Origin of the sequence: Streptomyces sp. NPDC016469 (genome assembly GCF_040632905.1) — a bacterium.
GTDB lineage: Bacteria > Actinomycetota > Actinomycetes > Streptomycetales > Streptomycetaceae > Streptomyces.
In genome coordinates, this window is sequence record NZ_JBEYCQ010000007.1 from 55992 (window position 1) to 112979 (window position 56988).

The 56988-nt window shown below is 71.7% G+C and carries 52 protein-coding genes and 1 pseudogene (1 of these 53 cut by a window edge); 29 read left to right on the forward strand and 24 right to left on the reverse strand.

Translation table 11 applies throughout. From position 1 onward, the window contains the following. Positions 1-55: 55 nt before the first annotated feature. From ABZ565_RS09715 to ABZ565_RS09730, 4 genes and pseudogenes are all read left to right on the forward strand, one after another. Positions 56-565, forward strand: a complete 510-nt coding sequence (locus ABZ565_RS09715; protein WP_361022786.1) for a SigE family RNA polymerase sigma factor — start codon at positions 56-58, stop codon at positions 563-565. 11 nt (positions 566-576) lie between these two features. After that, positions 577-1470, forward strand: coding sequence for a hypothetical protein (locus ABZ565_RS09720; protein ID WP_361022789.1), 894 nt, complete (start codon positions 577-579; stop codon positions 1468-1470). Positions 1471-1582: 112 nt separating this feature from the next. Then, positions 1583-2329 carry a DUF3152 domain-containing protein gene (locus ABZ565_RS09725; RefSeq protein WP_361023382.1) on the forward strand — a complete coding sequence of 249 codons (747 nt, stop codon included), beginning with the start codon at positions 1583-1585 and terminating at the stop codon, positions 2327-2329. A 285-nt stretch (positions 2330-2614) separates the two neighbouring features. After that, positions 2615-3118 (forward strand): annotated as a pseudogene (locus tag ABZ565_RS09730) (DUF3152 domain-containing protein); the annotation flags it as partial. 3 nt (positions 3119-3121) lie between these two features. Here ABZ565_RS09730 and ABZ565_RS09735 read toward each other — a convergent pair. From ABZ565_RS09735 to ABZ565_RS09750, 4 genes are all read right to left on the reverse strand, one after another. Continuing rightward, positions 3122-3766, reverse strand: coding sequence for a hypothetical protein (locus ABZ565_RS09735; RefSeq protein ID WP_361022792.1), 645 nt, complete (start codon positions 3764-3766; stop codon positions 3122-3124). Between the two features lie 7 nt (positions 3767-3773). Then, positions 3774-4973 carry a cyclic dehypoxanthinyl futalosine synthase gene (mqnC, locus tag ABZ565_RS09740; protein WP_361022795.1) on the reverse strand — a complete coding sequence of 400 codons (1200 nt, stop codon included), beginning with the start codon at positions 4971-4973 and terminating at the stop codon, positions 3774-3776. Between the two features lie 71 nt (positions 4974-5044). Beyond that, on the reverse strand, positions 5045-6766 hold the full coding sequence (locus ABZ565_RS09745; protein WP_361022798.1) for a serine/threonine-protein kinase: 1722 nt from the start codon (positions 6764-6766) through the stop codon (positions 5045-5047). A gap of 180 nt (positions 6767-6946) precedes the next feature. Further along, positions 6947-7309, reverse strand: coding sequence for a hypothetical protein (locus ABZ565_RS09750; RefSeq protein WP_361022801.1), 363 nt, complete (start codon positions 7307-7309; stop codon positions 6947-6949). Positions 7310-7624: 315 nt separating this feature from the next. Here ABZ565_RS09750 and ABZ565_RS09755 point away from each other — a divergent pair, with 315 nt between their 5' ends. The 5 genes from ABZ565_RS09755 to ABZ565_RS09775 all read left to right on the forward strand — a co-directional run bounded on the left by ABZ565_RS09755 (position 7625) and on the right by ABZ565_RS09775 (position 16411). Further along, positions 7625-9496 (forward strand): BTAD domain-containing putative transcriptional regulator, encoded by a 1872-nt coding sequence (locus tag ABZ565_RS09755; RefSeq protein WP_361022804.1) that lies wholly within the window; start codon positions 7625-7627, stop codon positions 9494-9496. A 382-nt stretch (positions 9497-9878) separates the two neighbouring features. After that, positions 9879-11420 carry a hypothetical protein gene (locus ABZ565_RS09760; protein ID WP_361022807.1) on the forward strand — a complete coding sequence of 514 codons (1542 nt, stop codon included), beginning with the start codon at positions 9879-9881 and terminating at the stop codon, positions 11418-11420. A gap of 315 nt (positions 11421-11735) precedes the next feature. Then, positions 11736-13430: a 2-isopropylmalate synthase gene (locus ABZ565_RS09765; protein ID WP_361022810.1), complete on the forward strand. Its 1695-nt coding sequence runs from the start codon at positions 11736-11738 to the stop codon at positions 13428-13430. A 65-nt stretch (positions 13431-13495) separates the two neighbouring features. After that, positions 13496-15079, forward strand: coding sequence for an amino acid adenylation domain-containing protein (locus tag ABZ565_RS09770; protein WP_361022813.1), 1584 nt, complete (start codon positions 13496-13498; stop codon positions 15077-15079). 3 nt (positions 15080-15082) lie between these two features. Further along, positions 15083-16411, forward strand: coding sequence for a cation:proton antiporter (locus ABZ565_RS09775; protein ID WP_361022816.1), 1329 nt, complete (start codon positions 15083-15085; stop codon positions 16409-16411). A 101-nt stretch (positions 16412-16512) separates the two neighbouring features. On the opposite strand, the gene ABZ565_RS09780 is transcribed toward ABZ565_RS09775, so the two are convergent. Continuing rightward, positions 16513-17508: a DMT family transporter gene (locus tag ABZ565_RS09780; RefSeq protein WP_361022819.1), complete on the reverse strand. Its 996-nt coding sequence runs from the start codon at positions 17506-17508 to the stop codon at positions 16513-16515. 41 nt (positions 17509-17549) lie between these two features. Then, on the reverse strand, positions 17550-18344 hold the full coding sequence (locus ABZ565_RS09785; RefSeq protein ID WP_361022822.1) for a thioesterase domain-containing protein: 795 nt from the start codon (positions 18342-18344) through the stop codon (positions 17550-17552). A gap of 209 nt (positions 18345-18553) precedes the next feature. Here ABZ565_RS09785 and ABZ565_RS09790 point away from each other — a divergent pair, with 209 nt between their 5' ends. Beyond that, the gene (locus ABZ565_RS09790) at positions 18554-19060 is read left to right on the forward strand and encodes an Lrp/AsnC family transcriptional regulator (protein ID WP_361022825.1); all 507 of its coding nucleotides are present in this window, start codon (positions 18554-18556) and stop codon (positions 19058-19060) included. Positions 19061-19084: 24 nt separating this feature from the next. On the opposite strand, the gene ABZ565_RS09795 is transcribed toward ABZ565_RS09790, so the two are convergent. The 4 genes from ABZ565_RS09795 to ABZ565_RS09810 all read right to left on the reverse strand — a co-directional run bounded on the left by ABZ565_RS09795 (position 19085) and on the right by ABZ565_RS09810 (position 22471). After that, a complete protein-coding gene (locus ABZ565_RS09795) occupies positions 19085-19930 on the reverse strand; it encodes an alpha/beta hydrolase (RefSeq protein WP_361022828.1) in 846 nt (281 codons plus the stop codon). Next, entirely contained in the window at positions 19920-21179 is a 1260-nt protein-coding gene (locus ABZ565_RS09800) for an aminotransferase class I/II-fold pyridoxal phosphate-dependent enzyme (RefSeq protein ID WP_361022831.1), read from the reverse strand. Before ABZ565_RS09800 ends, ABZ565_RS09795 begins: the two co-directional genes overlap by 11 nt. 101 nt (positions 21180-21280) lie before the next feature. Then, positions 21281-21508 (reverse strand): phosphopantetheine-binding protein, encoded by a 228-nt coding sequence (locus ABZ565_RS09805; RefSeq protein ID WP_361022834.1) that lies wholly within the window; start codon positions 21506-21508, stop codon positions 21281-21283. 48 nt (positions 21509-21556) lie between these two features. Beyond that, complete coding sequence (locus ABZ565_RS09810) at positions 21557-22471, reverse strand: chlorinating enzyme (protein ID WP_361022837.1); 915 nt, start codon at positions 22469-22471, stop codon at positions 21557-21559. 388 nt (positions 22472-22859) lie between these two features. Between ABZ565_RS09810 and ABZ565_RS09815 the strand changes: the two genes are divergently transcribed. Genes ABZ565_RS09815 through ABZ565_RS09850 form a run of 8 tightly spaced genes read left to right on the forward strand, consistent with a single transcriptional unit; the run spans position 22860 to position 31837 of the window. Then, positions 22860-24860, forward strand: coding sequence for a fatty acyl-AMP ligase (locus tag ABZ565_RS09815; protein ID WP_361022840.1), 2001 nt, complete (start codon positions 22860-22862; stop codon positions 24858-24860). Beyond that, on the forward strand, positions 24857-25132 hold the full coding sequence (locus tag ABZ565_RS09820; protein WP_361022843.1) for an acyl carrier protein: 276 nt from the start codon (positions 24857-24859) through the stop codon (positions 25130-25132). Before ABZ565_RS09815 ends, ABZ565_RS09820 begins: the two co-directional genes overlap by 4 nt. A 22-nt stretch (positions 25133-25154) precedes the next feature. Then, positions 25155-26516 carry a radical SAM protein gene (locus ABZ565_RS09825; protein WP_361022846.1) on the forward strand — a complete coding sequence of 454 codons (1362 nt, stop codon included), beginning with the start codon at positions 25155-25157 and terminating at the stop codon, positions 26514-26516. After that, positions 26513-27256, forward strand: coding sequence for an SDR family oxidoreductase (locus ABZ565_RS09830; protein ID WP_361022849.1), 744 nt, complete (start codon positions 26513-26515; stop codon positions 27254-27256). Before ABZ565_RS09825 ends, ABZ565_RS09830 begins: the two co-directional genes overlap by 4 nt. After that, positions 27249-29522, forward strand: a complete 2274-nt coding sequence (locus ABZ565_RS09835) for a molybdopterin-dependent oxidoreductase (protein ID WP_361022852.1) — start codon at positions 27249-27251, stop codon at positions 29520-29522. Before ABZ565_RS09830 ends, ABZ565_RS09835 begins: the two co-directional genes overlap by 8 nt. Further along, entirely contained in the window at positions 29519-30427 is a 909-nt protein-coding gene (locus ABZ565_RS09840; protein ID WP_361022855.1) for an alpha/beta fold hydrolase, read from the forward strand. Before ABZ565_RS09835 ends, ABZ565_RS09840 begins: the two co-directional genes overlap by 4 nt. 42 nt (positions 30428-30469) lie before the next feature. Continuing rightward, a complete protein-coding gene (locus ABZ565_RS09845) occupies positions 30470-31417 on the forward strand; it encodes a hypothetical protein (protein WP_361022858.1) in 948 nt (315 codons plus the stop codon). A gap of 48 nt (positions 31418-31465) precedes the next feature. After that, positions 31466-31837, forward strand: a complete 372-nt coding sequence (locus ABZ565_RS09850; protein ID WP_361022861.1) for a cupin domain-containing protein — start codon at positions 31466-31468, stop codon at positions 31835-31837. Positions 31838-32006: 169 nt separating this feature from the next. Here ABZ565_RS09850 and ABZ565_RS09855 read toward each other — a convergent pair whose 3' ends face one another. Then, entirely contained in the window at positions 32007-32885 is an 879-nt protein-coding gene (locus ABZ565_RS09855) for a menaquinone biosynthesis protein (RefSeq protein ID WP_361022864.1), read from the reverse strand. A 283-nt stretch (positions 32886-33168) separates the two neighbouring features. Here ABZ565_RS09855 and ABZ565_RS09860 point away from each other — a divergent pair, with 283 nt between their 5' ends. From ABZ565_RS09860 to ABZ565_RS09880, 5 genes are all read left to right on the forward strand, one after another. Beyond that, positions 33169-33372 (forward strand): cold-shock protein, encoded by a 204-nt coding sequence (locus ABZ565_RS09860; RefSeq protein ID WP_006347360.1) that lies wholly within the window; start codon positions 33169-33171, stop codon positions 33370-33372. A 164-nt stretch (positions 33373-33536) separates the two neighbouring features. Continuing rightward, positions 33537-34370, forward strand: a complete 834-nt coding sequence (locus tag ABZ565_RS09865) for a MerR family transcriptional regulator (RefSeq protein WP_361022868.1) — start codon at positions 33537-33539, stop codon at positions 34368-34370. Positions 34371-34608: 238 nt separating this feature from the next. Further along, on the forward strand, positions 34609-37575 hold the full coding sequence (locus tag ABZ565_RS09870; protein ID WP_361022871.1) for a BTAD domain-containing putative transcriptional regulator: 2967 nt from the start codon (positions 34609-34611) through the stop codon (positions 37573-37575). 195 nt (positions 37576-37770) lie between these two features. Further along, entirely contained in the window at positions 37771-37950 is a 180-nt protein-coding gene (locus tag ABZ565_RS09875) for a hypothetical protein (RefSeq protein ID WP_361022874.1), read from the forward strand. Positions 37951-38072: 122 nt separating this feature from the next. After that, positions 38073-38237 carry a hypothetical protein gene (locus ABZ565_RS09880; protein WP_361022877.1) on the forward strand — a complete coding sequence of 55 codons (165 nt, stop codon included), beginning with the start codon at positions 38073-38075 and terminating at the stop codon, positions 38235-38237. 47 nt (positions 38238-38284) lie between these two features. Here ABZ565_RS09880 and ABZ565_RS09885 read toward each other — a convergent pair whose 3' ends face one another. After that, the gene (locus ABZ565_RS09885; protein ID WP_361022880.1) at positions 38285-38845 is read right to left on the reverse strand and encodes a hypothetical protein; all 561 of its coding nucleotides are present in this window, start codon (positions 38843-38845) and stop codon (positions 38285-38287) included. Positions 38846-39038: 193 nt separating this feature from the next. Between ABZ565_RS09885 and ABZ565_RS09890 the strand changes: the two genes are divergently transcribed. Beyond that, the gene (locus tag ABZ565_RS09890; RefSeq protein WP_361022882.1) at positions 39039-39641 is read left to right on the forward strand and encodes a hypothetical protein; all 603 of its coding nucleotides are present in this window, start codon (positions 39039-39041) and stop codon (positions 39639-39641) included. 51 nt (positions 39642-39692) lie between these two features. Here the strand turns inward: ABZ565_RS09890 and ABZ565_RS09895 are convergent, their stop codons facing one another. Together ABZ565_RS09895 and ABZ565_RS09900 are read right to left on the reverse strand one after the other, a co-directional pair. Continuing rightward, the gene (locus ABZ565_RS09895) at positions 39693-42092 is read right to left on the reverse strand and encodes a PQQ-binding-like beta-propeller repeat protein (RefSeq protein ID WP_361022885.1); all 2400 of its coding nucleotides are present in this window, start codon (positions 42090-42092) and stop codon (positions 39693-39695) included. A gap of 174 nt (positions 42093-42266) precedes the next feature. Beyond that, positions 42267-43067: a VOC family protein gene (locus tag ABZ565_RS09900; RefSeq protein WP_361022888.1), complete on the reverse strand. Its 801-nt coding sequence runs from the start codon at positions 43065-43067 to the stop codon at positions 42267-42269. A 257-nt stretch (positions 43068-43324) separates the two neighbouring features. Here ABZ565_RS09900 and ABZ565_RS09905 point away from each other — a divergent pair, with 257 nt between their 5' ends. After that, positions 43325-43972: a TetR family transcriptional regulator gene (locus ABZ565_RS09905; protein ID WP_361022891.1), complete on the forward strand. Its 648-nt coding sequence runs from the start codon at positions 43325-43327 to the stop codon at positions 43970-43972. A 508-nt stretch (positions 43973-44480) separates the two neighbouring features. On the opposite strand, the gene ABZ565_RS09910 is transcribed toward ABZ565_RS09905, so the two are convergent. After that, on the reverse strand, positions 44481-44684 hold the full coding sequence (locus tag ABZ565_RS09910) for a ferredoxin (RefSeq protein ID WP_361022894.1): 204 nt from the start codon (positions 44682-44684) through the stop codon (positions 44481-44483). Positions 44685-44698: 14 nt separating this feature from the next. Then, positions 44699-45904 carry a cytochrome P450 gene (locus ABZ565_RS09915; protein ID WP_361022897.1) on the reverse strand — a complete coding sequence of 402 codons (1206 nt, stop codon included), beginning with the start codon at positions 45902-45904 and terminating at the stop codon, positions 44699-44701. Positions 45905-46076: 172 nt separating this feature from the next. On the opposite strand from ABZ565_RS09915, the gene htpX reads away from it, so the two are divergent. Both htpX and ABZ565_RS09925 read left to right on the forward strand, forming a co-directional pair. After that, positions 46077-46988 (forward strand): zinc metalloprotease HtpX, encoded by a 912-nt coding sequence (gene htpX / locus ABZ565_RS09920; RefSeq protein WP_361022900.1) that lies wholly within the window; start codon positions 46077-46079, stop codon positions 46986-46988. Between the two features lie 83 nt (positions 46989-47071). Next, complete coding sequence (locus ABZ565_RS09925) at positions 47072-47656, forward strand: hypothetical protein (RefSeq protein WP_361022903.1); 585 nt, start codon at positions 47072-47074, stop codon at positions 47654-47656. An 18-nt stretch (positions 47657-47674) separates the two neighbouring features. On the opposite strand, the gene ABZ565_RS09930 is transcribed toward ABZ565_RS09925, so the two are convergent. Further along, positions 47675-49003 carry a DUF4157 domain-containing protein gene (locus ABZ565_RS09930; RefSeq protein ID WP_361022906.1) on the reverse strand — a complete coding sequence of 443 codons (1329 nt, stop codon included), beginning with the start codon at positions 49001-49003 and terminating at the stop codon, positions 47675-47677. A gap of 147 nt (positions 49004-49150) precedes the next feature. Between ABZ565_RS09930 and ABZ565_RS09935 the strand changes: the two genes are divergently transcribed. Further along, a complete protein-coding gene (locus ABZ565_RS09935) occupies positions 49151-49552 on the forward strand; it encodes a GNAT family N-acetyltransferase (RefSeq protein ID WP_361022909.1) in 402 nt (133 codons plus the stop codon). 161 nt (positions 49553-49713) lie between these two features. On the opposite strand, the gene ABZ565_RS09940 is transcribed toward ABZ565_RS09935, so the two are convergent. Continuing rightward, positions 49714-50190, reverse strand: coding sequence for a MarR family transcriptional regulator (locus ABZ565_RS09940; RefSeq protein WP_361022912.1), 477 nt, complete (start codon positions 50188-50190; stop codon positions 49714-49716). A gap of 67 nt (positions 50191-50257) precedes the next feature. On the opposite strand from ABZ565_RS09940, the gene ABZ565_RS09945 reads away from it, so the two are divergent. Beyond that, the gene (locus ABZ565_RS09945; RefSeq protein WP_361022915.1) at positions 50258-51181 is read left to right on the forward strand and encodes an alpha/beta hydrolase; all 924 of its coding nucleotides are present in this window, start codon (positions 50258-50260) and stop codon (positions 51179-51181) included. Positions 51182-51257: 76 nt separating this feature from the next. Here ABZ565_RS09945 and ABZ565_RS09950 read toward each other — a convergent pair whose 3' ends face one another. The 6 genes in view from ABZ565_RS09950 to ABZ565_RS09975 are tightly spaced (at most 30 nt apart) and all read right to left on the reverse strand, a layout consistent with a single transcriptional unit that may run on beyond the window. Beyond that, positions 51258-52778 (reverse strand): zinc ribbon domain-containing protein, encoded by a 1521-nt coding sequence (locus ABZ565_RS09950; RefSeq protein ID WP_361022918.1) that lies wholly within the window; start codon positions 52776-52778, stop codon positions 51258-51260. Continuing rightward, positions 52775-53323, reverse strand: a complete 549-nt coding sequence (locus ABZ565_RS09955; protein WP_361022921.1) for a phage tail protein — start codon at positions 53321-53323, stop codon at positions 52775-52777. The genes ABZ565_RS09950 and ABZ565_RS09955 overlap by 4 nt, the downstream gene beginning before the upstream one ends. After that, on the reverse strand, positions 53320-55281 hold the full coding sequence (locus tag ABZ565_RS09960; RefSeq protein WP_361022924.1) for a putative baseplate assembly protein: 1962 nt from the start codon (positions 55279-55281) through the stop codon (positions 53320-53322). The genes ABZ565_RS09955 and ABZ565_RS09960 overlap by 4 nt, the downstream gene beginning before the upstream one ends. Continuing rightward, positions 55281-55688: a GPW/gp25 family protein gene (locus ABZ565_RS09965; protein WP_018101386.1), complete on the reverse strand. Its 408-nt coding sequence runs from the start codon at positions 55686-55688 to the stop codon at positions 55281-55283. The genes ABZ565_RS09960 and ABZ565_RS09965 overlap by 1 nt, the downstream gene beginning before the upstream one ends. Continuing rightward, entirely contained in the window at positions 55685-56002 is a 318-nt protein-coding gene (locus tag ABZ565_RS09970) for a PAAR domain-containing protein (RefSeq protein ID WP_164640835.1), read from the reverse strand. The genes ABZ565_RS09965 and ABZ565_RS09970 overlap by 4 nt, the downstream gene beginning before the upstream one ends. 30 nt (positions 56003-56032) lie before the next feature. Further along, a protein-coding gene (locus ABZ565_RS09975; RefSeq protein WP_361022928.1) for a VgrG-related protein crosses the window boundary here: on the reverse strand, positions 56033-56988 show its 3' portion. 814 nt of this gene lie beyond the right edge of the window; the window shows 956 of its 1770 coding nt (coding positions 815-1770); its start codon lies off the right edge, out of view; its stop codon occupies positions 56033-56035.

Sequence of the window (56988 nt, forward strand, 5' to 3'; positions counted from 1 at the left end):
AAGGGCCTCACGGGAGACCTCCGCAGAGAACCGGGAAGAACAGGAAAGGGCGCAGATGTTCACGGGAGCCAGCCGCGGCGCCGACGGCTTCGAGGAATTCGCCCGCGCCGGTCAGCACCGGCTCTACCGCACCGCGTACCTGCTCTGCGGCGACGCGGACGCCGCGCGCGACCTGACCCAGACGACGCTGGCCAAGCTGTTCCAGCACTGGCACCGGGTGCGCGCCGCCGACCACCCGGACGCCTACGCCCGCACCGTGCTCACCCGCACCTACATCGCCGAGCGCCGCCGCCGGCTGCGCGACCTCCTCGCCCACACGCCGATCGCCGCGCCCGCCCCGGCGGTGGGCCCCGAGCTCACCGTCACGCTGCTCGCCGCCCTCGCCGAACTGCCGCCCCGCGCCCGGGCGATGGTCGTCCTGCGCTACTGGGAGGACCTGAGCGTGGAAACCGTCGCCGGGCTGCTGCGGTGCAGTCCGTCCACCGTCAAGAGCCAGTGCTCCCGCTCGCTGGCCACGCTGCGCGCCCGCCTGGGCGACGCGCACCTCTACACCGCCCGAAGCTGAGGAGTGACGCCGTGTACGTGTTGCTGGACCCCGATCCGGGCGACGAGCCCGCCCGCGACGACGACGAGCTGCTGGTCCGGACCGCCCTGGAACGGGTGACCGACGGGGCACTGCCGCTGCCCGATCTGGTCCCCGGCGCCCTCGTCCGGGGCCGCCGCCGCCGGGCCCGCGCCCGCGCCGCCATCGGTGCGACGGCGACCGCGATCGTCGGCCTGGGGGTGCTCGGCGCGGCGCTGCCGGTGTGGGGCGGGGACGGGGAGCCGGCACGCGCATGGTCGGCGGCCTCGCAGACCTCGCCGGTCCCCACCCCGACGAGCGTGCCCGTGCCCGTCCGTCCCCCCGTGCACATCGAGCCGAGCCCCGGCGAGTCCTCCATGGCGGACCTGCCGTCGGACGAGCTCTCCCGGCAGCGGGTCTTCCAGAACGAGGCGGCGGGGGTGCTCGAAACGCTCCTGCCCAGGGCGATGGGCCCGGTCCGCCCGGTCGACATCGCCGTCAGCCGGTACCAGGGCGGGGCGGGCGGCAGGGTCTTCCCCCTCACGTTCTCGGTCCGTCCGCTGCCCACGGGCAAGGCGGCCCGGGCGGACCGGCCCTGCGTCGATGTCGCGGTGAAGCACCTCCGGTGCGACGAGGTGTCACTGCCAGGAGGCATCATGGCCCAGGCGGTCACGGCGTCCGGGAACGCCGAGGGGGGCAAGACGATCACCGGGGTCACCGTGCGCTTCAGGTACGGTCACAGCCGCGTCACGCTCGCCGTGGGGGGTGATGACACGGCCATGGTGTCGGCACCGGTCACCGCCGACGACCTGCTGGCCGTGGCACGGGACGCGCGGTTCATGGAAATGGTCGCTTACGCGGACGCACGTCCGATGGAAGCCGAGGAGGGGTCTGTCCGTGGGGGCTGAGAGCAGGCGGGGGCGGCATGGCGGAGGCGGGCACCGGCGCGCGAGACGGGCGCGGCGCAGCCGCATACGGATAGTGGCCGCCGTCGCCGTACCGGCGGCGCTGATAGGCATCGTGGTGGTCCTCGCGCCCCGCTGGGCGGGCGGTGACGGGGCCCCGGCGTCCGCCGCCGCACGTACCCCCTCGGCCACCGCCGCGTCCCCCGCCCCGGCCTCGCCCTCCGCGAAGACCAGCCGGAGCCCGAAGCCGTCCCGCTCCCCCTCCGTCTCTCCCTCCCCCTCCCCCAGCCCGACCCGCACCCATATCCCCGCCTCCGGCCCCGGCACCTTCACGACCGCCCGCGCCGACACCTCGTCCTCCGGGCAGTACGCGTACCGCGTCGAGGTCGAGGACGGCTCCGGCGTCGACCCTGAGGAGGCAGCCGACCGGATCGCCGGCATCCTCGCCGCGCCGCGCGGCTGGGGGCAGGACGGGGAGCGCACGTTCCACCGGGTGGCCTCGGGCCCGGCCGGGCTGGTCGTCCGCATCGCGACGGCGGCCACCACGGACCGGATCTGCGGGCAGGGCGGAATGAACACCCACGGCGAGGTCAACTGCCGGATCGGCGAGAAGGTCATGGTCAACCTCAAGCGCTGGCAGACCGGTTCGCCCGAGTTCGACGGCCCGCTGAACGACTACCGCGCCCTGATCATCAACCACGAGGTCGGCCACTGGCTCGGCCACGGCCACGAGACCTGCCCCGGCGCGGGCCGCCCCGCCCCCGCGATGATGCAGCAGATCTACGGGCTCAAGGGGTGCGTCGCCAACGCCTGGCCCTACGCCGAAAACGACACGTACCTGGGCGGCCCCTCGGTGCCGTAACGATTCCTCAGGCGCTCCCTCCACGCCCTCATATGGATGTGGACTGAACCAATCGCCCCGATCACCGGTCCTACAGCGGGGGACGGAACGCCGATCGTTGGGGAGGGGCTACGGATGCCCGAAGGGAAAGGGCGCCGGGGGAAGAGCGGCCGGAGCAGGCTGCTCGTGGCGGCCGTCGTCCCCGTCGTACTCGCGGCCGCCGCCGTCGCCGGCCTCCGGTGGAACGACGCGCGCGGGCCCGCTCCCGCCGCCTTCACCGTGGCCCGCGCCGCCGCCACCGACAGCGGCACGGGGAACGCCTACCGGGTCGAGGTGGAGGACGGCTCCGGGCTCGACGCAAACCGGGCGGCCGCCGTCGTCGCGCGCATCCTGGCCGCGCCCCGGGGCTGGTCGCACCACGGGGAGCACCGGTTCCGCCAGGTGGCGAAGGGCCCGGCGGGGCTGGTCATACGGATCGCCACCCCGGAGACCACCGACCGCGTCTGCGGCGAGAGCGGGCTCGACACGCACGGCGAGGTCAACTGCCGGGTCGGTACGGTCGTGATGGTCAACCTGAAGCGCTGGCAGACGGGTTCGCCCGAGTTCGACGGCCCGCTGGGCGAGTACCGGGCGCTGATCATCAACCATGAGGTCGGCCACTGGCTCGGCCACGGCCACGAGACCTGCCCCGGCAAGGGCCGCCCGGCGCCCGCGATGATGCAGCAGATCGACGGCCTGAAGGGCTGCGTCGCCAACGCCTGGCCGTACGACAGGAACGGGGCGTACCTGGGCGGCCCCCCGGTGCCGTAGCGGTCACCGCCCCCGGTACACCAGCCGCCCGCCCGCGATCGTCGCCACGCAGCTCGCCGCGCCCGCCGCGAGCAGCGCCGCCTCGTCCGGGGCGTCGAAGGCCGCGAGGTCCGCGCGGCCTCCGGTGGCGAGCGGCGCCGCCGTCGCCTCGGCCACCGCGCCCGCCCCGGCCAGCGGGTCGAGCCGGGGGCCGTCGGCGGACGGCGGGGCCGGCGCGAGGACCGTCAGCCCGGACCGCCGGATGGCCGTGAGCAGCGCGGCCGGTGTCCCCGGCGCGGCCGTCACCGCCGTCGTGCCGTGCCGGAGCATCCGGTGCAGCCCGCGCCGCACGCTGCCCGCGCGCCAGGTCTCCTCCGGGCCCAGCGCCCCGAGCGCGGAACCGGTCAGGGGCTCGGTGCCCAGGGCGTCCGCCTCGCGGGGGTCGGGGAAGTACCACTCCTCCAGGAGCCGGACCGCGTCGCGCTGGAGGAGGCCCGGGGTCAGGACGCCCGGCCAGCGCCGGACGCGGGCGGCGGGGTGGGCGGCGGCCAGCTCCTCGTACGGCCCGAACGCCGCGACCGAGGCGTCCCGTACGGCCACCGCGCCGCCGGGCACGGGTGCGCGGCCGCCGCCCGGCAGGAGCAGGGCGGCGGCGTGGATCGTCAGCAAGGCGCGGTCAGTTGGCGCTGAGGAGCTTGAGCTCGGGGTGGGCCGTGCCGCCCTCGATCGCGACGGACGAGATGTGCGAGACCACGCGCTCGTCGACCGGGTCGTTCGCCGGGTCGTCGTGCACGACGAGGTGTTCGTACGTCGTGGAGCGCTGGGCCGGGACCCGGTCCGCCTTGCGGATCAGGTCGATGATCTCCATCCGGTTGGACCGGTGCTTGGCACCGGCCGACGAGACGACGTTCTCCTCCAGCATGATCGAGCCGAGGTCGTCCGCGCCGTAGTGCAGCGACAGCTGGCCGACCTCCTTGCCGGTGGTGAGCCAGGAGCCCTGGATGTGCGCGACGTTGTCCAGGAAGAGCCGGGCGATGGCGATCATCCGCAGGTACTCGAAGAGCGTGGCCTGCGTCTGCCCCTTCAGCTTGTTGTTCTCCGGCTGGTACGTGTACGGGATGAACGCCCGGAAGCCGCCGGTGCGGTCCTGCACGTCCCGGATCATGCGCAGGTGCTCGATGCGCTCGGCGTTCGTCTCGCCCGTACCCATCAGCATGGTCGAGGTGGACTCGACGCCCAGGCCGTGCGCGATCTCCATGATCTCCAGCCAGCGCTCGCCGGACTCCTTGAGCGGCGCGATGGCGGTGCGCGGCCGGGCCGGCAGCAGTTCGGCGCCGGCGCCCGCGAAGGAATCCAGGCCGGCGGCGTGGATGCGGCTGATCGCCTCCTCGGCGGAGACCTTGGAGATACGGGCCATGTGCTCGATCTCGGAGGCGCCGAGCGAGTGGATCACCAGCTGCGGGAACGCCTTCTTGATGGCCGAGAAGTGCTCCTCGTAGTACTCCACGCCATAGTCCGGGTGGTGCCCGCCCTGGAACATGATCTGCGTGCCGCCCAGCTCGACGGTCTCCGCGCAGCGGCGCAGGATGTCGTCCAGGTCCCGGGACCAGCCCTTGGCGGTGTCCTTCGGCGCGGCGTAGAACGCGCAGAACTTGCAGGCCGTGACGCACACGTTGGTGTAGTTGATGTTGCGCTCGATGATGTACGTCGCGATGTGCTCCGTACCGGCGTACCGGCGGCGGCGCACGGCGTCGGCCGCCGCGCCCAGGGCGTGCAGCGGGGCCGACCGGTAGAGGTCGAGCGCCTCCTCCGGAGTGATCCGGCCGCCTTCGGCGGCTCGGTCGAGGATGGGCTGGAGGTCGGCCTTCTCGGTCACCGGGCTGTCACCTTTCGGCGGTTTTTCAACGGTCTACGGACCGGTTCAGCGTACGCCAGGGGGGCCGGCGGTCAGCCGTCGGACCGGGTGAGCGTGCCGTACGGCTGTCCCGCGCCCTCCTCGTCGGAGCGGAAGCGCAGGCTGCCCTCGGAGGTGCGGGTGAAGCGGAGGCCGGCGGGCGCGGTGGTACAGACGCCGGCCGTGCTGGGGCGGTCGCGGTCGGCGTGTTCGCGCAGCCGCAGTTCCTCCGCGGTGGCCGAGGTGAGTGTGCCGACGCTGTGGCACGTGAACTCCACACCGAGCGTGGAGACCGTGGTGGTCAGGCGGACCACGTCCGTGCCCTCGCGGCCCTTGGTGAAGACCGCGGTGAGCGTGCCGTGCGGCAGGCCGGAGCTCTTCTCGGTGAGCGGGCCCTTCCAGGTGCCGACGAACGCGTCGGGCACTTCGGCGCCCCCGCCGGAGGTGGACGAGGCGGACGGGGTGCGTGAGGCGTTCGCCGGGTTCCCGCTGTCGCCGCCCCCGCCCGGCACCAGGTCCAGCAGGAAGGCGCTGCCCACCGTCACCGCGGCCAGCGCCCCGGCCACCGCGAGCGCGAGCGTGCAGCTCACCCGGCGGCGCCCCGCCCCGTCCGCGCCCGCCGACGCGCCGAGGGTCAGGCCCCGCCCGCCGGTCCGCTGCCCGGGCAGCCCGTCGGCTCCGGCGGTCGGGGGGTGCGGCGGGCCGGCCGGCGGGCCGAAGACACCCAGCGCGGCGCCGCCGGGCGCGCCGTACGGCCCGTAGGCCGGATCGCCCGCGCCGTACGGGCCCCCCGCCCCCGGCCCACCGGCGGGCCCGCCCGCCCCCGCCCCGAACGACGGGTTGCTGAACGGCACCGGGCCCGACTGCGCCGGCGCCTCCTGCGGTTCCAGGTCCAGCAGCGCCACCGCCGACCGGCTGACCTCGCGGACCAGCGGTCCGGGCAGCCAGCCCGCCGCGACCGCCGCCGCCGCGCCGCCGGGCAGCAGCCGGCGGGCCAGCTCGTCCGGGGTCGGCCGCCGCTCCGGGTCCTTGGCCAGGCAGGCGGCGACGGTCTCGCGGAGCCCGCCCTCCAGGTCGCCCAGCTCCGGTTCCTCGTGGACGACCTTGTAGAGGAGGACGGCCGAGGAGTCGCCGAGGAAGGGCGCGGAGCCGGTCGCCGCGTACGCCAGGACCGCGCCCAGCGAGAAGACGTCGGCCGCGCCCGAGATGTCGGTGCCCCGGATCTGCTCCGGCGCCATGTAGCCGGGCGAGCCGACGGAGACCCCGGTGGAGGTGAGGGAGGTGGTCGCGTCGATGGCCCGGGCGATGCCGAAGTCGATCAGACGGGGGCCGTCCAGGGCGAGCAGGACGTTGGACGGCTTCACGTCCCGGTGGATCAGGCCCCGCTCGTGCACCGCGGCCAGCGCCTCGCCGAGCCCGGCGCCCAGCACCCGGACCGCGTGCTCGGGCAGCGGGCCGTGCTCGGTGACGGCCGCGGAGAGCGGCGGCCCCGCCACGTAACCGGTGGCGATCCAGGGGATCGGGGCGTCCGGGTCGGCGTCCAGGACGGGCGCGGTCCACTCGGCGCCGATCCGCCGGGCCGCCTCCACCTCGCGCCGGAAGCGGGCGCGGAACTGCTCGTCGAGCGCGAAGTGCGGGTGGACGACCTTGACGGCGACGGTGCGGCCGCCGGCGCTGCGCCCGAGGTACACGCGGCCCATACCCCCGGCGCCGAGTCTGCCGAGCAGCCGGTAGGAGCCGATGCTGCGCGGTTCCCCGGCTTCCAGCGGCTGCATATGACGGACTCCCCCTGTGAACCGGCCGGACCTCCGATCGAAGCCTAACGACTCGGTGCACGGTAGAGAGTGGATCACGTCGTGGCTTGTTCCACGGCTGATCTCCGGATATGGCCGGGAAGGGCGGGGATATGACCGGCCGCCCGCCGTCCGGCACGGTGGAGCGGGCGCGGCGGACGGTCAGGCCGGCGACTGGGCCCTGCGCCAACGGGCCCGGTCCACCACGGGGTTCCGGGGTCGCACGCCCACGGAGCAGGGCACCACCGGTACGTGGCCGCGCGGGGTGGCGCCCTCCGCGGCGGCTCTCCCCTGTCCGGCGAGCAGCAGCAGGCCGAGGGATTCGATGTGCTCCGGGCCGAGAATGACCTCGATGTGGTCGTCGCCCCCGGTCGCGGTCGCTCTGATCCGGATCTGCAGGGACAGATTCCCGTCGGCGTCGGTGGTGGTCGTGATGAAGCCGTCCACCACACCGGGAACCATCGCAACGGCCGCCGGTCCCGTCTCGCGGGATCCGTCCGGATGCCTTCCCAGCTTCTCGGTCACGTGAGTCCTTCCACCGGACAAGTCGGCAAGTGCGTCCAGATCACCGCCCGACCATCACTCGCTCCGTCCTCACGCCATCCTCATTCCGTCCTCACCGGGGTTCAGATCATGTCCGGACCGGCCGTGAACCAGAGGGCCGGCGGCGGGTGCGGCAGAAGGCGGGGAGCGAATGCCGTCCCAAGGCGTGGAAGGCACTTGTCGGTGCCGCGCGGACTGCGGGTAACCTGCCTCAGTCAATTTCACTCGGTTCAGGCAGCCGCCCGCGGGCGGTTTCGAAGGCGGGGGAAAGTGTTGGAATTCCACATTCTAGGCCCATTGGAACTCTATTCCGGCCAGCAGAAACTGCGACTGTCCGGAAGCAAGCGCCAAACCGTCCTCAGCGCTCTCCTCCTGGCCGACGGGCTGCCCGTTTCCCTCAGCAGGCTCGTCGACACGGTGTGGGGACAGGGGGCCCCGCCCACGGCTGCCAAGCAGATCCGGAACGCGACGTCCGACATCCGGCGCATACACCCCGGCATCGGTGCCGCGCTCACCCTGGTCGGGGACGGGTACCAGCTGAAGATCGCCGAGGACCAGGTGGACGCACGGGTCTTCCTCCGCCGAGCCGCCAGGGGGCGGGAGTTCCTGGAGGAAGGGCGCCCGACGGAAGCCCTCGAAGAGTTCCGGACGGCACTCTCCCTGTGGCGCGGCCCCGCACTGGACGGCCTCGAGAAACCCGCCCTGCAGGCACAGACCACCAGGCTCAACGAAGCGCGGCTCGCTGTCCTGGAGGAATGCATGGAACTCGAACTCTCCCAGGGGCAGCACAGTTCCGTGATCGACGAGCTGTCCGTATGGGTGGCCGAACAGCCGTTACGTGAGCGCCTCGTCTCGCAGTTAATGCGCGCGCTCTACCGTTCCGGCGCCCAGGCCCGCGCCCTGAACGTATACGAGCACACACGGCAGATACTCAAGAACGAGCTCGGCATCAGCCCGGGGCCCGAACTCCAGGAGCTCCACCAGCACATTCTGGTCAATGATCTTCCCTCTTCGAGTCACCCTGTGGCGGGAATTCGCCGTAACACCCTTCCGGCCAATACCATCCACTTCACGGGGCGCGTCACCGAGCAACAGGTCCTGATCGACTCCGTCCGGAATCACGCGACGGCCAACCGCCCCCGCGCGGACGTGCCGGCCGTCCTGGCGATCGACGGAATGCCGGGTGTGGGCAAGACCGCTCTCGCCCTGCAGATCGCGCACAAACTCACCCCGCACTACCCGGACGCGCAGGTCTTCCTCGACATGTGTCCCAGCGCGGGGGGTGACGCACCGCTCGACGCGCACACGGCCCTCGGCGCGCTCCTCTCCGGCCTCGGTGTGCCGCCGAGCGGCATTCCGGCGGACCTGGAGGCACGCTCCGCCGCCTGGCGCCGGCTGCTCGCCGACCGCAGGCTCCTGATCGTGCTGGACAACGTCCTGGACACCAACCAGATCCTTGCCCAGCTGCCCAGCTCGCCCGGCAGCCTCGTCCTGGTGACCAGCAGGTCGAGGCTCACCAACCTCATGCCCACCGGCCAGCTCACCCTGCAGGAACTGCCGGTGAGCGACGGACGGGAGCTGTTCAGCAGGATCGTCGGTGACCGGCGGCTGCTCCTCGAACAGGCAGCGGTGGACAGCGTCCTGGAGATGTGCGGCCGTCTCCCCCTGGCCATCCGGCTCGCCGCCACCAAGCTCCGCCACCGGCCCTCGTGGTCCGTCTCCTACCTCGCCTCCCGCCTCGCCATCAGCAGCGAGCGGCTCGTCAGGCTCACGGCGGAGGACGACGGCCTGACGGAGGCGTTCCGGCAGTCCTACGTCAGGCTGTCCCACGATCAGCAGCGCGTCTTCCGGATACTCGCCCACATCCCCGGTGACGCCGTAGACACCCGGACGGTGGCGGCGCTCGCGCGAATCCCGCTGGCGGAGAGCGACCGTCTCCTCGAATCGCTCGTCGACGCGCATCTGCTGGACTCGAACGCACCGGGGCGCTATCGCATGCACCCCCTGCTCCACGCCTACGCGGGACTGCTGGCGGGCGGCGTGGAACGGTCCCGTCTCGTCCCGTCCTCCTCCCTCCGCTCCTCCACGGCACTCGCCGGACGATTCCCCCAGGGCAACGCCCCCGAATCCGCAGGCCCGCGGCCCACGACCGCCCTCAGCACCCCGTAGTCACGACGGGCAGCACCACCCCGATTCACCGAGCAGTCGCAGCACAGCACACAGCCCCCGTGCGAAGAACCACCCGGCGCACACAATGCGCCCTCCCGGGATGCCGGCCCGTCGCCACACCGACCGCCCCGTCATCCCGCGAACGGCTTCCGGACCGGAACGCGTGTACGGCAGGCGAAAACGTCGCCGCCGATTTCTTCCGGCCCCGCGCCAAGGGCCGTTGAGGCCGTTCATCCATTGGACAGGAACACCTTCGGGCAGATCTTGCCGCTACCATGACCCGGCCGTCCGGCGCCCGCATTGCGCACCGCGCTGCGCGCTCCGGTATGCCATCCCCTTTTCGCACTCTCGCCGCACAACCGAACGCGTACTGGAGGAATGAGTGAGGAAAACGTTAGTCCTGGTCCTTCACGATCCGGACAGCCCGGAAGCGAATCTGCGCTGCGACGCCCTGGGTTCATTCATCCACCGGCTGAGCACGATGAAGAGCGAGAGCTCGACCCTCGTCTCCGGCTCCACCGGCACGGCCGAGGCCCTGGTCCGTCTCGCCGGCGCCGCCACGGTCGTCGGCCGTGACGACGAGGTGCACTACGTGCCCACGCGGGCCGCCCGCGAACGGGTGGCGGGGGACCAGGACGGCGCCTGGCCGCAGGCTCTGGCGTCCCGTCACCGCAAGCGGGTCCGTACGTCGGCCGGCACGATCTTCCACTTCCCGATGGAGTCCGACGCGGCCGACGGCTCCTCCGCTCCCACCGGCCTGACGGCCTTCGTGACCGACTGGACCGGCCTCCCCAGCTCCTGCGCCGTCGCGGTCCACCCCGGCCACCCGGCGAGCACCGGTCTCGGCCCGGACGAGGACGCCGCGTTCACCGGCCGCTTCTGCCGCCATCCCCTCACCGGTGACCTGCTTCCCATCTGGGTCGCCGACTGGGTGAAACCGGAGTTCGGCACGGGGGCCGTGCTGATCAATCCCGGCCACAACGCACCTGACCTGGAATTCAGCCGCAAGGTCGGCCTTCCTGTCCGTTTCTCGCTCGCCCCCAAGGGTTATGACGGCGCGCCTTCGCAGTACATCAATCCGCCGTTCATCAAATCAGGTCACGCATTCCGTACCGGCAATGCGACGGAAGGCCTTCCGTTCGACGAGGCCAAGGCCGTGTACTTCGCCACGGTGGCCGAACGCGGACTGGTCGAGGAGTACACCGATTCCGGAATGGGCACGTTCCGGGTCGCCTCGATGGCGCCCTCCGGCGTCGAGGTGTCCTGGGACGCCAGGCGCCGTACCGTCTCGCCCACCGGACACACGGCCCACGACGGGGCCTCCGCCGAGACCGTGACGGTGGAGCCCTCGCCCGTCCTGCACGCTCTGGCCGAGCACGTGCGTTCCGCCGAGCTCACCGTCGTCGCCCCGTCCACCCGGGTCGAGGACGAACTCCTCGCGCTGCGCCTGCTGCTGGCGGAGCCCGGCGTCGAGCCGGCCGTGAAGAACGCCCCCGATGTCGTCGTGGTCAGCAACGCCCAGCGGGCCAAGGGCGCCGACGGTGACGTACCCGACGACGTGCTGCGGCTCGCGCTCCTCGTCAGCGCCGGACCGCTGGACAACCTGTCCGTCAAGCCCCAGCACCTCGATCCCGCACAGCGCTTCCTGACGGTCCACGAGACCCTCCGCGACCGCGAGACGGTACCGGGGCAGGAGCCGTCCGCCGAGGTCGTCAAGGTCGCGGCCCAGGTCAAGGGCCTGCTCATGCGCCAGGAACTCAAGCAGGCGTTCACCCAGCTGTACCGCCTGCAGAAGACCCTGGCGAAGAGCGAGTCCCTGGGCGAACAGGACCTGCGGCACTACTGCGCCCTGGCCCACGTCGTCGCGGGTGTGGCCACGCCGTACGGCCAGGAGGCACTCGTCACCGCCTGGGAGAAGATCTGACCGCTCGCTGATCCCGTCCCGCGCCGACTGCCGCTGCGGGGACACGGTTCGTCCGTGGCCCCGAGGCGGCAGTCGGCGTTTCACGTCCTCCGCGTCGCGCCCGTTCCTCCCCCACCCGGTAAGGATGCTTTGAGGATGAGGTGAGGACGAGGGGAGTGATGGTCGTGGCGTCGGTTCCGGGCTGGGGCGTGAGAGTGAGGCGAGTCGGACGTGTCGGAGTTCGCGAGCGTGTCGGGTGCAGAACGTGGGATACGGATGCCCTCAGGAGGATTCCGGCCGGGGCAGCCGTCGTGGAACACACAGCAGGTCTCGGCGATGCCGGCGCACAGGTACGAGCGGGTCCTGGACCGGGTTCCCGGAGGGCTCGCGGACCGGCAGTGGCCGTCCGGAGCGATTCACCACGCCCCGCTGTGGGCGTCGGTGGACATGCGCGACGGCAACCAGGCACTCGCCACTCCGATGGACTCCGCGCGCAAGGGCCGGATGTTCGATCTGCTCGTCGGACTGGGGTTCAAGGAGATCGAGGTCGGTTACCCGGCGGCCAGTGAGGCGGAGTTCTCCTTCGTACAGGACCTGATCCGCCAGGACCGGGTGCCCGACGACGTGACGATCGTGGTGTTCACGCCCGCCCGCCCCGAGCTCATCGAGCGGACCTTCCAGGCGGTGCGGGGAGCGCGCCGGGCCGTGGTGCACCTGTGCCTGGCCACCGCGTGCCTGTGGCGGGACGTCGTGTTCCACATGTCCGCCGACGAGCTGTCCGCGTACACCCGGAGCGCCGCCGAGCAGGTCGCACGGCTGGCGGACGGCATGCACGGCTCGCAGCTGCGCTACGAGTTCTCGCCGGAGACCTTCAATGTCACCGAGCCGGAGTACGCCCTGGAGGTCTCCAACATGGTGATCCGGACGTGGGACGCCTCGCCGGACCGCCCCGTGACCCTGAACCTTCCCACGACGGTGGAGACCGACACCCCGAACGTCTTCGCCGACCAGGTCGAGTGGATGCACCGCAACGTGGACCGCCGCGGATCGGTGATTCTGTCCGTGCATCCGCACAACGACCGCGGCACCGCGGTCGCCTCCACCGAGCTGGCCCTGATGGCCGGGGCGGACCGGGTCGAGGGCACTCTGTTCGGGAACGGCGAACGCACCGGCAACGTCTGCCTGGCCACCCTCGCGCTCAACCTGTTCAGCCACGGTGTCGACCCCCAGCTGGACTTCTCCGACATCGACGCGGTCCGCCGCACGGTCGAGGAGTGCAACCGGATGCCGGTCCCGCCCCGCCACCCCTATGCCGGGGACCTCGTCTACACCGCTTTCTCCGGCACCCACCAGGACGCGATCGGCAAGGGGCTGGCCCAGCTCGACGAGCAGGCCCGGACCGCCGGGACCGGACCGACGGCACAGCCGTGGCAGGTGCCGTACCTTCCCATCGACCCCAAGGATGTCGGCCGCACCTACGAGTCGGTGGTGCGCGTCAACTCCCAGTCCGGCAAGGGGGGCATCGCCCAGGTGCTCAAGGAGCACCACGGCCTCGACCTGCCGCGTCCGCTGCGGATCGAATTCGCCCGCACCGTGCAGACCATCGCCGACCGGACCGGTGTCGAACTCACCTCGCGCGACCTCTGGGAGGCGTTCACCGAGCACTACCTCGAACCGGCCCCCTGGCTGCTGCTGAAGGAACTGCACGAGGACCGTTCCGCGTCCGGCGACGCCGTTGTCCGGCTCGTCCTCGTCGACGGCGACGGCCGTGAACTCCAGCTGTCGGGATCGGGCCGGGACACCGCCCACGCCACCGCCGCCGCCCTCGGCACGGCCGGGCACGCCGTCACCCTCCACGACCACAGCGCCCACCCGCTCCCCGACGGGCAGGCTCCCCGCACGGCCGCCTACGCCCGCCTCACCCACGAGGGCGACGAGGCGCACGGTGCCGCCATCCACCAGAGCCCGGCGACGGCGACCGCCACCGCCATCCTCAACGCGATCAACCGCACCCGCACCCGCACGGCCTGACCGCCGTCCCGCGCCACCGCGCATCCCACCGTCGCCCGCACCCAACAGAAGAGGGAAACGCTGCCATGGCCCTGACCGGCAAGCGAGTCGGCCTGCCCGACGAGCGCATCGCGCACCGCGTCTTCGAGGACCACGCCCGACGGCACCCGGAACGACTCGCGCTCACGTGCGGGAGCAAGACCCTTGACTACGGCTCCCTCAACGCCCGTGCCAACCAGTTCGCCCACCATCTGATGGCGCTCGGTGTCACCCGCGGCTCCGTGGTGGGGGTGTGCGTCGACCGCTCGCCCGAGCTCCTCGTCGCCCTCCTCGGCGTCCTCAAGGCGGGCGCGACCTACGTTCCGCTGGACCCGTCCTATCCGCAGGACCGGCTGCGGCTCATGATCTCCCAGCTGCCGCAGATGGAACTGGTGGCCGCCTCGGACGACACCGTGCGCCTGGTGGCGGAGGCCCACGACGGCGTCATCGACGTGGCCGGCATCGCGGAACGGCTGGACGAGTACTCCACGGCCGATCCGGCCGTGGAGATCGCGTCCGACGACCTCTGCTACCTCGTCTTCACCTCCGGCTCCACCGGCACGCCCAAGGCGACGGCGGTACGCCACGAGGGCTGGTTCAACCTGCTCAACTGGCTGCGGACGGAGTACGGTCTCGACCACCGTTCCAGCAACCTGATGGTCAGCGCCTTCGGCTTCGACATCAGCCAGCGCAGCCTCATGACACCCCTGTTCACCGGAGCCCCGCTGCATCTGCTGCCGAGCCGCAGCTTCGACGTGGGCATGGCCTACCGGCTCATCGGCGAGCTCGGGGTGCGCACGCTGCACTGTGCCCCGAGCACCTTGTATCTGCTGGTCGAGCGGGAGTCGGACACCTCCGACGCCCTCACCCGGGTGAACTACGTCTTCATCGGTGGTGAGCCCATGTCCGCGGCGAGGGTCGCGGACTGGGCCGCCCGTGAAGGCAACGGCTGCGTCCTCCTGCACCAGTACGGGGTCGCCGAGTGCACCGACGTCGCCTCCTCGCACCGCATGACGGACTACGCCGCCTACGCGGACGGCCCCATGCCCGCCGGGCAGCCGGTGTACAACACGGAGATCCGGATCCTGGCCGAAGACCTCACCGAGGTCCCGGACGGGGAGGTGGGCGAGATATGCATCTCCGGCATCAGCGTCGGCGCCGGCTACCTGAACGCCGGTCCGGCGCATCAGGAGAGGTTCGTGACCGTCGTCCACGGTGATGCGAAGGTGCCGACGTACCGTACGGGCGACCAGGGCTTCGTCACCCCCGAGGGGGAGCTCGTCGTCGTCGGCCGGGTGGACCATCAGGTCAAGATCCGCGGGATGCGTATCGATCTCGGCGATGTCGAGCACGCCGTACGACGCCACAAGGACGTCCGCGATGTCGTCGTGGTGCCCGTGCGCAATGACGACGGCACGGACGACAGCCGGCTCGTCGCCCTCGTCGTCCCGGCCGCCGGGCCCATCGACCCACGGGCGCTGCGCGGCGACCTGCTCCGCGCACTGCCCCGGAACATGGTGCCCCAGGAGATCACCGAGGTCGCCGGCTTCCCGCTGAATCCCAATGGGAAGATCGACCGCAAGGCGCTGGCGGCCGGCCTGCGGAATCCGGCTCCCTCAGGGGCGGCGTGAGCGATGCCTCACCAGGTTCTCTCCGCCCAGTCCACGCAATCGGTCACCGGCACCGTGCTGGGCGCGATCGCCCTCATCCTGGCCGCGGCGTACGTGTTCGCCCGGCTCGCCCGGTGGGTGCGGCAACCGCTCGTCGTCGGTGAGATCATCGCCGGTATCGCCCTGGGGCCGAGTGTCCTCGGGCTCCTCCCCGGTGATCCGGTCGGCCTGTTCTTCCCCCACGAGATCCAGCCGTACCTCCAGGTGCTGGCCCAACTCGGCCTCATCCTCTTCATGTTCGGGATCGGCTACCAATTCGACAGCTCCCACATGAGGGGCCACGGCCGCCTGGTGACGAGCGTGTCGGTGACCTCCGTCGCGCTGCCGTTCGCCCTGGGCGCGGGACTCACCGTCGTGATGTTCCCCTGGTTCGACACCGAGGAGATGAAGTCGGACGGCCTGCTGGTGCCGGCTCTCTTCCTCGGCGCCGCGATGTCCATCACCGCGTTCCCCGTCCTCGCGCGCATCATCAGCGAACGAGGTCTGCACAAGCACCCCATCGGGGGCCTGGCCACCGCCTGCGCGGCCATTCAGGACTTCCTCGCCTGGACGATCCTCGCGGTCGTCGTCGCCGTCGCCAACAGCAGCGGATTCGCCTCCGTGATCCGCATGGTGGTCCTCTTCGCCGCTCTGCTGCTCGCGCTCGTGTACGTCGTACGGCCCGCGATCGTCCGGCTGTTCACCCTTCGCCGGACCCGGGTGGGCAGCGCCGCCATCCAGACCGTGCTGGTCGTCGGTCTGCTCCTGAGCGCCTGGGCCACGGAGAGCATGGGCCTGCACGCGGTGTTCGGAGCGTTCGCCTTCGGTGCCACCGTTCCCCGCCGGGAGATCGAGGCGGCGGCCCCCGAGGTACCGGAACGCATCGAGCAGACCAGCCTCTTCCTGCTCCCGGTGTTCTTCGTCGTCACCGGGCTCTCGGTGGACATCGGCGGGCTCGGCGGGCAGGGGGTGCTCATGCTGCTCGCCGTTCTCGTGGTGGCCTGCACCGGCAAGTTCGCCGGCGCCGCGGGGGCGGCCCGGCTGACCGGGGCGACGGGCCGGGACGCGGCGGCCCTCGGCATTCTGCTGAACGCCCGCGGACTCACCGAGCTGGTCATCCTCGATGTCGGGCTGACACTCGGCGCGTTGGACAGCAGGACGTTCACCGTCATGGTGGTGATGGCCGTGGCCACGACCGTGATGACCGGACCGCTGCTGCACCGCTTCCGACTGCCCGCCCTGCCGGAGCGGCCGGTCACCGGCCCGGGCCGCTCCGGGCGGGCGCTGGTTACTGCCCGCGACGATCCCGCCTGACGCCGGACCGCCGGGCGGGTGAACGGCGCGTCCACCCCATGACGGTGCGCCCCGCGCGGCACTCGCGCGGGGCGCACCGTTCCCGGCGGCGGAGGAGTGCGCTACCGGTTGGCCGGATCCCGTGTCTCCTCGCCCGCCAGGACCACGTCCGGCTGCGCTACACCGGCGCCGGCCGGGGACGGTTCCGCGTTCCGCGTCCTGGCGACCGACCGGCCGCTGACCACCGCGAGCAGGGCGCCGGCCAGCATGATCAGCGCGGCCGCCCCCTGCGACCAGGTGAACGACTCGCCGAGCGAGATGAACGAGAAGACGGTGCCGAACAGCGGAACCGCGAACATCATGACCGAGGCGGTGGAGGCACCCACGTCCCGGATCCCTCGTACGTACAGCAGATACGCCACCGCGGTGGGACCGATCGCGAGATAGACGGCGTTGGCCCAGAAGCCGCCACTCAGCGAGGACCAGCCGACCGAGGAGAACTTCGGGGCCGCCATGACACCCAGGGCCAGCGAACCGGCGACCGTGGAGTACATGACTGCCTGGAGCGGGTCCATCCCCGACACCAGCTTGCGGTTGAGCAGGGTGTAGACGGACCACACGGCCGCACCGGTCAGGAAGACGCTGTCCCCCATCAGACGGTCGCCCCCGGCCGACGCACCGGTGTTGGCCGTGAAGAAGAACAGAGCCGCGCCGCCGAGCCCGATCGCCAGTCCGGTGACGCGCACCGGGCCCGCCGTCTCGCGTCCGGCCACGATGAGGGCCACCGCGGTGATCACCGGCGTGAGCGCCGGGAAGATCACGCTGCCGTCGCTGGCGGGGCCCATGGTGACCCCCCAGAAGAAGAGGGCGTTGTAGCCGAAGACGCCGACGAGACCGGCCAGGCAGGCGCCGAGGATGTCCTTGGCGCTCGCCTTGCGACTCGGCCGCATCACGAGGGTGAGGGCCAGCAGGACCAGCGCGCCCCCGCCGAACCTGAAGAAGGCCGCGACCTCATGAGGGACGTGCTCGGTGGCGTACTTCGACGACGGGAAGGCGCTGCCCCACAGCATCATGGTCAGCAGCAGCCACCCGTAGGCTCCGATGGACTTGCTCTTCATGTGGCATCACGCTCATTCTCTTGCTGTCTGCGGTGTTGGTTTCAGCCGGCGCTCCGCGGTCTGCTCGCCCGCAACACCTCGGTGACGACGGCGTGCACCTGTGGCGCACGTTCGAGGACGGCGAAGTGCCCGCCGTCCAGCTCATGAAGGGTGAAGGCGCCCGTCGTCTGCTCCTCCCAGGCGCCCAGCTGGTCCACGGTCCCCCGGGGGTCGTCCGTCGCGGCGAAGGCCGTGACCGGCAGATCCAGGGGAGCCTCCGGCAGATACGCGTACTGCTCACTGACCGCGAAATCGGCGGTCAGCAGCGGGTGGAGCATGCGCAGCATCTCCGGGCTGTCGAGGACCCAGTCGGGGGTTCCCCCGTGATGGCGCAGCACCTGGGCCAGCTCACCGAGGGTGAGTTCACCCAGGTGCGAGGACTCCTCCACGATCTGCGGCGCCCGACGGCCCGCGACGAAGAGGTGGACCGGTGGCTCGGCACCGGCCCTGCGCAGCTCGCGACAGAGCTCGAAGGCCACGATCGCCCCGGTGCTGTGCCCCAGGACGGCGTACGGGCCGGCCACGGAGCCGGCAACGGCCTCGGCGAGCTCGGTGACCAGCGGTCCGACCCGGTCCAGCGCCCGCTCGTCGCGTCGCGTCTCCCGCCCCGGCGGCTGCACCGGGCACAGCCCGAGCCACTCCGGCAGACCCGCGCCCCACGCCCGGTAGGCCGAGGCCCCGGCGCCGGAGTGCGGCAGGCACAGCAGTCGGACCTCCGCCTCCTGCGCCGCGCCGAAGGGGAGCCACGGAGTCCCCGGTGCCCGCACCCGCGCCGTCCTCGTTCGCTGCACGTTCATGACCGGCCTCTTTCTGTACGTCCGAAGGGGCGTGGCACGCCGGAACCGAGGAGGGGGGCACGTCGGGGTCGACAGGCACCGTCCGGAGGATGTCTCCGCGCCGGGTCGGGTCAGGGGTCCCGAGGGTGTTGCCGTGTCTCCGACCGAGTCTGACAGTCATTTCCGAAGAGCCGCAAGCACGCCGAAATAGCCACGCTAATATGGGAGTTGTGCCGAATATCGATGAGATCAACCAGAGGTTGCTGCTGGAGCTGCAGAAGAACGCGCGCCGTTCCAACCGGGAGCTGGCCCGGTCCGTGGGTATCGCCGATTCGACCTGCCTGGAGCGGGTGCGGGCGCTCCAGCAGAGCGAGGTGATCCGGGGATACAGCGCCGACGTCGATCTGGAAGCCCTGGGCCGCGGCCTGAAGGCGATGATCGCGGTACGGATCCAGCCGAAGAGCCGGGACTCCGTCGAGTCGTTCCGGGCCTTCGTGCTCACGCTCGCCGAGGTGCTGGACGTGTTCGTCGTGTCCGGGAGCAACGACTTCCAGGTGCTGGTGGCCGTCGAGGACCCGCAGCACCTGGAGGATTTCGTCCTGGACCACATCGCGCAGTACCCCGCGGTCGCCGATCTGCACGCTTCGCTCGTCTACGAGCACCTGCGCCGCCGCCCGGTGGAGATCCTCGCCCCCCGGCCGCGCCGGCAGCGCCCCGTGACCCCGCCCTGGAGCTGACCGCCCGGCTCGGTCCGCCCGCCCTCATACCCGGCCGGGCGATCCCACCCGGTGGGCGAACGCGGCCAGTTCGCCCGCCGCCTGCGCGGGATCGGTGAACAGGGCGTAGTGGCCGCCCGTCTCCCGTACCGACAGTTCCGAGCGTGCGACCAGCGCCCCGGCCCGCCGCGAGTTGCGGTACCCCACCATCTGGTCGTCCTCCCGGGCCAGGAAGAGCGCCGGAACCGGCAGCGCGGCACAGGCGGCCGCCGGGTCGTAGTCGTTCGCCGCCCGGATGCCATGGGCGTAGCGGATCAGTTCCTCGGTGCCCCGGCTGTACGGGTACGTCACCATCCCCACGAGGTCCTCGTCCTCGATGCCCATGACCTGGGCCTCGTTGCCCCGTGGCCGCACGATGTCGAGGTAGACGCCGGCGCGGTCCTCGTCGGCCGCGATCTGCGTGCACATGTCGAACACGGCGTTGCCCAGCCGCGCCCCCGGCACGCCGTCGAAGAGGAACGCCCCGTCGACGGCGGTGAAGGAGAGGGCCCGGCCGCCCAGCGCCCGGGTGAGGAAGAGGCCGATGGACGCGCCGGTGCACCAGCCGGCCACATGGAGCGGACCGGTGCCCAGGGCGGCCGCGACGGCCAGCCCGTCGGCGGCGTGCTCGGACAGGGTCACGCGGGGGCTCCGGGACGGGCCGGGGCTGCCGCGCAGCTCCCAGGTGACGAGGTTCAGTCCGGCGGCGCGCAGTGCGCGGGCGGGGCCCTCCAGGAGCCGGTTCTCCATGCCGATCGCGTTGACGAAGAGGACCGTCGGCGCCCCGGCCTCGTACGACGTGGCGACGTCCAGGGTGATGCCCCCGGCGGCGACGATCCGCTCAGTGTGCACCGCGCAGCTCCTCCAGCGCCTCGGCGAATCTGCCGATCCCCTCGGCGATCACCGACTCGTCCGGGCTGAGGCTCAGCCGGACGCACCGTGTCGCGTGGCCGGCCAGGAAGGGCGAGGCGAAGGGCGGCACGAAGAAATGACGCCCCGGCACGACGAACACCTTCCGGCGCTTCATGGCCTCGTACATCGCGAGGTCGTCGAACCACTCGTGGTCGATCCACAGCCAGCAGAACATCCCGCCCTCGGCCGTGTGCAGCCGCCAGTCGACCGAGGCCGGCAGCAGATCGTGGAGGAGCTTCTCGGCGGACCGGCGCTTGTTCCGGTAGTACGGAGCGATCACTTCGGTGGCGAGTGCGGAGATCCGGCCGCTGTTCAGGGCCCGGGCCACGGTGGCCTGGATGAGCTGGGGTGCGTGCAGATGCGAGTTGGCGGTGAAGGAGAGCATCGCGTCGATGGCGTCCTCCGGGCCGATCGCGAAGCCGATCCGCTCCCCGGGCAGGCCCGCTTTGGACAGCGTGAAGCAGTTGATGACATGGGGGTGGAAGGGGGGCTCGGCCACGGTCTCGGCGACCCGGGGGAACGGCGCCCCGTAGGCGTGGTCGAGCAGCAGCGGGACGTCGCGCTCCTCCGCGATCCGGATCAGTCCGGCCAGGTCGTCGCGGCCGATGCTGCGGCCCGTGGGGTTGCCCGGGCTGGACAGCAGCAGCATCCCCATCGCTTCCTGCCGGCGCACCGCTTCGAGGTCGAAGGTGTAGCGGAAGGACCGTTCGCCGTCGAGCACGATCCCCGGCGCGACACCGGTCGCGCCGCCCTCCTGCAGGCTCAGGCCCTGGTAGCCGGTGTAGTCCGGGACCGAGGGCAGCACCAGCCGCCGGTTCCCCTCCGGGTACGGGCCCGTGAAGGCGGTGGTCGCCATGAAGGCCAGCAGCTGGCTGCCCGCCCCCACCAGCACGTTGCTTTCCCGGATGCCCCAGCCGTACTGCGCGTTGAAGTAGCGGACGATCGCCTCGACCAGTCCGTCCGCGCCCCGCGAGGGCCCGTAGCGGGTACTGGCTCCGGCGAAGTCCTCCGCCATCGCCTCCTCCTGGAGCTGCCTCCAGGTACTGGTCACCTCGGGAATCGCCGCCGGGTTCCCGGGGCTCAGGTTCACCCACAGGTCGGCTTCGGAGGCGACGCGGGCGATGTCCTCCATGATGCTCCGGATACCCGACAGGCCGCCCATCTTCGCGCCCCACGAGGAGAGTTCCACCGACAGAGTCCTTCCGTTTCCACACCGTGGGCCGTCGTGCGCGGCGCGGGGGAAACGCCGGACCGTGCCGGCGTTTCCCCCGCGCCAGTGACTCCGTGTCGTCAGGCCGCCGACACCCGGGACTCGAGGTAGGTGCTGATACCGGCCACCGTCGAGTGCCTGAAGAGCTCGTCCATGGGGATCTCGGTCCCGAACTCGTCCTTGATGGCGCCCTGGATCCGCGCCATGATGAGCGAGTGCCCGCCCAGCGCGAAGAAGTCGTCGTTCTCACCGATGTCGTTCAGATCGAGGGCCTCGGCCCAGATCTTGTTGATCCGCTGCTGGATCACACTGCTTCCTTTCTGCACTTCGCCGGAGCGCTTCCCGTACCGGGCGAATCAGTGGGTGTTCTTGACGGCGAACTTCTCGCCATGGGCATTGGCCGTCCGGAGCCGGTTGTGCCCGTAGATGTCGACACCTGAGACGACGACGGCCCCGTAGTCCTTGAGGTCGAAGTCCTGCCCGTGGGCGGTGTACGAGTTCTGGTCCGGATAGACGCGCACGTGCGTCGGCACGTAACGCGACGTGATGGCGAACCGGGTGTCCCGCTCGGTGATGTTGGGCAGCGAGCCGTGCACACAGGACGCGGTGAAGATGATCGCCTCACCCGGCTGCATCTCCATGTCCACGACGTCCTCGGGCGCCGGCTCCCAGTTGGGGTCCACGGCGAAGTCCGAGAAGTCGTATCCGTAGAAGCCGGTGTCCTTCGTGAAGGTCGTCTCGTGGTCGGAGTCGTAGCGCTCCTCGCGCCCACGCTTCGGAGACAGGCTCTCGTCGAAGATGCGGTCCCGGTGCGAGCCCCGCACGAAGCGCATGCAGCCGGTCTTCTTGGTGGCGGGAGTGAAGGTCGTCCACACCGTGATGTCGACGTACGCGTTCCAGTCCGACTCCGTCGGCAGCAGCTGGGGCTTGCCGGTCGCGTAGCTGTAGTCGCGCACCTGGTGCCACTCGGTGCCGCGGGAGCCCGGGAACTTGGCGAAGAACTCCGTGCGCCACGACAGGATGTCCGGGCCGAGGATCGCGTTGAGGTACTTCAGGATCGTGGGATGGGTGACGTGCCGGGACAGCTCCGGGATGTCCAGGTGCCTGTCGTAGTTCATGCTGTTGTGGAACACCGAGTGCGTGGTGTCCTGGTTCTTGACCCGCACTTCGCGCAGGATTTCAGCAGCCTCGTCCGGCTCGTACAGCTTGACCGGGCCGGTGAATCCGTCCTGCATGAACTGCTCTATCTCGCCCTTGATGTCATCGGGCACCAAAGCATTCTCGGCAACCGATGCACCGGACCCCTTGGGCCCAATCCGAGTTTCGGTCATCGCCAGGTCACATCCTTTTCCGCATTCCTGATCCGATTGCGTCGTCAGCATCGTCTGCGCTGCTGTCCTCGCCCGGTCCTCGCCCGGTCCTCATCCTGACCTCACGCCCCGGAACAGGGCATCGAAAAGCCTTCGGAACCCTGTCGATTGCATGGAAGCAATGCCTTGACAGACGCTCGGTGAGCCGCCGATGCTGGGCGGCATTCGCCCCCCGATCCCACGTCGGCGGACGACCGCATTCCGTTCGACGGCCCTTTTTCGGCCGGCCGGCAGCACGGACGGAAACCACGACGCTCACGAGGAGGGGTGAATTCCCTTGAGCAAAGGCATGACTTTTTCGGATGTTTTCGCGTCGTGGCAGCGCGAGGACACCGCGCTGCATTTCGACGGCGACCCGGAGGAAAAGGCGATCACCTTCGCCGCGCTTTCGAGCCGGACCGCGGATCTCGCCACCCGCTTCGCCTCGCTCGGCCTGTCCCGCGGCGACCGGATCGTGCTGGCCATGTCGGACGCCCGGCAGTTCATCCTTTCGCTGGTCGCGGCATTACGCGCCGGACTCGTCGTGGTCCCGGCCGCACCGCCCTCGCTCACCAGCCGGGGCGACGCCTTCCGGGACAGCAGCCGGGAGATCTGCCGGGTCTCGGGCGCGTCCCTCTGTCTCACCGGGGGCTTCTTCACCGGCTTCCTCGCGGATGCCGGACTCTCCTGTCCCGTCGAGACCTTCGAGTCCCTGACCGCCGCGGAACCGGCCGGTCCGGTCCTCCCGCCGGACGCCGGTGACCTCGCCCTCATCCAGTTCACCAGTGGCAGCACGGGCAGCCCCAAGGGGGTCGTGGTCCGCCACGGAGAGCTCCTGGCCCATGTCCGCGCTCTCTCGGCCGCGCTGGCCGTCGACCCGGAGACGGACCGCGGTGTGTCCTGGCTCCCCTTCCACCACGACATGGGGCTGATCGGCAAGATCTTCGTTCCGCTGCTGACCCAGACCAGCACCTGGTACGTGCCGCCCCTGTCCTTCGTCCGTGACCCCGCGGGCTTCCTGCGGATCATGAGCGAGATCCGCGGCACCATCTCCTTCGCCCCGAACTTCGCCTACGGTCTGCTCGCCGCGGTCGCCGCGAAGAAGCCGCCGACCGGCCTGGACCTGTCGGCCTGGCGCATCGCCGGCTGCGGAGCCGAGCCGGTGTCCGCCGCCACCCTGCGCCGATTCGCCGACGCCTACGCCGACAGCGGGTTCCGCCCCGGGGCCCTGCGCCCCTGCTACGGGATGGCGGAGGCCGTGCTCGCGGTGTCGGTCGCCCCGCCCGCCGACGGCCCGCGCACCCTGGTCGCCGACGCGCGCCGGCTGGCCGAGGACCGCACCGTCGTCCCGGCCACCGGCGACGACGGCGTGGTGCTCACCTCCAGCGGCCGGCCCATCGACGGCACCGAGATCCGGATCCTGGACCCGGACGGGCGCCCGCTCGAGGACGGCCGCGAGGGCGAGATCACCCTGTCGGGCGAGCACCTGGCCCACGGCTACCACGAGGACCCCGACGAGACCGGCCGCACCTGGCGCGACGGCCGGCTGCACACCGGCGACCTCGGGTTCCTCTCGGACGGCGAGCTCTTCGTGACCGGCCGGATCAAGGACCTGATCATCGTCAACGGCCGCAACCACCACCCGCACACCATCGAGCAGCAGGTCGAGGCCGTCCCCGGGGTGCGCCCCGGCGGGGCCGTCGCCGTGTCGGTACCGCGCGGGGACAGCGAGGCCGTGCGCATCGTGGCGGAAGCCCGCAGCTATCCCCCGCCCGCCGGTCTCGCCGAGGAGGTGGCCGCGCGGGTGGGCGAGCAGTTCGGGCTCCGCGTCGCGGATGTGACGGTCGTACGCAAGGGGACGGTCCCCAAGACCAGTTCGGGCAAGAAGCAGCGGAGGCTGACCGCCGGACTGCTCGAATCGGGGCGGCTCGTCGCCGTACCCGACGACCCGGCCCCGCAACCACCGGCCGCACAGGCGCCGGTGGCCCGTGAACCGTCGCCCGTCCCCGTCATCGGTTCCAGCTACGTCGTCAAGGCCGGGGACACGATCACGGAGATCGCGTTCACCGCCTACGGCGATGCGCGACGGCACCAGGAACTGGCCCTGCACAACAAGAACGTCGAGGGATTCAACGCGGCCCGGCTCCGCTCCGGCATGGAGATCGACATCCCCGAGCCGGACTACCTGCCGATGCCCAGCGGCCTGGGCGGGCTGCGCGGCAATGTCGGCAGATCGTTCAGCATCCGCCCGGTCGGGCCGGCCGAATCACGCGTCCGCACGGCGGACCGCAAGGAAGGACGGCAGTCATGACCACGGCAGCGGACGTACCGGCCGGCGAGGGCCAGGTCCTCGCCACGATCCAGCGGATCATCACCGAGGTGGCCAGGATCGAGCCGGAGGAACTCCGGCTCGACAGCCCCGTGACGGGCGTGAAGAACGTCGACTCCATCCTCCTGCTGGAGATCGTCGTCAGGGCCGAGGTCGAACTGGGCATCGAGATCGACGAGCAGGACCTGTTCGACATCGACACGGTCCGGGACTTCGTGGCCTTCTGCCACAAAGCCACCGTGGCGACCGACTGACTCAGCCGACCGGAGTGACGTGATGGCTCGCGCATACAAACTACTTCTGATCTCCCCGACGGCCTCGTTCTTCGGCCGCAACGAGAAGCACCGGCAGTTCAAACGGGAGTGCCGGGAGTTCCAGTTCTTCGACTACACCTGGACGGGGTTCGCCACCGGTCTGCTGATCGTGGGCGCGCTCACGCCGCCGTCGTACGAGATCCGCTACATCGACGAGAACATCGAACCGGTCGACTTCGACGCCGACGCGGACCTGGTCGCGCTCACCGGGATGACCGCGCAGGCCGACCGGATGTACGAGATAGCCGCGCAGTTCCGGGCGCGCGGGATCCCGGTGGTGGCCGGCGGACTGCACGCCAACCTGCTGCCCCACGAAGTGATGCGGCACGTCGACGCGGTGTGCGTCGGCGAGGCGGAAGCCGTATGGCCCGAGGTCCTCCACGACTTCGAGCACAAGCAGCTCAAGCCCATGTACCGGCAGACCACCCGCACCAACATGCTGGAGGCGCCCCAGCCGCGCTACGAGCTCGCCCAGGAGCGGTACTACCCCAGCATCTGGGTCGAGACGTCCCGCGGCTGCCCGCACAGCTGCCGGTTCTGCGCCGCGACGATCCGCTACCGCGACAAGCTGGGCTACAAGTCCATCGACCAGGTCATCCGCGAGGTCGAGGCCGTACGGGAACGCTGGGACAGCCCGTACGTCCTCTTCTCCGACGACAACTTCGTCGTGGACCGGAACCGGACGAAGGAGCTGCTCACCCGGCTGAAGCCGCTCGGCATCAAATGGAGCGGCCAGTCCGATGTGTCCTTCTACAAGGACCCGGAGATCCTGGACCTGATGCACGAGAGCGGCTGCATGACGATGCTCATCGGCTTCGAGTCGGTCTCCCAGGACACCCTGAACGGCATCGACGAGCGCAACTGGAAGTTCCGGGCGCTGGACAAGTACGTCGAGGCGACGAAGGCGATCCAGGACCACGGCATCGGCGTCTACGGGGCCTTCTCGCTCGGGCTGGACACGGACACGAAGGACTCCTTCGCCCAGACGTCGGCCTTCATCAAGGAGAACTTCCTGGCAGGGGTGCAGATCTCCTGCGTCACCCCCTTCCCCGGCACTCCGCTGCGGGACGACATGGAGGCCGCGGGGCGGATCCTGCCGGACAAGTCCTGGTCGTACTACACCGTCTTCGACTCCGTCTTCCAGCCCCTCAACATGACACCGGAGGAGCTGGAAGAGGGCACGCTGAGCGTCTACCGCGACTTCTACAGCCGGGAGTTCGCGCTCACCAAGACCCGCCACTTCAAGGGGATCTACCGCAACCTCGTGAAGAAGAAGGTCGAACGCGAGTCCGCCGTGGCCACCACCGGCCGGAGAATGGTGTGAGGGCCGTCGTCATCGGTCCGGGCGGGATCGGCGGCGAGATCGTCCGCTCCCTCGTCGCGGCGGGACACGAGGTGGTCGTCGGCCGGCGCGGCACGAGGGCGGACGCGGACCTTCCCGGCGTCCCCGAGTACCCGGTCGATGTGTCCGACCCGGCGGCCTGCCGGGACTTCGTCTCGGACGTCTGGAGGAAGGAAGGCCCCGCGGACGCCGTCGTGAACTGCTTCGGCGCGATGGCCGAGGGCCCCTTCCTCCGGTCCGACGCCGAGGTGATGGACCGGATGTACGAGACGAACCTGCAGGGCGTCGCCCACGTCTGCCGGGCCGCGGCCTTCCGCCTGATGAAGAACGGCGGGGGTGCGATCGTCAACGTCGGCTCCGCCGTCTCCCTCGCGGGCGTCCCGGGGCTGACCGCCTACTCGGCGTCCAAGGCGGCGCTCGCCGGATTCGGCCGCAGCCTGGCGGCCGAGCTCGCCCGCTACCGCATCACGGTGAACACGGTCTCCCCCGGCTTCCTCGACAGCGGCCCCACCGCCGGACGGCCGGACGCCTGGAAACGCAAGGTGGCCGAACACGTCCCGCTCGGCCGGCTCGGGACGCCGTCCGACGTGGCCGCCCTGGTCACCGCGCTCGTCTCCCCGGACATGTCCTATGTGACAGGACAGGAATTCGTCGTCGACGGCGGCTGGACACTCGGCTCGGCCGCTCTCAGCCGCGATCTGCTGGAGCTGGACCGTGGCTGATACCTCGAAGAAGACGCTGTGCACCTTCTGCGGTGTCGTGGACCAGGTCAGCGTCTCGGCCGAAGGCAAGGTGAAGGCGACCGGCAGCCTCGGAGTCTGCGTCAAGGGCGCCCACTACTTCCAGAAGCACCTGGGCGCGGACCCCACCGAGGTCGACCGCTTCACCAGCCCGCTGCTGCGCACCCCGTACGGCTGGGAGCAGGTCTCCTGGGACTACGCCATCGACATGGTGGCGGACACCATCCTGGCCGACCGGCAGGAGTTCGGCCGGGACTCGCTCGCCTGTTACGGCGTGGGCCAGATGACGCTCGAAGCGCTCTGGGTGGCGAAGAAGTTCTTCCAGGGCCACCTCGGTACGAACAACATCTGCTCCAACGCCGAGCAGTGCCTCGCCAACAACGCGGGCGGCCACGAACTCGTCTTCGGCAACGAGGGTCCGTTCGCCGCCTACGACGACTACCGCAGTGCCGACGCCATCTTCTTCTACGGCCACAACCCGGCGATCAATCACCCCACGGTCTTCCAGCGCTACATCCGGCAGAACCGCGGCGCCGTGAAGGTCGTCATCGACCCGCGCAGGACCGCGACCGTCGAGAAGCTCCAGGCCGACAACCCCGACAACATCCACCTGCCCGTCCGCAGCGGCAGTGACGTCCTGCTCAACATGGCCTTCGCCCGGTATCTGCTGGACGAGAACGCGCTGGACCGGGACTACCTCACCCGTGCCGTCGATCCCGACAGCGCGGACGCCTTCCTGCGGGCCCTCGCGGAGGGCCCCTACTCCATCGACGAGGTCGTCCCACGGATCACTCCCGACAGCATGCCCCACGAGGAGATGCGCCGCCGGGTGCTGCGGGCGTGCGCGTTGTGGGAGAGCGACCGGGTGGTGAGCACCAGTTCGGTCGGGATCAACCAGACCGTGGGCAGCAGCGGGGTCGCCTCCATCCTCAATCTGCACCTGCTCAGCGGCCAGCTGGGCGCTCCGGGCCGGGGCCATGTCCGGCTCGCCGGACAGTCCAACGCCTCGGCGGAGCTGGCCATGGGCTACTCGGGCCGGCTGCTGCCGTTCCGGATGCGGCTGGCGGACCCGGAACACCGGGCGACGATGGCGCGGCTGTGGGGGCTGCCCCCGTGGCGGATCAGCCCGTCCCAGGGCCTGCCCGTGGCCTCGTTCGCCACCTCGGAGCGACTGCGGACGCTCGTCGTCTTCGGCACCAACCCGGCCCGCAACTTCCCCAATCTCGATCAGTGGCGCGAGAAGATGATGGACCTGTGCGTCATCTACATCGACTCGTACTACAACCCCGAGATGCTGGAGTACGCGGACATCGTCCTGCCCTGCCGGACCAAGCACGAGACGTCGGGGATCTTCCTCAACGGGGAGCGGCGGCTGCAGTACATGGAGGCCATCGAGGAGCCGCCCTTCGAGGCCTGGAGCGATGTGCGGATCGTGTCGGCCGTCGCGCGCCGGATCGCCGGACGCCTGGAGGGGGCGGAGCCGCCGACGACACCCGCACTGTCCCCCGAGGAGATCGAAGCGCTGGTCACCGACGGCAACGGGGACCTGTCCGCCCGAGGACTCGCCGAGGCCTTCGACTTCCCCGTGGACGAGTACGGCGAGATCCTCAGCGAGCCGGTGTGGGACGAGATCCGGACGGCGTCCCGCGGCTTCTACAACGAGTTCGTCGACGGCAGCGGACAGGCGATCACCCTCAAGGACATCCAGCAGGGCGAGGGCGTCCAGTGGGGCGGGGAGCGCCGCTACTCACGCAACGGCTCGGAGGAGGAGGTGCTGTTCCCCGGCGTCTTCGCCGACGACCGGCACCGGGCGCGTTTCCATCTGCCGCCGCCGGAGCGCCTCGTCCCCTTCAGCGAACGCAACACCCGCGAGTTCGTCCTGATCACCGGCCGCGGCCAGATGGGCGGCGCCTCGCACCGGAACGATGTGGCCATGTTCAACTCCGCGACGGCGACCGGGACTTCCGGGTGGCCCGACAGGAACAGCGTGTACCTGAACACCGCCGACGCCGAACGGCTCGGGGTGACGGCGGGACTGCTGGTACGGCTCACCAACGACATCGGTTCGCTCGTCTGCCCCGCGGAACCGAGCGCCGACGTACCGGCCGGCCATCTCTATCTGACGTTCCACCCGGACCGGGCCGGCACCCACCCCAATCTGCTGACCAGCTCGGAGGAGTGCGATCCGCTCACCTGGCAGCCGCTGCTCAAGGACACCGCCGTCGACCTGACTCCGTTGCGCCCATGACCGGAACCCGGCCGCGCACAGGGCTCCTCGCGGGACTCGGCTACCCGGTCCGGCTCTTCCGGCGCTTCCACAGGCCGGTGTCCGCACCGGACTTCGAACGCCCGGAGGACTACGGACTCACGGCGGAGCCGTTCGGCGTGGTGACCCGGGACGGTGTGACGATCAGGGGGTGGACGTTCACTCCGGAGTCCCCGTGGGGAGTGGTCATCCTCTGCCACGCCCGCAGTGCCAGTAAGTCACGGGTCCTGCGGCAGGCCGAACTGCTCCACCGGCGGGGGCTGACCGTCGTCACGTTCGACTTCCGCGGCTGCGGGGAGAGCGACACGGCGAGGCGCATCGGCGGGAACCGGCTGCAGTCGCCCCTGCGCGACCTGGAAGCCGTGTCCGCCCGGGTGGCGGAGCTGCACGGTGCCGACCCGGTGCTGGGCGGACGCGTGGCCCTGATGGGCTGCTCCTTCGGCGGCAACATGGTGATCGCCCACGCCGGTACCGCGGGGGTCCACTACCCCGCGCTGGTCCTCGACTCGACCCCGCTGGTGCGCTGGGCCGACATGCTGCGCGAACTGCTGCGTTCGGAGCGGCGCGGAAGCCCCAGCCCGCGGCTGCGCGCCGTCGCCGACCGTGCGGTCGTCCGTGCGGTTGTGCTCTCCACGCGCGCCGACGTGCTGTACCGGCTGGCGCGGCGTTCGGCCGGAAACCTGGCGCGTACGCCGCTGCTGCTGATCGTCGGCGAACGGGACACCCTCTTCGACGTCGAGGAGGGGTGCCGCTTCCTGGACCGCTACTACGCGGGCCCCCGCGAGGTCTGGCGGGTCGGGCGCGGCCGGCATCTGACGAACCACGTAGTCGATTCCGATGTCTACGGGGAACGCATAGTCTCCTTCCTCCGTGCCACCTTCCCGTAGGCCGGGCGACCGGGCCCGGACGATCCCGTCGATGGAGCAGCCATGTCAGACACACAGCGTTTACCCGAGCGCCAGGGAGCCGCGGCCGACGCTCCGCCACTCGATGCGGTCCGCACCGGTGGAAGCGTCCCCCTGCAGGTGACCGATCTCGACGCCGCGTTCAAGGTCAAACTCCGCACACTGATCGCTCTGTTCACCCCGCTGATGTACGAGGGGATCAGCGCCCGGGTCGATGTGGCGGCGTTGCGCGGGCAGGGCATCGTCTCCGTCGTCTCCTCGCTCGACTTCCGCCGGAGCGACCTCGCCGCCGCCGTCGCCGCGCCACTGGACACCACCGTCGAGACCCGGCTGAGCGAGCTCTCGGGGGACGGCCCCGGCACACACCACAGCCGCCTCGGCTTCGACATCGCGTACACCTTCGCGACTCCGCCCGGAGCGGGGGAACCGCGCCGCTACCGGGAGCAGCTGTCCCCGGAACCCCTGAACTGCGGCTCCGGGCGGATCATCCTCACGCTGCTGCGCCCCACCGCGCCGACCGCCGAGCGTCTGGTCCGCGCGAGCCGGCCGGAGCTGGACCACCTGCGGCTGCACGTGCTGGAGGAGCCCCATCCCTCGGTCGAGTCGCTCAGTGCGGTGGGGGACGCGTTCACCGCCCCGGAGGACCACACGGCCGAGATCCGGGGGCGCTACGGCCTGCAGCACACCGACGTGAACCAGTACGTCTACACCGGCGAGTACACCGCCGCGATGGAGGACATGGCGACGCGCCTGGTGGCGGACGCCGGGCTGCCCGTGGACCGCCACTCCATCGACCGGATCGCGGCCGTCTTCAAGTTCCCGTTCTCCGCGGGGGACGCCTACGCGGTCCGGGGGAGGCTCTTCCAGGACGCCGGGCGGCGCACGGTGGCCCTCGTGGGCATCCACCCCATGGGCCCGGACGGCCCCAGACTGCGTCCCGCGGTCTTCGGCCGCGTGGAGGGAACCTGCTGACAGCATGGCCTGGCAGCGGGACGGAACGGAACAGAAGGAGAAGTGGTCATGGCAAGGCCCGACACGGTCGTGAACATCGCGGAGAAGCTTTCGAGGGTGGACGGGCACTGGGCGCCCAAGACCCTCCTGGAGGCCAACGGCCTGGAGCTGAAGGCGGCCAAGCTCAAGGGAGAGTTCGTGTGGCACAACCACCCCGAGGGCGACGAACTGTTCATCGTGATCACCGGTGAACTCGTGATCCAGCTGGCCGGCCGGGAGGACGTCCGCCTCGGCCCGGGGGACATGTACGTCGTCCCCCGCGATCTCGACCACTGCCCCGTCGCCGACGAGGAGTGCCACGTCCTCATCATGGACGCCGCGGGCGTGGTGAACACGGGCGGGGTGACGAGCGAAATGACCGCGGAACAGGAATGGATCTGAAATTCCGGGGCCCTGCGCCGATCACCACCCATGAAGCGTGAATTCACCCGGATGACTATCGGCGTATACGCAAGGCTTTCCGGGCATCGCCGGAAACATCGGGAATGGCCGGGAATCCGATGCACCGCACACGCAAGGCAGGCGGTGCGGGAAATCCCGGCCCACCCCCTCATCCGCCGAGGAGCTCCACCTTCACGTCCGCCGGGAAGCCCGCCGCCTCGCCGGTGCGGCGGGCGAACTCCTCGACGCCCGCCAGCTGGTCCGGGCCGAAGCGGAAGTCGAGCGTCGTGAAGTAGCGCTCCAGGACCTCCGCGTCGAACGCCTCCCAGCGCGCCGCCTGCTCGGCGACCTTGGTGACCTCCTCCAGGGACAGGTCGCGCGAGGCCAGGAACGCCTCGTGCACCTGCTTGACCGCGGTCGGCTCGGCGGCCAGGTAGTCCTTGCGGGCGGCCCAGACGGCGAAGACGAACGGCAGGCCCGTCCACTCCTTCCACATCGCGCCCAGGTCGTGGACCTGGAGCCCGAGGCGGGGGGCGTCGTGCAGGTTGGCACGGAGGGCCGCGTCACCGATGAGGACGGCGGCGTCCGCCTCCTGCATCATCAGGCCCAGGTCCGGCGGGCAGGTGTAGTAGTCGGGGGTGACCCCGTACCGCTCGGCGAGCAGCAGCCGCGCCAGCCGTACGGACGTCCGGGAGGTCGAGCCGAGCGCGACGCGGGCCCGGTCCAGGTCCTCAAGGGGCCGCTGCGAGACGATCACGCAGGACATGACGGGGCCGTCGCAGCCGACCGCGATGTCGGGGAAGGCGACCAGGTCGTCCGCGTTGCGCAGGAACTCGACCAGGGTGACGGGGGCGATGTCCAGCTCGCCCCTGACCAGTTGCTCGCTGAGCTTCTCCGGGGTGTCCTTCGACAGCTCCAGGTCGAGCAGGGTTCCGGTCCGTGCCAGCCCCCAGTAGAGGGGGAGGCAGTTGAGGAACTGGATGTGGCCGACGCGCGGCCGGGGGCGACGGTCGTCGCCCGCGACGTTTGAAACGGTTGAATTGTCCACATCGCGAGGCTAGACCCGTCCCGTCCGGGCCGCCCCACCGGGGGCGGCGGCGCACGGGAAGGCCCTCTCGGATGGCTCATCCGGGCGGCTATCAAACATCCGGGTGAAGTGATCTTTCCCTCTACCCCTACGCACATGCTGCGTGCTAGGCTCGACAGCAAGTTGCAGTTTGGTTTCCCTTGCAGTACAGAGCCTGCGGAGCATGTAACCCGCAGGCTTTTGTAGTTTTCAGACTTCATTGCAGGTTCTGGAGCAGGGCAACCCTTTGGCCCAAGGAGGGCTTATGGCTACCGGAACCGTCAAGTGGTTCAACGCTGAAAAGGGCTTCGGCTTCATCGCCCAGGACGGCGGCGGCCCGGATGTCTTCGTCCACTACTCCGCGATCAACGCGGCCGGGTTCCGCTCCCTCGAGGAGAACCAGGTCGTGAACTTCGACGTCACTCAGGGCCCGAAGGGCCCGCAGGCTGAGAACGTCACCCCGGCCTAGTTGCCCGGGTCGGCCGATCGCGGCCGGTAAGAGCAGTACCAAGGAGCCCCGCTCCTCCGCACCGGCGGAGGGACGGGGCTCCTGCCCGTGCGCGGCCCGTCCCGGCGGCGTCCAACGGGCTTCTTGACCTTCACACCGTGTGAAGCCGTGCAGTGGGAGACGTCATGTTCACCATCGGAGACTTCGCCCGGTACGGGCGGGTGTCGGCCCGCATGCTGCGTCATTACGACGAGATCGGGCTGCTGCACCCGGACCGCACCGACCCCTCGACCGGCTACCGCTACTACGGCGCCGCCCAGCTCGCCCGGCTCAACCGGATCATCGCGCTCAAGGACCTCGGCTTCACGCTCCAGCAGGTGGGGGCGGTCCTGGACGACGCGGTGGGCCCGGAGGAGCTGCGCGGGATGCTGCGGCTGCGGCGTACGGAGCTGGAGGCGGCGAGGGCGGCGGCGGCCGCACGGCTGGCGCAGGTCGAGGCGAGGCTCCGGTCCATCGAGAGCGAGGGACACATGTCCACGGACGACGTCGTGATGAAAAAGGTGCCCGCGGTGCGGGTCGCGGAGCTGACGGGGGTGGCCGGGAGCTACGAGCCGCAGGACATCACCCCGGTGATCGGCCCGCTGTACGACCGGCTCTTCCCCCTCCTCGGGGAGGCTGGCATGACCCCGTCGGGCCCCGGGATCGCCCGGTACGAGGACGTGCCGGACGGCGGCGGCAGCGTCGTCGTGCACGCCGGGGTGACGGTCTCCGCGCCCGTCGGGCCGGTCGCTGACACCGGGATCACGGTGGTCGAGCTGCCCGCGTTCGAGGCGGCGACCGTCGTGCACCGGGGCTCCATGGACGCCGTGCTGCCCACCGCCCAGGCCCTGGCCCGCTGGATCGACGCCAACGGCTACCGGTCGGCGGGGTACGCCCGCGAGGTCAGCCTGGAATGCCCGGAGGACCGGGACGGGTGGGTGACCGAGCTCCAGGAGCCGGTGGTCCGGGCGACGGCCTGAGACCGGGGGCGCCCGTCGCCGGACGGGCGCCCCGCTTCGTGCGCCCCTGTCCCAACTGCCCCGTTCCGGATCGTTGTCGAGGGCTTGTGCAGAGAGTCATCCGTTACTGACGGGCCGACCCTTCACAAGGCAGACTGTTGACGGCGATATCAACGGTATGGAGCAATCCGGACGGCCTATGACCGATCCGGACACGGTGACCGTGCCGGGCCGTGCGCAGGCAGGACAGGAGGCAGCAATGGGCCGTGACGACGGGCCACGGGGACGCGTACCGCAGCAACGGGCGCCCGAGCGGGGCCCGGAGAACGAGGCCGCGCTGCACTTCTCCGTACTCGGTCCCGTACGGGCCCGGCGCGGCGGCGAGACACTGCCGTCCGGATCGCCGCAGCAGCGCGCGCTGCTGACGGCGTTGCTGCTGCGCGGCGGGCACACGGCGACCGCCGCGGAACTCATCGACGGCATCTGGGGCGACGAGCCGCCCTCGCAGGCGCTGGCCGCCGTACGCACCTACGCCTCCCGGCTGCGCAAGGTCATCGGCCCCGAGACGCTGGTCAGCGACTCCGGCGGCTACGCGATGCGCACCGGCGCCGACGCGCTGGACCTGACCGTGGCTCAGGAGCTGGCGTCCGGAGCGGAGAAGGCGCGGGCGGCGGGCGACCGGGACGCGGCGCGGGCCCTGCTGAACAAGGCACTGGGCCTGTGGGACGGCGAGGCGCTGGCCTCCGTGCCGGGGCCGTACGCGGAGTACCAGCGCACCCGCCTGGAGGAGTGGCGGCTCCAGCTCACCGAGACCCGGCTCGATCTGGACCTGGAAGCCGGCTGCCACGCGGAGGCGGTCTCCGAACTGACCGCGCTCACCGCCGCGCACCCCCTGCGGGAGCGGCTGCGGGAGCTGCTGATGGTGGCCCTGTACCGCAGCGGCCGGCAGGCGGAGGCGCTGGCCGTCTACGCGGACACGAGGCGGCTGCTCGCCGATGAGCTGGGCGTCGATCCGCGCGCGGAGCTGGCTCAGCTCCAGCAGCGCATCCTGCGCGCCGACGAGGAGCTGGCCCGCCCGGCGGACGCCCCGGCCCCGGCCGCCGCGCCGGTCCGCCCGGCCCAGCTGCCCGCGACCGTCCCGGACTTCACGGGGCGGGACGCGTTCGTACGCGAGCTGAGCGACCGGCTCTCCACGGCGGAGGGGTCCGTGATGGCCGTCTCCGCGCTGGCCGGCATCGGGGGCGTCGGCAAGACGACGCTCGCCGTCCACGTCGCCCACCAGGCACGCCGGCACTTCCCGGACGGGCAGCTGTACGTCGACCTCCAGGGCGCGGGGGCCCGGGCCGCCGAGCCGGAGACGGTGCTCGGCGCGTTCCTGCGGGCGCTGGGGACCACCGACTCGGCAATACCGGAGTCGCTGGACGAGCGGGCCGCGCTGTACCGCTCCACCCTCGACGGCCGCCGGGTCCTGGTCCTTCTGGACAACGCCCACGACGCCGCCCAGATCCGCCCGTTGCTCCCCGGTACGGAGGGGTGCGCGGCGCTGGTGACGAGCCGGGTGCGGATGGTCGATCTGGCCGGGGCGCATCTGGTCGACCTGGACGTGATGTCGCCTGAGGAGGCGCTTCAGCTCTTCACCCGGATCGTCGGCGAGGAGCGGATCAACTCGGAGCGGGAGGCCGCGCTCGACGTGGTCGCCGCGTGCGGCTTCCTCCCCCTCGCGATTCGGATCGCCGCCTCCCGGCTGGCCTCCCGGCGCACCTGGACCGTCTCGGTCCTCGCCGCCAAGCTGGCCGACGAGCGCCGCCGCCTGGACGAGCTCCAGGCGGGCGACCTCGCGGTGAAGGCCACCTTCGAACTCGGCTACGGCCAGCTGGAACCGGCCCAGGCCCGCGCCTTCCGCCTCCTCGGCCTCGCGGACGGCCCGGACATCTCCCTGGCCGCCGCGGCCGCCCTCCTCGACCTGGACCCGCACACCGCGGAGGACCTCCTGGAGGCCCTGGTCGACACGTCCCTGGTGGAGTCCGCCGCCCCGGGCCGCTACCGCTACCACGACCTGGTCCGCCTGTACGCCCGCTCCTGCGCGGAACGCGACGAACAGGCCCCCGGGGAGCGGGATGCGGCGCTGTCGCGGCTGCTGGACTTCTACCTGGCGACGGCGGCGGGGGTGTATGCGCTGGAGCGGCCGGGGGACCGCACCGTGGACCACCTGGAGCACACGGACCGTCCCGGACTGTCGTTCTCCGATCACGGCCGGGCTCTCGACTGGCTGTACGCGGAGGCGAGCCCGCTCCTCGCGTGCGTTCGGCAGAGCGGCGCCGCCGGAACCGTCCGGCGTGCGGTGGATCTCCTTCTCGCCTCCAAGGATCTCGCGGAATCGGGCGCCAACTCACGCCAGTTCGAGTCGGCCGCCTCGACCGTGCGGGATGCCGCGACCGCGGCCGGTGACGCCCGCTCCGAGGCGAGGGCACGGACGACACTCGCCCAGGTGCACAGCACGGCCGGCCGCTTCGACAGGGCGGAGGACGAAGCCCGGCAGGCCATGGCTCTCGGCTCGTCGGTCAATGACGTCTGGACCCACTGCAACGCGCCGAACGAGCTCGGGATCATCGCCGCGTACCGCAATCAGCACGACGAGGCGGAGGTCCTCCTCCAGCAGACCATCGCCGCGTTCCGGGCGGACGGCAATCAGGCGGGCGAGGCCAGCGCGCTGTGCAATCTGTCCCGCGTCCATCTCGCCATCGGGCGGACAGCGAGTGCCGTCGAACTCGCCGGCCGGGGAATCGACCTCTACGCCCGCCTCGGACTCACCCTGCGCCTGGCGAATGGCCGGTACGCGCTGGGGCTCGCCCTGACCCGGGCGGGCCGGCAGAGCGAGGCCGAAGGGCGTCTCACCGAGGCCCTCTCCGTCTTCCGGGAGAGCCGCCAGCGGCTCTGGGAGGGGATGACCCTCTTCCGGCTGGCCGAAGTGCATCTCGCGGCCCAGCGTCCGGCCCGGGCCGCCGAGTTCTCCGAGCAGGCGCTGACGGTGCTGCTCCACGTCGGAGGCGACTGGCGGCGGGCCAATGTGCTGACCGTGCTGGGGCAGGCCCTGGACGGCATAGGGCAGGCGGATCGTGCCAAGGTCTGCTGGCAGGAGGCGCTGGTGCTCTTCGATCAGCTGAAGGCGCCCGAGGGCGACATGGTGCGTGGCCTGCTCGCCCGTGCCTCGCACCAGGCGCGCTGACTCCGCGTTCATCGTTCGTTTATCGCCGCCCGGCAGTCTCGTACCCGTCGAAGCGTCGCGTCGGGGGGCAGGCGATTCGACAGTGGAACCGCGCACTAAGGTGAACGGCTCTGAACAGCCCGTCCGGCAGTCCACGGGGGAACAGCCGGACGGGCTTTGCCGACCAACCATGCACCCAGCAACGGAGTTCACAGCATGAGCGACGAAAAGAAGATCCAGGTCACCGCACCGGAGCCCGGCACCACGGACACCGTCGAGCCGACGGACAGCCACATGACCAGCGAGCCCAAGGTCAAGCCGCTGGACAGCCACATGACCGGCGAGCCCGAGATCACGACGCTGGACAGCCACATGACTGGTCCGGATCCGCGTTGAGCCAACTGGCGGGACCACGGGGGTAGGGGGAACGGCCGCGGCGGCGCGGAGGGGATGCCGCCGCGGCCGTTGCGTGTCTGCGCCCGGCCGGCCGGAGGCTTGCTCCCCTCTCAGGAGTTTGCATGACCCGCACGCGGAAGACGCTCGTCACCGCCGCATTCGCGGTGGCCTTCGGCCTCGGCGGTGCTTCGTCGGCGATGGCCGACCCGCACGCCACCGGAGGCGGCGCCACCACCCAGGACGCCCGCGCCGGCGCGGCCACTCCGCTGGACGCCCACGCCGGCTGAGCCACCACACTCACCAGCGAAGGGTCCCGAGCCGGCCGGGGTGACCCTCAGTAGCTCAGCTCGGCCGTGACCTGGCACTTCTTGACGCGGGACACCTGGCGCGGGCTGTCCATCCGGACGGACACCGTCTTCGTGTCGCCGTAGTCCGCTTCCACGGTCGCCTCGCCCGTGTCGACCACGCTGCCCCTCGCGTCCAGGAAGGTCACGTCCACCTCGTAGGTGTGCGTGCCGGAGGCGACCGGGGTCAGGCGGACGGTGGACGTGGTGACCGCCTTGCGCTTGCCCTTCGCGGGCCGGGCGCAGCGGAAGACGTACACCTGGGGCGCGTCGGACGCGGTGGCGGTGGGGGTCGGGTCGGTGTACGTGGAGCCCGACGAGCCGCTCGACGAGCCGTAGTCGTCGTCGTAGTCGTTGTCGGAGTCCGTGTCGTGGTAGGTGCCGTTGCTCTTCTTGGAGCTGGAGCACCCGCCGCCACCGCCGCTGCTGTGGCTGCCGGACCGGCTCTTGCCGCTCCTGCTCTTCCCGCCCCGGCTGCCATCGGAGAAGCCGGTGAGCGCGAGTACCACCGCGACCAGGACCACCGTCAGTTTGACGTGCTGCCGTCTCATCGAATCCGCCCCCGTTAGTGTGCTGTTGTGCGCCGCCGGCCCGGGTGGCCGGGCGCCACGGAACCGTAACGCACAGCATGGCGCGGATGACCGGCGGGCCGGTCATGGCCCTGTCACGGTCTCGTCCCCGTCTGGTGGCGGCTGTCACACGGGCGGCGTAGCGTCGGAGCGAGAGCGCTCTGGAGGTACGGAGATGATCCGCAACGTCCTCGGTGCGGTCCTCGCTCTCGCCGGAGCGGCGGCCGCCGTGCTGAGCCCCTTCCGTGACTGGTACGACGGCCGCCTCGGGCGGCATTACCGGCTCGGAGACCTCTTCACCGGTGCCGGTGCGACCGGTACGCAGTCCGGGGGCCTGTTCGGCTCCCTGTGGCTGCCGTTCCTGTGCGCGGCGGTGGTGACGGTGCTGGGGGTCGTGCTGCGCTCCCGTGCGCTCGTCGCCCTGGCGGGTGTGGTGGTGCTCGGGTTCACCGTGCTGTGGATGGTCCGCGTCTTCCAGGTGACGGACAGCCTGGCCGTCACGGGCGACGGCTCCGGCCTGGACCTGGGCGTCGCGCTGGCCGGGGGCGGGGGTGTGCTGATGCTGCTGGGGGCCGCCGCGATGTCGGGGCGTCGCCGCCGACGCGAACCGGAGTACGGTGCGCCGGGGTCTGCCGGCCCCGACACCTGGCCCCCGACCCGGGAGCCCGGACCCTCGGTCCAGACGAGCCCGTGGCCGGAGCCGGAGGGGGACGACCCCTACGTGGGTCTTGACCGGTCAAGCCCGCCCGGCGGCAGACCCGGCCCGTCCGGCGATTGAGGACGGACCCGTTGCCCTCTGGGCGGTGCACGGACGGACCGGGGCCGGGAGCTACGCCCGCGTGCGGGCGCCCGTTCCCTTCAGCGCGTCCAGCGCGTACACGCAGCGGTCCTTGCTGCACGCGTAGACCACACCGCCCCGGGCCACGGGCGAGCCCGTGATCTCGCCGCCCGTGGCGAGCTTCCAGCGGAGCTGGCCGCCCGCCGCGTCGAGGGTGTACAGGACGTGGTCCGCGGAGCCGAAGTGGACGCGGCCGTCCGCGACGACCGGGGCGCCCACCACCTCGCCGCCCGCCGCGAACCGCCACTTCGGGGTGCCGGTGACCGCGTCGAGGGTGTACAGCGCGCTGCCGCTGCCCACGTGGACGTTGCCCGCGACGACGAGCACCGGCTCCGCCGACTGACGGGCCTCCGTGGCGATGCGCCAGCGGTCCTTGCCGGTCGCGGCGTCCAGGGCGTACACCGTACCGAGGTAGTCCGCGAGGTAGACCCCGCCGCCGGTGACGGCCGGGCCGGGGGCGAAGGCGGGCGGGGACAGGAAGACCGCGGGGCACTCGAAGTGCCAGCGGACGCGCCCGGCCGCGATGTCCACCGCGAGCACCCGTGTCCCGGCGGCGACGTACACGTAGCCGTCCGGCGCGGGCGTCACCCGGACCGGGACGCCGCCGCAGGAGGCCGCGTCGCCGACGGGGTACGACCAGCGCTCGACGCCGGTCCGGGCGTCGAGGGCCTTCAGGCGGGCGTCCTGCCAGACGTACACCGTGCCGTCGTGGATGACCGGCCCGCCCTCCGGCGTCTCGAAGTCCGTCTGCGCGCCGCTCAGGTCCCACAGCTTCTCGCCGGTCGCCGCCTCCCACGCCTGGATGCCGCCGCCCCGGGTGGCCGTGACGACCGTGCCCCGGTCGGCCTTGAGCGCGTAGACCCAGGCGTCGGTGCCCACCCGCCACCGCTCGGCACCGCTCGTGGCGTCCAGCGCGTAGAGGGACGGGCCGTCCGACGCGTGGATGCGGCCGCCCTCGACGGCCATCGCCCAGGCGACGTCCCGGGTCTTGAACTGGCGCCGCCCGTTGCCGGTGTCCAGCGCGTGGACCTCGAAGGACGTGACGTACAGCAGGTCACCGACCACGACCGGCGTGCCCCACACGTCGTTGGACATGCGGAACCGCCAGGGCCGCCACCGGGCGGGCCCGGACTGCGAGGCGTCGGGGGCCTGCGCCGGAGGGGGTACGGGGACGGGCGGCGGCGTGCCGTCGACCCCGGCGGGCGGCCGGACCCAGCCGGTCGCGGGGCCCGCGTCGGCGCCGGAGGCCGAGGCGCGGACGTCCCGGACGCGGGGGCCGGGCCCGATCGGCACCTGGACCCCGGTCAGCCGCACCGGCCCCCCGGCGTCCGGCACCGGCGCGGGCGGGGCGGACGGGCGGGCGGGGGCGCCGCTGTGCCAGGGGCCGTCCCAGTCCGCGCCGGGCGGCCGGTGGGGCGCGGTCTCGGCGGGCCGCGGCGGCGCGGGCTCGGCCGGCGCCGGCACGGGCGGGGCGGCCGGCGGAGCCGTACGGCCACCGCCCCGGCGCCGCTCGATCAGCTCGGTCGCGGCGGCCGGCAGCCACGCGGAAGCCGTACCGCCGTCGTCGTCACCGCCGCCGGAGGCGAAGAGGTGCGGGGCGAGCTGGGCCTGCAGGTCGGCCGGGGTGGGCCGCAGGGCCGGGTCCGTCTGCATGCACGAATCGATCAGCGGCCGCAGGTCGTCGGGCAGGCCGGACAGGTCGGGGCTCTCGCGCAGCAGCATGAACACCGTCTCGACCGGGTTGGCCCCCCGGTACGGGGCGTGCCCGGTCGCGGCGAAGACGAGCGTCGAGCCGAGCGAGAAGATGTCGCTGGCCCCCGTGACGCTCCGCGAGTCCCGGGCCTGCTCCGGCGACATGTACGCCGGGGTGCCGACGGCCACGTTGGTCATGGTCAGCCGGGTGTTGGAGACGCCGGACGCGATGCCGAAGTCGATGACCCGGGGGCCGTCCTCCACCACGAGCACGTTCGACGGCTTCATGTCGCGGTGGACGAGCTGCGCCCCGTGGATGGACTGGAGGGCCTCCGCGATGCCCGCCGCGAGCCAGCGCACCGCCTGGGTCGGCATGGGCCCGCACTCGTTCACTATCTCTTCGAGCGAGGGGGCGGGCACGTACGCGGTGGCGAGCCAGGGCACGGCCGCACGCGGGTCGGCGTCCACGACGGCGGCCGTGTAGAAGCCGCTGACGGCGCGCGCGGCCTCCACCTCGCGCGTGAAGCGCACCCGGAACAGCTGGTCCTCGGCCAGTTCCGTACGGACGGTCTTGATCGCCACCCGGCGGCCCGACGCCGACCGGGCCAGATAGACCAGCCCCATGCCGCCGGCCCCGAGCCGTCCCAGCACCTCGAAGGGGCCGATCCGCCTCGGGTCGTGCTGCGTCAGCTGCTCCACTACTTGCCACCTCCCCGTACGGACCTCAGGGAACAGAGGCCCGCGAAAATCCCGCCGTGTGCAGCGTCTCATCAGTGGGCGCGGCCCGGCGGTGCGCACCCCGATTGTTCCTGGCCGGAGCCCCGGTGGCGAACCCGGGGGCGGATCGGGGTGTCCCGTACCACTCCGCCCGTATCAGGACACAAGCTCCTGAAGTACGGCGAACTCGGCACCCTGGTCGTCCTGGAGGACCGCCATCCTCCCGTACGGGATGTCGAGCGGGGGTTCGGTGACCCGGCCGCCGAGCCGCTGGACGGTACGGGCGGTGTCGTCGCAGTCCGCGACGTTGAAGTAGCTCAGGAAGTGGCTGGGCAGCTCGGCCGGGAAGGCGGCCGTGATGACGCTCCGCCCGCCGACCGCCGTCTCGGGGCCCGGTTCGGTGCCGGGCGGTGACCACGTACGGAAGTCCACGCGGTGCTCGTCGGTGTCGGGGACGTCCAGGGGCGAGTCGTCCACGTCCGCGCAGCGGAAGCCGAAGACCTCCTCGTAGAAGGGGTCGACGCGCTCCTTGGACCGGGTGTGGACCTCGGTCCAGCAGAAGGAGCCGGGCTCGTTCTGCTTCTCGAAGCCCGCGCGCCCGCCGGCCTGCCAGAGGCCGAAGACCGCGCCGCCCGGGTCGGCGGCCTGCGCGAGCACGCCGTGGCGCCCGGCCGGGACCGGTTCGGTGATGACCTGGCCGCCCGCCGCGCGGACGCGGGTCACCGACGCCTCGATGTCATCGGTGGCGAAGTAGACACCCCAGGCGGTCGGCATGCGCCCGTCCTTCTTCGCGGCCAGCGCGGCGACGAGCTTCCCGTCGCTGAGGGCGTCGGCGCGGGGGCCTTCGGCCGGACGGAAGGTCCAGCCGAACAGCTCGCCGTAGAAGCGTTTGCCCGCCTCCAGGTCGGGGAGCTGCACATCCACCCAGCACGGTGCGGACTGCGCGAACGCGGCCATGGGTCCGAATCCTTCCGTAGCGGGGTGACGCCCGTCACAGTCACGGTAGCTTTACGGTGCGTGCGGCGCGCCCCGGCCCGCACCGAGCCGCCAAGGCGAACGCAGGTTCGAAAGTTATCCACCGAAGTTATCCACAGGCTGTTAATAACACTGCTCGGACTGTGGGCAACGAGGGCCGGTGCGGGGTCGACATGGGTGTCGTTCCCCATTTGCTCCGGTCGAATCGCGCTCCGATCACCCGTCGGTAAGCTGACGGCATGACAGGACAAGTACGCACCGTCGACGGCCGCGTGGCCGGTCGACGCGGTCAGGCGACGCGGCAGAAGCTGCTCGACTGCCTCAGCGAGATGCTCAGCTCCTCGCCGTACCGGGACGTCAAAGTCATCGACGTCGCCCGGAAGGCGGGGACTTCACCAGCGACCTTCTACCAGTACTTCCCCGACGTCGAGGGCGCCGTCCTCGAACTCGCCGAGGACGTCGCCAAGGAGGGGGCCGGGCTGACCGAACTGGTCGCCGGACGCTCCTGGGCCGGCAAGGCGGGGCGGGAGACCTCCGAGCAACTCGTGGAGGGCTTCCTCGACTTCTGGCGGCGCAACGACGCGATCCTGCGCGTGATCGACCTCGGTGCGGCGGAGGGCGACAAGCGGTTCAACAAGATCCGCATGAAGGTCCTGAACTCCGTGACCGGTTCGCTGACGGAGTCCGTGAAGGAGCTCCAGGCGAAGGGCAAGGTCGACAAGGACATCAGCGCCGCCGCGATGGCCGGCTCCCTGGTCGTCATGCTGGCCGGCGTCGCCTCGCACCAGAAGGGCTTCACGGCCTGGGGTGTCAAGCAGGCCGAGATCAAGCCGAACCTGGCCCAGTTGGTGCACCTCGGCATCACCGGCAAGAAGCCGGCGAAGTAACGAACCCCGCTGGGGCGACGCCCGGTGACCCCGGCGCCCCCAGGTCCTGTCTCACCGACGGCGGACCACGCCTGTGGTCCGCCGTCGGCGTATCCGGACGGGGTCACACGGGGGGCCGTTGGCACGGCACGGTTCCAGGGGTCGTCGTCCCCGACGCGGTCCTCGCCGCCGAAGAACTCGTCCGCCTCGCGGCGCATGAGCACGGCGTCTACGCGGGGCAACCGCTGGTGTTCGGCGACCAGCTCCTCAGCGCTCCGTTCCATGCTTCGGCCTGGCGTCGGCCGCACGACCGACGCACTCGATCTCGCCGCCCGGTAATCCTTCCTCCGGCTGCTGCACGCCCAGCGTGTGCAAAACACCGCTCTCCCCGGCTTCGCCCCGGACAGCGCGCCGCTGCCACGTACGGGTGTTGGCGGGCAAACCCGGCCTGTCCGGCGTTCGAGGACGGAACCGGTCTTCGGGGGCCCGAACCCTGCTGCACCGCACACCAGGGCATCGGTTCCCGTCCTCAATCGCCGGACAGGCTGGGATCGTCGCCCGTCCGGATCGCCCCCACCGGGCACGCCCGTACCGCCTCCGCGACCATCGGGCCCGGTTCCGCCTCCGGCAGGAGTTCGCTGAGGCCGTCCTCGTCCTGGGTGAAGACCTTCGGGGCCGCCAGGGCGCACTGGCCCGCGCCGATGCACACGTCCTTGTCGATGTCGATCCGCACGGGGTTCTCCTCCGTCACCACGTCACCGGCAGTTCCAGCAGGCCCTGCACCGTGTCGCCGGGTTTGAACGGAACGTCCTCCGGTTCCACCGCCGGCCGGAGCCCCGGCAGGCGGCGGAAGAGCGCGGGCAGGGCGATCTCCAGTTCGGCGCGGGCCAGGTTCTGGCCCAGGCACTGGTGGATGCCGAAGCCGAAGGCGACGTGGTTGCGCGCGCCGCGCCCGAGGTCCAGTTCGTCCGGCTCCTCGAAGACCGCCGCGTCCCGGTTGACCACCGCGGTGGACAGGAGCACGCCCTCCCCCGCCCGCAGCGTCTCCCCGCCGATCTCGATGTCCTCCACCGCCACCCGGGACAGCCCGTCCGCGATGGACAGGAACCTCAGCAGCTCCTCCACGGCGGCCGGCACCGCGTCCTCGCCGCCGCCGGTCAGCCGGGCCAGCTGGTCCGGGTGACGGAGCAGCGTGAACGTGCCGAGCGAGATCATGTTCGCGGTGGTCTCGTGACCGGCCACGAGCAGGATCTCCGCCAGCCGCACCAGCGCGTCCCGCTCCACCGCCCCGGTCTCCAGCTGCTTGGCGATCAGCTCGTCCAGCAGCCCCTCACCCGGCTCGCGCCGCTTCCGCTCGATCAGGTCGCGGAAGTACGCGTCCAGATCCTCCCGGGCCGCGATCACGTCCGCCGGCCCGGGCCCCCGTAGCAGCTTGCGCGAACGGTCCTCGAAGAACTCGTGGTCCGCGTACGGCACCCCGAGCAGCGCGCAGATGACCATCGACGGCACCGGCAGCGCGAACGCCCCCACCAGCTCGGCCGGCGGACCCTGCGCCACCATCGCGTCGAGCAGCCGGTCCACGGTCTCCTGGATGCGCGGCCGCAGCGCCGCCGTCCGCCGGACCGTGAAGCTGGGGATCAGCATCCGGCGCTGCGCGTTGTGCTCCGGGTCGTCGACGCCGATCAGTTCGACGCGCCGCTGCTTGACCGCGGCGAGCCTCGGCGCGAAGAGCGGGAAGTCCGGGTGGGCGCGGTCGGACGACAGCCGGGGGTCGGACAGGAGCGCCCGGGCCTCCGTGTGGCCGGTCACCAGCCAGACCGTACGGCCGTCGAAGAGGCGGACCCGGGACACCGGCCGCTGCCCGCGGCTCGCGCGGGGGTAGCCGGTGGGCGGGTGGTAGGGACAGGTGCGGTCCTGCGGGAAGGCAATGGGCTCGGACTGGGTCTCTGTCATGACGGACCTCGCAACGAGGGGGGTGGTGGTCCTGCCGATCACCCTCACTAGATGCCTCAGGCATCTACCCGGCCTAGGTGATGTTCGGCCATACCCGCCGAACGGAGCACCGGCATCCACTTTCGGCCGCCGAGGAGCACCATGGAGAGAGGCGAGGAGCGGAGGTCCACCCATGGCCGGAACCCGTAGCCGGTACGCCGCCGACCGTGGCCTGACCACCCGCATGGTCACCACCATGTTCCTGATCGGGCTGCTGTACGTGGTGCTGGTCGGCGTGCTCCTGGCGGTGCTGCGCGGGGCCTGGCCGGTCATCCTCGTCATCACCGGCGGGATGTTCGTCGCCCAGTTCTGGTTCAGCGACCGGATCGCCGCGTTCAGCATGGGCGCCCGGGAGGTCTCCCCCGCCGAGGCGCCGGAACTGCACGGGGCGATCGACCGGATATGCGCCCTTGCCGATATGCCGAAACCGCGTGTGGCGATCGCGGAGAGCGATGTCCCGAACGCCTTCGCGACCGGGCGCAGCCAGAAGTCCTCGCTCGTCTGCGCGACGACGGGGCTGCTGCGCAGACTGGAGCCGGAGGAGCTGGAGGGCGTCCTCGCGCACGAGATGTCGCACGTCGCGCACCGGGACGTGGCCGTGATGACGATCGCCTCGTTCCTGGGCGTCCTGGCGGGGATCATCACCCGTGTCGCGCTGTGGGGCGGCTTCGCCCGCAACAGCCGCGGCAACGACCCGATCGGGGTCCTGGTCCTGCTCATCCCGCTGGTCAGCGCTGTCGTCTACGCGCTGAGCTTCCTGCTCACCCGGCTGCTCTCCCGCTACCGGGAACTCACCGCCGACCGCACGGCCGCCCTCCTCACCGGCCGCCCCTCGGCCCTCGCCTCCGCCCTCACCAAGGTGAGCGGCCAGATGGCCCGGATTCCGACGGAGGACCTGCGGAAGGCGGAGCCGTACAACGCCTTCTACTTCGTCCCGGCCTTCGCCTCGAAGGAGAGCATCGGACGGCTGCTCTCCACGCACCCGACGCTGGAGCAGCGCCTCGACCAGCTGGCCCGCATCTCGGCCGACCTGTCCCGTCCGTGAGGGCCCCTCTGTGAGAGCCCGTCCGTGAGAGCCCGTCCGTGAGAGCCCGTCCGTGAGGGCTCGTCCGCCCGTAAGGAGTCCCCGTGGGCCTGCTCGACACGATCCTGGGCCGCAGCAAGCCGGTCCGCCCCGACCTCGACCAGCTCTTCGCCGTCCCGTCCGCCGCGCTGGCCCTGCAGGCCGCGACGGGCTTCACGCCGACGGGTCTGGGCTCGGTGTGCTTCGCGGGCGTGGAGGGCTCCGCCTTCGCCCGGGTCCAGCAGGACGTACGCGAACTGCTCGACGCGGATACGGGGCGCGGAGGCATCCCGGTGGAGTTCAGCCGTGACGCGTACGGCTACACCTGGCTGCTCGCCCGGCAGCCGCCCGAGGACGCCGCCGCCCTGGTCAACGACCTGCACGCGGTCAACACCCTGCTCCAGGACGGCGGCTTCGGCCCGCAGCTGCTGTGCTCGCTGGTCGCCTTCCGGGACGGGAGCGGGCGTTCGCTGGCGCTGGTGTACCTGTACAAGCGCGGCACGTTCTATCCGTTCGCCCCGGTGCCGGGTGGGGCGGAGAGACGCGACAACCGGCTGGAGCTGGAGGTCCGGGCCGCGCTGGGCGACGACCTCCGGGTCGAGCGGGACCTGTCGCGCTGGTTCCCGGTGTGGGGGGCGCCGGGGTTGTGAGGGGGACCTCGCCCGCGGTCAGGGCTGCCTGGCCACCTCAGGGTGTGACTTGATGACGACCGTCGTCGTTCCGACCGTTCCGAAGTAGGCGTCGGGCGCGCCGTAGGCCGCATGGAACGATCGCTGGAGGTCTCCCACCGTGTAGATCTCGGAGTCGGCCGCGGCCAGGTTGGGCGGGCTGTTCCCGTCCGACCAGGCTTGCAGGACGACGCAGTCGTTACCGTCGCGGGCCACGACCGCGCCGGCGTGGAACTGACTCATCTCCTTCTCCGGGTCGGGTTTGGTGACCACGATGACGAACGCCTCGCCCGCCCGGGGATCGGCCATCTCGTTCTTCGGGCCGGCGTACTGGCGGGCCTGGCGGCGATTGGTCGGGTCCGCCTGACCGAACACCTCGGTCGGGCCGTAGCGCTTGTCGGTGGTCTCGATCGTGCTGTACTCGCCCTCGCCCCAGTCGAGTTCGCGGACACGGTTGTTGATGATCTCCTCGGCGGCGTGCAGGCAGTCCTGCTGGACGTCACCGCCCAGCCAGTGCCTGAAGTACGTCCCCCCGTTCCACTGCATCGCGTTGTTGTCCGCTCGCCTCAGGGCGGGCGCGACACTGCCCGCCGGCGCGTCCTCCCGGACCCAGACGTACGGGGTGTCGGGGCGCGTCAGGAAGAGACCGTTCTCGGACGCCCGAAGGACCTGCCCATTCACCTCGACGTCGGCGTAACGCTGCACGGTCTCACCGGTCCGGGCGGCCGTCCTCGTGTCCGCCCGGTGTCCGGCACCTTCGCCGCGTCCGGGTGCCGGCCCCCTCATCACCCGTGTCGCGTTCGCCTCGGCCTCGCGCTCGAACCGGTCGCCCGGATCGCTCACCCGGAGACCGGAACCGTCGTCCGTACCCGCGACCGGCCCCCGGCGCTGCTGGATGACGTGGGTCAGCTCATGGGCGAGCGTGTGCTTGTCGGCCCCGCCGTCACCGATGACCACGTGGTGGCCGGAGGTGTACGCACGGGCCCCGACCCCGGCGGCCGAGGCCCTGGCGGCGGCGTCGGTGTGGATGCGGACGCCGGAGAAGTCCGCCCCGAGCCGGGACTCCATCTCACTGCGGACGGCACTGTCGAGCGGCCGCCCGGCGGAGCGCAGGACGTCCTGGACGGCCGAGCGCTGCACCGGCTGCTCCGCGTCGTCGTGCCCGCAGTGCGGGTGGCCGGCCGCGCGCAGCATCTGGACGACCGCCGCGTTCCCGAGGCTGCCCTGGAGGGCGAGCCACTCGGTGGCGGGTGCGGCGGCCCCCGGCTTCCGGGCCCAGCCGGGCCCGCGCGCCGCGTCTGCCTTCTCGGCACCGTCCTGGCTGCGCATGGGGACCTCTTCCTGCGGGGGGCGTGTCCCTTCCTGCATATCCCGGGGCGCGGGGGCGGATCCAGGCCCGGCGGGGCACAGTTGACTGGCCCGGGGGGGCGTCCGGCAGCAGCCGTGCGTATGGCCGCCCGGCCTACGATTCGGCCCATGGCGATGACATACGAGTGGCGCGGTGACTTCGAGAACGGCGACCTCGACACGCTCCACGCGGAGGCGTTCGGACACGCCCGGGAGGGCACCGACTGGCGCACGCGGCTGCACCGGCACAGCCTGGGCTGGGTCTGCGCCCGGCGGGCCGGCGGGCTCGTGGGCTTCGTCAATGTCGCCTGGGACGGCGGCGTGCACGCGTTCGTGCTCGACACGATGGTCGCTCCGGACGTGCGCCACGCCGGTGTCGGTACCGAACTCGTGGCCGCCGCGGTGCGCGGTGCCCGGGCGGCGGGCTGCGATTGGCTTCACGTCGACTTCGAAGAGCGCCTGGGCTCCTTCTACTTCGGCGCGTGCGGTTTCGAACCGACGGACGCGGGGCTCATCGCCCTGCGTCCGTAGCCGACGGAGCGCGGCCGTCGTCCCCGCCTCGGCTGCTCCGACGTACACCGCCCGCCCGCACGGCGGCCTCGTATGCCCGGTCTTCCGCATCCTGTCCGGGTGCGTTCCCGCCCTCCGGCTGCTCGTCACCGCTGAGCGTGGTCGTACGTGCGCCAGTGCGGTCAGCCCGTGGGCAGACCGATCTGGTCGCGTTCGAGTGCAGAGCGCAACTCCGAGAAGACCTGTGCGGCGGCTTGTCCTGAGGGACCGCCCAGGATGTCTGCGGTCAGCCCGGCCAGTGTCTGGGTGAAGGTCGCCTCCGCCGCCTCGACGAGTCGCACGCCTCCGGCGGTCAGGTCCAGCAGTGATGAGCGGCGATCCGATGGATTGGTTCGCCGTATGACCCATGCCTGCTTCTCCAGGCGGTCGATGCCCTTGCTGGTCGCGCCGATCCCGATGGCGAATTCGGTGGCGAGGTCCGCGACCCGGGACCCGGGGTGGTCGCGCAGGAAGCGCAGGAACTCGAACTGCGAGGTGACGATCCCGTGCCGCTCGCGAAGGCGGTCGTTCAGCGCGTTGTAGAGGCGTGTCTCGCAGCGGACGAGGTCGGCGAAGAAGCCCGGGAGGTCGATCGGGGCACGGCTTGACTTGGATGCCATGGCATATAGCCTAGCTTAAATGCCTAGGCATATAATTCTTTGGCATGCACTCGCGATGGAGGCGACAATGAGCAGGCAGCAGCGCGCGGAAATCGACGCGATGGTACGACAGCCTCGGCCGGAGGGCCCTCGGTCGGTGGAGGAGCTCCGCGCCGGGTTCAGGGCGATGATGGGGAAAATGATCGTCCCGGCCGGGATCCGCACTCGGACTGCGACGCTCGGGGACCGGCCCGCACTGCTCGTCGAGCCGGCCGACACTGCGAAGGCCGGGACGATCCTCTACTTCCACGGCGGCTCCTACGTGGTCGGTTCACCGGAGACGGCGTTGTCACTGACGGGGAACCTCGTGACCAGGACAAGGTCCAGGGCGTTCTCCCTGGAGTACCGGCTTGCCCCTGAGTATCCGTTCCCGGCCGCGATCGAGGACGGACTGAGCGCCTACCGCGCGCTTCTCGACAGCGGCGAGGACTCTTCGGCGATCGCGTTCGCCGGAGACTCCGCCGGTGGCGGCCTCACCGTCACCACCTGCCTCGCCGCCCGCGACGCGGGCCTGCCCATGCCCGCCGCCATCGTGGCGTTCTCCCCCGGGCTCGACATGACCCGGACAGGCGGCACCATGGACACCAAGGCGGGCGTCGACCCCTTCTTCACGCGTGAGGGACTGGAGAACACCGGGGCCATGTACCTTGCGGGACAGGATCCGCATCAGCCCCTGCTCAGCCCCGCCACCCTCGCCGACCTGACCGGCTTCCCTCCGATGCTTCTGCAGGCGGGCACCAACGAAATACTCCTGGACGACTCCACACGCATGGCCACGCGCGCGAGGGAAGCCGGAGTGGACGTCATCCTCGACATCACCGCTGACGTTCCCCATGTCTTCCAGGCGTTCGCCGGTGTCCTGGACGAGGCCGACGAGGCACTGGACCGCGCCGCTCTCTTTCTCGGTCAGCACATCCGCGCCAGGGGCGCAGCACGCACGTCGGCAGGCTAGCCCGCAGGCGGCCCCATGCGGACCACGGTTCGAGCCCAGGCCCGGCCCCGCTGTGTGGGGCACCTTCCGATACGGCCTAGGTGCGCTTGAAGTACTCGATCTCGCCCAGGGCGATCGGGTGTCCCCCGCCCTGGCCGGCCGCCTCGCGGATCGTGAAGCGGACCGACACGACGTCGCTGATGCCCATGCGCAGGGTCTGCTCGCCCGGCTTGTCGGCCAGGGTCATCGTCTTCTCGTGGATCTTGCCGTCCTCCGTCGTGATGGTCAGGTCCGCCCGGGTGGGCCTGGCGCCCTTCTGGAAGACCTCCGGCTTCTTCGAGACGCCCGTGTGGACCGTGACGCCGACCAGCCGGAACGGGTCCTCGAACTCCGCCGTCAGCGCGTCGCCCGTCTTCGGGGCGCCCCAGTACGTGTTCGTCACGCCGTCCACCGCCGCCTTCGCCGGGTGCCCCGGGGCGGACGCGTTCGCGGAGACGTGGAGCGGGCTGACCTCGCCCGTGCCGCCGAGTTTGTCGCGCACGTCCTCCACGACGTAACGCCCGGCCGGGACCAGCAGGAAGCCCGCGACCAGGAGGGCCGCGATCACCAGGGCGATGAGGCTGCCGCGCAGCAGCCTCCCCGAGCCCGCCCGCACCCGGCGGTTGAACGGCCACCGGGTCCGCCACCAGGGCAGCGGGGCCGCCTGGGCGCGGGGATTCAGGGGCTCGGCGCAGTTGCGGCAGAACGTGCGGCCCGGGCGGTTGTTCGTGCCGCACGAGGGGCACGGGGCACCGTCCGGTTCGTCGTCCACGGCCGCCGTCCTGACGGTGGGCCGGGCGGTGACCGGTACGCCGGGCAGGACGGCCCCGATGGGCTCCTCCGCCGGCGGTTCCGGCTCCGGCGGCCTCGGCCGGCCCGGCTGTACGGGGGCGGGCGCGGGGGGCCGCGGGGCGGCCGGGGGCGGGGTGGGGGCCGGTTCCGGCGCGAGGGCCTGGTCCGGCTCGGGCGCGCCGGGGCCCGGGGCAGCGCCCTGCCCCGGCTCCGGTACGGCGGCCGGGTCCGGCTCCTGGGACCGCCTCCACGCCGAGCGCCGCGTCGCACGCGGTTCCGGGGCGGGGGCCGGTTCCGGGTCCGGAGCGGCGGGTGCGGCGGGGCTCGGCGCCGTACGCGGCTCGGGGTCCGGCGCGGGGGCGGCAAGTCCGCCGGTGTCCGGGGCCGCGCCCCGTTCCGGGTCCGGCGCAGGGGTCGGGTCCGGGGCCGCGCCCCGTTCCGGGTCCGGCGCAGGGGTCGGGTCCGGGGCCGCGCCCCGTTCCGGGTCCGGCGCAGGGGTCGGGTCCGGGGTCCTCCTCCATCCCGAGCGCCGCGTCGCACGCGGCTCCGGGTCCGGCGCGGGCGCCGGGCTGGGGGCCGTGCCCCGTTCCGGGTCCGGTTCGGGGGCCGGGGTCGGGTCGGGGGTGGCCGGGGGCGGGGGCGTGGCCCGCTCCGGTTCGGGGGCCGGCAGCGGCACACCGGGCCGCGCGGTGGGCCGCGACGACCAGCCCAGATACGTACCGCAGCTTCCGCAGAAGTCCTCGTCCTCCGCGTTCGCGGCGCCGCAGGACGGGCAGGGGCGGGTCATGTGGGGCTCCCTGTGATCTCGACCCGGCAGGTCAGGTGCGCCGGGCAGGAGGCGCGGACCACCGCGAGGACGCGGGCCGCGTCCAACGGGCGGCCGGCCGGGGGGCGGATCCGTACCAGCAGCTCGCCCGTCGGGGCCGGCGGCAGGGCGGAGTCCGGCTCGGACGACCACGTCACGCCGCCGCCGTCCTGGATGTCCGCCTCCACGCCGAAGCAGAGGCGCAGGTGGTCCGCCAGGCCCTGGCGGGTGCCCCGGCGGCGGTGGATCTCGACGGCCCGGGCGACGGCGGCGCGGCGGCGGTCCTCCGGCCAGGCCGGGTCGATGCCCGCCCCGACCCAGGAGGAGAGCCAGGGCAGGAAGTCGTCCGGGGTCAGGGCCGGGTCGAAGTAGGCCGGGAGGTTGTCGAGCGTGGACAGGACCGGGGCGAGCACCGTGTCCAGGCCCGCCGTGAAGCGCTGGGCGAGGTCGTCGTCCGCGTACAGGGCGGGCAGCAGCGCGCCGATCGGGTAGCGGCTGGGGAGGTCGGGGACGGCGGCCCGGGTCATCGGTGCTCACCGGGCCCCGCGGCGGTGACCGCGATCTGGTGCTGGTGGGAGAAGACGAGCGCGTTGGCCGCCACGTCGATGCGGTCCACCGCACCGCCCCGCCTCCCGGTCAGGGGATCCGCCGGGAACAGGCGGACCTCCTCGACCAGGCGGACGCCGGGCACGGCCTGGAGGGCGGCGAACACCTCCCCGTACTGCACGGGCCTGCCGAACGGCCACCCCGTGCCGTCCGTGCCGCCCCGGAGCGGGTCGATGAGGCGGAAGAGCGCGTCGAGCGCGCCGGCCCGGACGCGGTCCGTTTCGCCCTCGTCCGCGACCAGCCCCGCGACGACGGTGACGCCCTGGTAGGCGGGGGGTTCGACCACCAGCCGGGTGCCGACGAGCCGCCGTTCGTCCAGGCGCCCGGCCACCGCGGCGAGCACGGAGTCCGGCGGGATCAGCTGCTCGAAGCGGAGGCGGCCGCCCTCGTCGGGGACCGCGTCCGGCACGACCAGGACCCGGACCGCACCGCCCTCGCCGGGGGCGGCGGGCAGGCAGCGGACCCGGCGCAACGAGGGCGCGGCCTCGCGGGCGATCGTTTCGTGGTCCTCGGCGGTGACGGCCCGCTCCTGGACGCGGAGGATCTGCGGCGCGCGCAGCTTCGCGTTCTCGACGGTCTCGCCGTCCACGCCGCCGCGCGCCGCCTCCCGGTTGTCGACCCCGGCGACGTACGGGACGGAGCTGCGCAGGACGCGGATCGCGCCGCGCGCCACGTTTCCGGCGGCGCCGCCGCCCGTGCGGTAGCGGGCGAGGCGGATGTGGGCGCCCTTCGGCGGCACCGCCCCGTACGCCCGCATGGTGCCGTCCTCCTCGCGCACCTCGGGCGGGAAGGCGAACCGGCCCGCCACGGCGTCGATCCGCACGTGCCGGTCGCCCGGCCCGGAGGCGGCGAAGTGCTCGACCGGGGACCAGGTCTGCCAGCCGTCGGCCGAGGACACCTCCACGAGCGGCGGTTCCCCGTCGAGCAGGACGGGCGTCCGGGGCGCGGCGAAGGTCTGGCCCGCCACGCCCTCGGACGTCCCGAGCGGCACGTCGTACACGGTCTCCGCGTGCTCGACGCCGGCCGTGCCGCCGACGGTGAAGACCTCGGCCTCGCGGATCGTCGGGGACTCGGAGTAGAAGGGCTGGCCGGGGGCGGCCTCGGTGACCCGGCAGCGCAGCCAGCCGGCGCGGTGGCCGGCGGTGACGGACTCGGTGTGCCCGGGGGGCACGAACACCGTGATCTCGCCGGGCTTGTTGAGCCCGCCGGTGGAGTCGACGCCGGTCGCGCACGGCACCCAGCGGGCGCCGTCCCACGCCTCCCAGACCAGTGGCGGCTGGCGGGGGTCGACGCCGACGCCCTCGACCCGGCTGTCCAGGCGTACCGCGACGATGCAGCGGGGCACGGCGGTCGGCAGCCCGAACAGGAGGGCGTCGCCGGGCTGGGGCCGGGCCTGGAAGCAGGGGATGTCCCGGCCCTCGGCGAGCGGCGCCGTGCGGTCGGTCTGCTCGCCGGACGCCGGGACCGTGACCAGGCGGACGAGGGAGCTCGGCACGATCGCCAGGTCCTCGCCGGTCGAGAAGACGACCGCCTCCTCCGTCTCGCCGCGCGCGGTCGCCACCTCCGTGCCGGCCGGGAGGCGCACGGTGTCCGGCTGGGGCGCGGACAGCCAGAAGTCGACGTCGGCGCGGGCGGCCGTCGGCGGGAACAGCCGCACGCCGAGCAGGTCGAGGAAGGCGAAGTAGTTCCGGTCGGGCACCCGGTTCAGCCGGTACAGGAGCTGGTCGACCATGTACGCGAACGTCTCGATCAGCGTGACCCCGGGGTCCGACACGTTGTGGTCGGTCCACTCGGGCGAGCGCTGCTGGACGTACCGCTTGGCCTCGTCCACGAGCTGCTGGAAGCGGCGGTCGTCCAGATTGGGCGGGGTCAGGGACATCAGCGGGCTCCCGCCTCGGGGATCGTATAGAAGGGGAAGACGAGGTTGCGCAGGTCGTTGGTGGACCGGACGGTGTAGTGCACGTCGATGTAGAGCGTGCCTTCCTCGACGGTGTCGTACGCGACGACCACGTCCCGGACCTCGATGCGCGGCTCCCAGCGCTCCAGGGACGTGCGCACCTCATGGGCGATGCGCCCCGCCGTGGCGCCGTCGCCGGGGGCGAAGACGTACTCGTGGATGCCGCAGCCGAACTCCGGGCGCATGGGGCGTTCGCCGGGCGCGGTCCCGAGGATCAGGCCGATGGCCTCCTCGATCTCCTGCTCGCGCTCGACCATGCCGATGCCGCCCGTGGCGCCGACGCGCAGCGGGAAGCCCCAGCCGCGCCCGATGAACCCGTGCTCGCTCATATCGGGCCGCCGATCAGGACGTTGGGCGCGCCCATGACGATCTTCGCGCCGCAGGTCGTGGTGTCTCCCATGCGGGCGGCGGGCAGCCCGCCGATCAGGACCGCACCGCCGACGGCCGCCGCCGGGTTCGGCATGACGACGTTCCCCGGACCGAGCAGGGCGTGCGGGGGCACGACGCACACGTGCAGGCTTCCGGTGACGGCGGCCGGCTTGCCGCCGATCAGCACGGTGGCGACGGCCACCGCGCCCGGGGGCGGGGTGCCGATGACGCCACCGTGGACGGTGGGGTCGCCCGTACGGGCTGCCTGGGGCATGGCTGTTGGTCTCCTCGGTGGGGCGGGGCGTCAGTTGATGCGGACGAGTGCGGCCTTCAGGACGGCGAGCAGGCCGCCGTCGACGGTGACGCCGGTCTTGCCGCTGACGGTCACCTGCTTGCCCTTCAGATGGATGTCCCCGACGCCCGCGTCGAGCGTGATCCCGGTGCGGCCGAGCGACAGGGAGCTGAGGACCCGGGAGGTGCCCCGGGCGTACACCTTCAGCGCGATCTCGCCGCGCCGCTCGTCGAGCACGATCTCCAGCTGCTCGTCGCCGGTGGCGAGCCGGACACCGGACGGGCCGCGCGGGGTGTCGAGCAGTTCGATCCGGTTGCCCGAACGGGACACCAGCGAGCGGCGGTTGACCTTGCCACTGGTCGGGTCCACGAGCGGGACATCGTGCGGGGACGGCTTGTCGACGCCGTTGTAGAGGCCGCCGAGCACGTACGGGCTGTCGATCAGCCCCTGTTCGAATCCGACCAGCACCTCGTCGTTGACCTCGGGGCTGAAGACCCCGCCGCCGCCCTGCCCGCCCCACTGGACCGTACGGACCCAGTCGGTGACGTACGTGTCGTCCAGCCAGGGGAACTTCAGCCGCACCGAGCCGCGTTCCTTGCCCCGGCCCTCGCGGATGTCGGTGACGACGCCGATCGCGAGGCCCGGCATGCGGGGGCCGGGCACGGGCGCGCCCTGGCCGCCGGTGAGTCCGGCCAGCGAGCGGTCCGGGTCGGTGCTGACCAGCACGGTCGTACGGTAACCGTCGTGCGGGTCCAGGGTGTGGTGGGCAGCGGTCGCGGTGTAGCGCCCGGCGAACGCGGGGCCGACGTTGCCGAGGGCGACCGGTTCGCCCGCGCGCAGCTTCGGGTTGCCCTCCGCGACCGCCTCGATCTCGCCGAAACCGGAGGCGACCCGTCCGGCCACGGCACCGGCGACCGCGCGGGCCTCGGCCTGGGTCCGGTACGGGGTGTCGGCGACGGTCATCCGGT

Bases quoted from the DNA above. Each gene is read 5' to 3' on its own strand.
- ABZ565_RS09715 (WP_361022786.1), top strand. From the start codon at position 56: ATGTTCACGGGAGCCAGCCGCGGCGCCGACGGCTTCGAGGAATTCGCC.
- ABZ565_RS09745 (WP_361022798.1), bottom strand. From the start codon at position 6,766: ATGCAGCCGCTGGAAGCCGGGGAACCGCGCAGCATCGGCTCCTACCGG.
- ABZ565_RS09765 (WP_361022810.1), top strand. From the start codon at position 11,736: ATGCCGGCGCACAGGTACGAGCGGGTCCTGGACCGGGTTCCCGGAGGG.
- ABZ565_RS09770 (WP_361022813.1), top strand. From the start codon at position 13,496: ATGGCCCTGACCGGCAAGCGAGTCGGCCTGCCCGACGAGCGCATCGCG.
- ABZ565_RS09775 (WP_361022816.1), top strand. From the start codon at position 15,083: ATGCCTCACCAGGTTCTCTCCGCCCAGTCCACGCAATCGGTCACCGGC.
- ABZ565_RS09780 (WP_361022819.1), bottom strand. From the start codon at position 17,508: ATGAAGAGCAAGTCCATCGGAGCCTACGGGTGGCTGCTGCTGACCATG.
- ABZ565_RS09785 (WP_361022822.1), bottom strand. From the start codon at position 18,344: ATGAACGTGCAGCGAACGAGGACGGCGCGGGTGCGGGCACCGGGGACT.
- ABZ565_RS09815 (WP_361022840.1), top strand. From the start codon at position 22,860: ATGACTTTTTCGGATGTTTTCGCGTCGTGGCAGCGCGAGGACACCGCG.
- ABZ565_RS09820 (WP_361022843.1), top strand. From the start codon at position 24,857: ATGACCACGGCAGCGGACGTACCGGCCGGCGAGGGCCAGGTCCTCGCC.
- ABZ565_RS09825 (WP_361022846.1), top strand. From the start codon at position 25,155: ATGGCTCGCGCATACAAACTACTTCTGATCTCCCCGACGGCCTCGTTC.
- ABZ565_RS09840 (WP_361022855.1), top strand. From the start codon at position 29,519: ATGACCGGAACCCGGCCGCGCACAGGGCTCCTCGCGGGACTCGGCTAC.
- ABZ565_RS09845 (WP_361022858.1), top strand. From the start codon at position 30,470: ATGTCAGACACACAGCGTTTACCCGAGCGCCAGGGAGCCGCGGCCGAC.
- ABZ565_RS09850 (WP_361022861.1), top strand. From the start codon at position 31,466: ATGGCAAGGCCCGACACGGTCGTGAACATCGCGGAGAAGCTTTCGAGG.
- ABZ565_RS09860 (WP_006347360.1), top strand. From the start codon at position 33,169: ATGGCTACCGGAACCGTCAAGTGGTTCAACGCTGAAAAGGGCTTCGGC.
- ABZ565_RS09865 (WP_361022868.1), top strand. From the start codon at position 33,537: ATGTTCACCATCGGAGACTTCGCCCGGTACGGGCGGGTGTCGGCCCGC.
- ABZ565_RS09870 (WP_361022871.1), top strand. From the start codon at position 34,609: ATGGGCCGTGACGACGGGCCACGGGGACGCGTACCGCAGCAACGGGCG.
- ABZ565_RS09875 (WP_361022874.1), top strand. From the start codon at position 37,771: ATGAGCGACGAAAAGAAGATCCAGGTCACCGCACCGGAGCCCGGCACC.
- ABZ565_RS09880 (WP_361022877.1), top strand. From the start codon at position 38,073: ATGACCCGCACGCGGAAGACGCTCGTCACCGCCGCATTCGCGGTGGCC.
- ABZ565_RS09885 (WP_361022880.1), bottom strand. From the start codon at position 38,845: ATGAGACGGCAGCACGTCAAACTGACGGTGGTCCTGGTCGCGGTGGTA.
- ABZ565_RS09890 (WP_361022882.1), top strand. From the start codon at position 39,039: ATGATCCGCAACGTCCTCGGTGCGGTCCTCGCTCTCGCCGGAGCGGCG.
- ABZ565_RS09900 (WP_361022888.1), bottom strand. From the start codon at position 43,067: ATGGCCGCGTTCGCGCAGTCCGCACCGTGCTGGGTGGATGTGCAGCTC.
- ABZ565_RS09905 (WP_361022891.1), top strand. From the start codon at position 43,325: ATGACAGGACAAGTACGCACCGTCGACGGCCGCGTGGCCGGTCGACGC.
- ABZ565_RS09915 (WP_361022897.1), bottom strand. From the start codon at position 45,904: ATGACAGAGACCCAGTCCGAGCCCATTGCCTTCCCGCAGGACCGCACC.
- htpX (WP_361022900.1), top strand. From the start codon at position 46,077: ATGGCCGGAACCCGTAGCCGGTACGCCGCCGACCGTGGCCTGACCACC.
- ABZ565_RS09930 (WP_361022906.1), bottom strand. From the start codon at position 49,003: ATGCGCAGCCAGGACGGTGCCGAGAAGGCAGACGCGGCGCGCGGGCCC.
- ABZ565_RS09935 (WP_361022909.1), top strand. From the start codon at position 49,151: ATGGCGATGACATACGAGTGGCGCGGTGACTTCGAGAACGGCGACCTC.
- ABZ565_RS09940 (WP_361022912.1), bottom strand. From the start codon at position 50,190: ATGGCATCCAAGTCAAGCCGTGCCCCGATCGACCTCCCGGGCTTCTTC.
- ABZ565_RS09945 (WP_361022915.1), top strand. From the start codon at position 50,258: ATGAGCAGGCAGCAGCGCGCGGAAATCGACGCGATGGTACGACAGCCT.
- ABZ565_RS09950 (WP_361022918.1), bottom strand. From the start codon at position 52,778: ATGACCCGCCCCTGCCCGTCCTGCGGCGCCGCGAACGCGGAGGACGAG.
- ABZ565_RS09955 (WP_361022921.1), bottom strand. From the start codon at position 53,323: ATGACCCGGGCCGCCGTCCCCGACCTCCCCAGCCGCTACCCGATCGGC.
- ABZ565_RS09960 (WP_361022924.1), bottom strand. From the start codon at position 55,281: ATGTCCCTGACCCCGCCCAATCTGGACGACCGCCGCTTCCAGCAGCTC.
- ABZ565_RS09965 (WP_018101386.1), bottom strand. From the start codon at position 55,688: ATGAGCGAGCACGGGTTCATCGGGCGCGGCTGGGGCTTCCCGCTGCGC.
- ABZ565_RS09970 (WP_164640835.1), bottom strand. From the start codon at position 56,002: ATGCCCCAGGCAGCCCGTACGGGCGACCCCACCGTCCACGGTGGCGTC.